Annotated in this window: 47 protein-coding genes (1 of these 47 running past the window's edge); 14 read left to right on the top strand and 33 right to left on the bottom strand. The window is 60.1% G+C overall.

The window, feature by feature from the left end; translation table 11 throughout:
* From D8U82_RS07770 to D8U82_RS07705, 14 genes are all read right to left on the bottom strand, one after another.
* On the bottom strand, nucleotides 1–25 hold the 5' end (the start) of the coding sequence (locus D8U82_RS07770) for an SAM-dependent methyltransferase (protein ID WP_122746330.1). The gene continues 575 nt to the left of window position 1, outside the view; only the first 25 of its 600 coding nucleotides appear in the window; it begins with the start codon at nucleotides 23–25; its stop codon lies off the left edge, out of view.
* Complete coding sequence (locus tag D8U82_RS07765; RefSeq protein WP_073474580.1) at nucleotides 22–780, bottom strand: PIG-L family deacetylase; 759 nt, start codon at nucleotides 778–780, stop codon at nucleotides 22–24. The genes D8U82_RS07770 and D8U82_RS07765 overlap by 4 nt, the downstream gene beginning before the upstream one ends.
* On the bottom strand, nucleotides 777–1775 hold the full coding sequence (locus D8U82_RS07760; protein ID WP_125926883.1) for an acyl-CoA dehydrogenase: 999 nt from the start codon (nucleotides 1773–1775) through the stop codon (nucleotides 777–779). The genes D8U82_RS07765 and D8U82_RS07760 overlap by 4 nt, the downstream gene beginning before the upstream one ends.
* Nucleotide 1776: 1 nt before the next feature.
* Complete coding sequence (gene glgX / locus D8U82_RS07755; protein ID WP_041480983.1) at nucleotides 1777–3936, bottom strand: glycogen debranching protein GlgX; 2160 nt, start codon at nucleotides 3934–3936, stop codon at nucleotides 1777–1779.
* 239 nt (nucleotides 3937–4175) lie between these two features.
* Nucleotides 4176–4514 carry a DUF2934 domain-containing protein gene (locus D8U82_RS07750; protein WP_056785823.1) on the bottom strand — a complete coding sequence of 113 codons (339 nt, stop codon included), beginning with the start codon at nucleotides 4512–4514 and terminating at the stop codon, nucleotides 4176–4178.
* A 21-nt stretch (nucleotides 4515–4535) separates the two neighbouring features.
* Nucleotides 4536–7310, bottom strand: a complete 2775-nt coding sequence (locus D8U82_RS07745; protein ID WP_125926882.1) for a malto-oligosyltrehalose synthase — start codon at nucleotides 7308–7310, stop codon at nucleotides 4536–4538.
* Nucleotides 7307–9385, bottom strand: coding sequence for a 4-alpha-glucanotransferase (malQ, locus tag D8U82_RS07740; RefSeq protein WP_122698339.1), 2079 nt, complete (start codon nucleotides 9383–9385; stop codon nucleotides 7307–7309). Before malQ ends, D8U82_RS07745 begins: the two co-directional genes overlap by 4 nt.
* Nucleotides 9382–11184 (bottom strand): malto-oligosyltrehalose trehalohydrolase, encoded by a 1803-nt coding sequence (gene treZ / locus D8U82_RS07735; RefSeq protein ID WP_130901982.1) that lies wholly within the window; start codon nucleotides 11182–11184, stop codon nucleotides 9382–9384. Before treZ ends, malQ begins: the two co-directional genes overlap by 4 nt.
* A gap of 17 nt (nucleotides 11185–11201) precedes the next feature.
* The gene (gene glgA, locus D8U82_RS07730; RefSeq protein ID WP_130901981.1) at nucleotides 11202–12788 is read right to left on the bottom strand and encodes a glycogen synthase GlgA; all 1587 of its coding nucleotides are present in this window, start codon (nucleotides 12786–12788) and stop codon (nucleotides 11202–11204) included.
* Between the two features lie 590 nt (nucleotides 12789–13378).
* Entirely contained in the window at nucleotides 13379–14332 is a 954-nt protein-coding gene (locus tag D8U82_RS07725; protein ID WP_130901980.1) for a D-2-hydroxyacid dehydrogenase family protein, read from the bottom strand.
* A 12-nt stretch (nucleotides 14333–14344) separates the two neighbouring features.
* Entirely contained in the window at nucleotides 14345–15391 is a 1047-nt protein-coding gene (locus tag D8U82_RS07720) for an alpha/beta hydrolase (RefSeq protein WP_125916206.1), read from the bottom strand.
* Between the two features lie 86 nt (nucleotides 15392–15477).
* The gene (locus D8U82_RS07715; protein ID WP_041480976.1) at nucleotides 15478–15912 is read right to left on the bottom strand and encodes a YqaA family protein; all 435 of its coding nucleotides are present in this window, start codon (nucleotides 15910–15912) and stop codon (nucleotides 15478–15480) included.
* Entirely contained in the window at nucleotides 15912–16358 is a 447-nt protein-coding gene (locus D8U82_RS07710) for a DUF411 domain-containing protein (RefSeq protein WP_125926877.1), read from the bottom strand. Before D8U82_RS07710 ends, D8U82_RS07715 begins: the two co-directional genes overlap by 1 nt.
* Before the next feature lie 241 nt (nucleotides 16359–16599).
* Nucleotides 16600–18591 (bottom strand): methyl-accepting chemotaxis protein, encoded by a 1992-nt coding sequence (locus D8U82_RS07705; protein WP_125926876.1) that lies wholly within the window; start codon nucleotides 18589–18591, stop codon nucleotides 16600–16602.
* Nucleotides 18592–18945: 354 nt separating this feature from the next.
* Between D8U82_RS07705 and D8U82_RS07700 the strand changes: the two genes are divergently transcribed.
* Nucleotides 18946–19473, top strand: a complete 528-nt coding sequence (locus tag D8U82_RS07700; RefSeq protein ID WP_016774651.1) for a hypothetical protein — start codon at nucleotides 18946–18948, stop codon at nucleotides 19471–19473.
* 45 nt (nucleotides 19474–19518) lie between these two features.
* Here the strand turns inward: D8U82_RS07700 and D8U82_RS07695 are convergent, their stop codons facing one another.
* From D8U82_RS07695 to D8U82_RS07675, 5 genes are read right to left on the bottom strand one after another with little or no spacing between them, the layout of a single operon-like run.
* Nucleotides 19519–20454: a GNAT family N-acetyltransferase gene (locus D8U82_RS07695; protein WP_125926875.1), complete on the bottom strand. Its 936-nt coding sequence runs from the start codon at nucleotides 20452–20454 to the stop codon at nucleotides 19519–19521.
* The gene (locus D8U82_RS07690; protein ID WP_125926874.1) at nucleotides 20423–21733 is read right to left on the bottom strand and encodes a phenylacetate--CoA ligase family protein; all 1311 of its coding nucleotides are present in this window, start codon (nucleotides 21731–21733) and stop codon (nucleotides 20423–20425) included. The genes D8U82_RS07695 and D8U82_RS07690 overlap by 32 nt, the downstream gene beginning before the upstream one ends.
* Before the next feature lie 43 nt (nucleotides 21734–21776).
* Complete coding sequence (locus tag D8U82_RS07685) at nucleotides 21777–24179, bottom strand: acyl-CoA reductase (RefSeq protein WP_130901979.1); 2403 nt, start codon at nucleotides 24177–24179, stop codon at nucleotides 21777–21779.
* A gap of 1 nt (nucleotide 24180) precedes the next feature.
* Nucleotides 24181–25311 carry an acyl-protein synthase gene (locus D8U82_RS07680; protein ID WP_130901978.1) on the bottom strand — a complete coding sequence of 377 codons (1131 nt, stop codon included), beginning with the start codon at nucleotides 25309–25311 and terminating at the stop codon, nucleotides 24181–24183.
* Nucleotides 25312–25320: 9 nt separating this feature from the next.
* Nucleotides 25321–26568 carry an MFS transporter gene (locus tag D8U82_RS07675; RefSeq protein WP_125926871.1) on the bottom strand — a complete coding sequence of 416 codons (1248 nt, stop codon included), beginning with the start codon at nucleotides 26566–26568 and terminating at the stop codon, nucleotides 25321–25323.
* A gap of 310 nt (nucleotides 26569–26878) precedes the next feature.
* Between D8U82_RS07675 and D8U82_RS07670 the strand changes: the two genes are divergently transcribed.
* Nucleotides 26879–27067: a hypothetical protein gene (locus tag D8U82_RS07670; RefSeq protein WP_041480969.1), complete on the top strand. Its 189-nt coding sequence runs from the start codon at nucleotides 26879–26881 to the stop codon at nucleotides 27065–27067.
* 9 nt (nucleotides 27068–27076) lie between these two features.
* Here the strand turns inward: D8U82_RS07670 and D8U82_RS07665 are convergent, their stop codons facing one another.
* Nucleotides 27077–27454, bottom strand: a complete 378-nt coding sequence (locus D8U82_RS07665; RefSeq protein WP_024012892.1) for a fe2+ zn2+ uptake regulation protein — start codon at nucleotides 27452–27454, stop codon at nucleotides 27077–27079.
* Between the two features lie 243 nt (nucleotides 27455–27697).
* On the opposite strand from D8U82_RS07665, the gene D8U82_RS07660 reads away from it, so the two are divergent.
* A complete protein-coding gene (locus D8U82_RS07660) occupies nucleotides 27698–30037 on the top strand; it encodes an acylase (RefSeq protein WP_130901977.1) in 2340 nt (779 codons plus the stop codon).
* A gap of 52 nt (nucleotides 30038–30089) precedes the next feature.
* On the opposite strand, the gene D8U82_RS07655 is transcribed toward D8U82_RS07660, so the two are convergent.
* Nucleotides 30090–31091 (bottom strand): FecR family protein, encoded by a 1002-nt coding sequence (locus D8U82_RS07655; RefSeq protein WP_130901976.1) that lies wholly within the window; start codon nucleotides 31089–31091, stop codon nucleotides 30090–30092.
* Nucleotides 31092–31244: 153 nt separating this feature from the next.
* On the opposite strand from D8U82_RS07655, the gene D8U82_RS07650 reads away from it, so the two are divergent.
* The gene (locus tag D8U82_RS07650; protein WP_123442531.1) at nucleotides 31245–31514 is read left to right on the top strand and encodes a PepSY domain-containing protein; all 270 of its coding nucleotides are present in this window, start codon (nucleotides 31245–31247) and stop codon (nucleotides 31512–31514) included.
* Between the two features lie 69 nt (nucleotides 31515–31583).
* Here D8U82_RS07650 and D8U82_RS07645 read toward each other — a convergent pair whose 3' ends face one another.
* Entirely contained in the window at nucleotides 31584–36425 is a 4842-nt protein-coding gene (locus D8U82_RS07645) for a DUF6543 domain-containing protein (RefSeq protein WP_130901975.1), read from the bottom strand.
* A gap of 233 nt (nucleotides 36426–36658) precedes the next feature.
* Between D8U82_RS07645 and D8U82_RS07640 the strand changes: the two genes are divergently transcribed.
* A complete protein-coding gene (locus D8U82_RS07640) occupies nucleotides 36659–37687 on the top strand; it encodes an Ldh family oxidoreductase (RefSeq protein WP_024012896.1) in 1029 nt (342 codons plus the stop codon).
* Between the two features lie 201 nt (nucleotides 37688–37888).
* On the opposite strand, the gene D8U82_RS07635 is transcribed toward D8U82_RS07640, so the two are convergent.
* Nucleotides 37889–38206, bottom strand: coding sequence for a DUF883 family protein (locus tag D8U82_RS07635; RefSeq protein ID WP_024012897.1), 318 nt, complete (start codon nucleotides 38204–38206; stop codon nucleotides 37889–37891).
* A 154-nt stretch (nucleotides 38207–38360) separates the two neighbouring features.
* On the opposite strand from D8U82_RS07635, the gene D8U82_RS07630 reads away from it, so the two are divergent.
* Nucleotides 38361–38615 carry a hypothetical protein gene (locus D8U82_RS07630; RefSeq protein ID WP_003224595.1) on the top strand — a complete coding sequence of 85 codons (255 nt, stop codon included), beginning with the start codon at nucleotides 38361–38363 and terminating at the stop codon, nucleotides 38613–38615.
* A gap of 6 nt (nucleotides 38616–38621) precedes the next feature.
* Here the strand turns inward: D8U82_RS07630 and D8U82_RS07625 are convergent, their stop codons facing one another.
* Entirely contained in the window at nucleotides 38622–39536 is a 915-nt protein-coding gene (locus D8U82_RS07625; RefSeq protein WP_130901974.1) for a LysR substrate-binding domain-containing protein, read from the bottom strand.
* 84 nt (nucleotides 39537–39620) lie between these two features.
* Here D8U82_RS07625 and D8U82_RS07620 point away from each other — a divergent pair, with 84 nt between their 5' ends.
* Entirely contained in the window at nucleotides 39621–40544 is a 924-nt protein-coding gene (locus D8U82_RS07620; RefSeq protein ID WP_130901973.1) for a carbon-nitrogen hydrolase family protein, read from the top strand.
* 137 nt (nucleotides 40545–40681) lie between these two features.
* Here D8U82_RS07620 and D8U82_RS07615 read toward each other — a convergent pair whose 3' ends face one another.
* Together D8U82_RS07615 and D8U82_RS07610 are read right to left on the bottom strand one after the other, a co-directional pair.
* Nucleotides 40682–41155, bottom strand: coding sequence for an LEA type 2 family protein (locus D8U82_RS07615; protein ID WP_073474543.1), 474 nt, complete (start codon nucleotides 41153–41155; stop codon nucleotides 40682–40684).
* Nucleotides 41156–41221: 66 nt separating this feature from the next.
* Nucleotides 41222–42688 (bottom strand): nucleobase:cation symporter-2 family protein, encoded by a 1467-nt coding sequence (locus tag D8U82_RS07610; protein ID WP_110603344.1) that lies wholly within the window; start codon nucleotides 42686–42688, stop codon nucleotides 41222–41224.
* 289 nt (nucleotides 42689–42977) lie between these two features.
* On the opposite strand from D8U82_RS07610, the gene zapE reads away from it, so the two are divergent.
* The 3 genes from zapE (at nucleotide 42978) to D8U82_RS07595 (ending at nucleotide 45393) form a co-directional block, all read left to right on the top strand.
* On the top strand, nucleotides 42978–44096 hold the full coding sequence (zapE, locus tag D8U82_RS07605; protein ID WP_130901972.1) for a cell division protein ZapE: 1119 nt from the start codon (nucleotides 42978–42980) through the stop codon (nucleotides 44094–44096).
* Nucleotides 44097–44113: 17 nt separating this feature from the next.
* The gene (locus D8U82_RS07600; RefSeq protein WP_130887306.1) at nucleotides 44114–44695 is read left to right on the top strand and encodes a DinB family protein; all 582 of its coding nucleotides are present in this window, start codon (nucleotides 44114–44116) and stop codon (nucleotides 44693–44695) included.
* Nucleotides 44696–44895: 200 nt separating this feature from the next.
* Nucleotides 44896–45393 (top strand): GNAT family N-acetyltransferase, encoded by a 498-nt coding sequence (locus D8U82_RS07595; RefSeq protein ID WP_122704363.1) that lies wholly within the window; start codon nucleotides 44896–44898, stop codon nucleotides 45391–45393.
* 115 nt (nucleotides 45394–45508) lie between these two features.
* Here D8U82_RS07595 and D8U82_RS07590 read toward each other — a convergent pair whose 3' ends face one another.
* The 3 genes from D8U82_RS07590 to D8U82_RS07580 all read right to left on the bottom strand — a co-directional run bounded on the left by D8U82_RS07590 (nucleotide 45509) and on the right by D8U82_RS07580 (nucleotide 48031).
* Entirely contained in the window at nucleotides 45509–45718 is a 210-nt protein-coding gene (locus D8U82_RS07590; RefSeq protein WP_041479703.1) for a hypothetical protein, read from the bottom strand.
* 176 nt (nucleotides 45719–45894) lie between these two features.
* A complete protein-coding gene (locus tag D8U82_RS07585) occupies nucleotides 45895–47637 on the bottom strand; it encodes a phosphoethanolamine transferase CptA (protein WP_130901971.1) in 1743 nt (580 codons plus the stop codon).
* Between the two features lie 211 nt (nucleotides 47638–47848).
* Nucleotides 47849–48031, bottom strand: a complete 183-nt coding sequence (locus D8U82_RS07580) for a DUF6026 family protein (protein WP_016774671.1) — start codon at nucleotides 48029–48031, stop codon at nucleotides 47849–47851.
* A gap of 275 nt (nucleotides 48032–48306) precedes the next feature.
* Here D8U82_RS07580 and gnd point away from each other — a divergent pair, with 275 nt between their 5' ends.
* The 3 genes from gnd to D8U82_RS07565 are packed head-to-tail and all read left to right on the top strand — an operon-like array spanning nucleotide 48307 to nucleotide 51625.
* Nucleotides 48307–49287 carry a phosphogluconate dehydrogenase (NAD(+)-dependent, decarboxylating) gene (gene gnd / locus D8U82_RS07575; protein WP_130901970.1) on the top strand — a complete coding sequence of 327 codons (981 nt, stop codon included), beginning with the start codon at nucleotides 48307–48309 and terminating at the stop codon, nucleotides 49285–49287.
* Nucleotides 49284–50807: a glucose-6-phosphate dehydrogenase gene (gene zwf, locus D8U82_RS07570; protein ID WP_130901969.1), complete on the top strand. Its 1524-nt coding sequence runs from the start codon at nucleotides 49284–49286 to the stop codon at nucleotides 50805–50807. The genes gnd and zwf overlap by 4 nt, the downstream gene beginning before the upstream one ends.
* Entirely contained in the window at nucleotides 50804–51625 is an 822-nt protein-coding gene (locus D8U82_RS07565) for an HAD family hydrolase (protein WP_130901968.1), read from the top strand. Before zwf ends, D8U82_RS07565 begins: the two co-directional genes overlap by 4 nt.
* Before the next feature lie 124 nt (nucleotides 51626–51749).
* Here the strand turns inward: D8U82_RS07565 and nhaB are convergent, their stop codons facing one another.
* The 3 genes from nhaB to D8U82_RS07545 all read right to left on the bottom strand — a co-directional run bounded on the left by nhaB (nucleotide 51750) and on the right by D8U82_RS07545 (nucleotide 55161).
* Nucleotides 51750–53252, bottom strand: coding sequence for a sodium/proton antiporter NhaB (gene nhaB, locus D8U82_RS07555; protein ID WP_071172393.1), 1503 nt, complete (start codon nucleotides 53250–53252; stop codon nucleotides 51750–51752).
* 88 nt (nucleotides 53253–53340) lie between these two features.
* Nucleotides 53341–54630, bottom strand: a complete 1290-nt coding sequence (locus tag D8U82_RS07550) for a hypothetical protein (protein ID WP_130901967.1) — start codon at nucleotides 54628–54630, stop codon at nucleotides 53341–53343.
* Between the two features lie 264 nt (nucleotides 54631–54894).
* Nucleotides 54895–55161: a hypothetical protein gene (locus tag D8U82_RS07545; RefSeq protein ID WP_016774677.1), complete on the bottom strand. Its 267-nt coding sequence runs from the start codon at nucleotides 55159–55161 to the stop codon at nucleotides 54895–54897.
* A 523-nt stretch (nucleotides 55162–55684) separates the two neighbouring features.
* On the opposite strand from D8U82_RS07545, the gene D8U82_RS07540 reads away from it, so the two are divergent.
* The gene (locus tag D8U82_RS07540) at nucleotides 55685–57010 is read left to right on the top strand and encodes a sigma-54 dependent transcriptional regulator (protein WP_016774678.1); all 1326 of its coding nucleotides are present in this window, start codon (nucleotides 55685–55687) and stop codon (nucleotides 57008–57010) included.
* Nucleotides 57011–57046: 36 nt separating this feature from the next.
* On the opposite strand, the gene D8U82_RS28070 is transcribed toward D8U82_RS07540, so the two are convergent.
* On the bottom strand, nucleotides 57047–57671 hold a 625-nt coding region (locus D8U82_RS28070), incomplete at its 5' end, for a hypothetical protein (RefSeq protein WP_206663327.1).

The raw sequence follows: 57671 nt of genomic DNA, 5'->3' as shown, positions 1-57671 counted from the left end.
CGAAATAGCGATCATCGACGCTCACAGGAACACCACTTCAAAAGGTTGCAACAAACGATCGAGCACATAGGGCGCAAGTACTGGCCCGAGGCCGACGTCGCGGTCGCCTTCCAACTGGCTGGCGAACGCGTGCGCTGCGTGGCGTTTTCGTGCGATGTGCGTCGGTGAAAGGAGAATCTTGCGCGCACGCTCCCATGGCACCGAAGCGTCTTCCGGGGTGGCCCAGTGCCAGGTCCAGACCGGAAGTTCATGGCAGGTCGCACCAACGCGTCGCGCCGCTTCGACACTGGCGCGGCCGACGGCCTCGTGATCGCTGTGACCGTCCTGGCGCCAGGTCGTGAAAACCACGTCACTGGCATGCAGATAACCGGCGATGAATTCGCTCAACTCGGTTTCCTGCGCCGCCACTTGGGTGTCGGTAAAACCGCCGCGCAGCCATTTCAGGCTATGCATCGGCAGACCGAGGCGCCGCAACGCTTCGGCAGACTCCTGCGGGCGCACCACACTCAAACGCTCGACTGTCCAGCGCTGCGAGCCGGGGTGACTGGCGCTGCCATCGGTGACCGAAATCAACTGCAACGGCCGTCCGGCTGCCGCCAGCAACTGCATGATGCCGCCGCAACCGAGCACTTCGTCATCCGGGTGCGGCGCGATGATCACCGCTCGCGAGCCCAGCGGTACCAAGTCAAGAATGTCGATGGCCGGCAGCTCGGCCAGACGCCGCGAAGCCTGCCATTGCTGCAATGAAGTGCCCTGGCCGACGATCGGGTTGTCCTTCATAACGCCCAGACCTCGCAGGACTGACCAGCAATCTGCTGGCCCAATGCAGCAAGGTCGCGTTCGGCATGACTCTGGCGCAGAAATACCGGCAGGTCGGCACTCAACCGGGCGAAATGCCGATCCTGACAAAACGGCCCGGCACCCAACGCACGACCGACTTCACGCATCACCTGTTCAGCAGACTGTTCAACCACGGCGCGGGCGCGGCGGGCGAGCAATTCAGCGTCGGCCTCGGGTTGCGCATCGATTTGCAGCGCGCTGAAGCGCAACACATCGGCTGCCGCTTGCAGTGCTGTGTCAGTCGCACCGAGATGGGCGAGGGCGTGCGGTTCATCGCGTTGCGCGCAATGCTGACGCAGCCCTTCGGCAATCCGCCGTGAAGCGCCGTACCAGCAAGCCGCGATACCGATCCCGCCCTGCCAGAACCCCGGCCGTTGCAGGTAATCACCGGGGTTGCCGATGGCCTGCGCTTCGGCGTTGTCGAACAGCACTTCGACGCTGCCGGTCGCCGCCATGCCCACCGCTTGCCAGCCTTGATCGGTGACGGTCACGCCAGGTTGATCGAGTGCGACTGCAACCAATTGCTGCTGACCGTCCGCGTCCCATGCGGTAAGCAAGGCGTGGCTGAGCACCGCAGCGCCAGAGCACCAGGCCTTGCGCCCGTTCAGCGTCACCATATGCCCGGCCGGCGTGACTTTCACCCGTGCCTGCGGCGGTTCGGCGGCCCACATGCCCCACGTGCTGCCCGGGGTTGGCGTACCGCCCAATTGCTCGATGATTGCCAGCGCGTCGGTGTGGCCTTCATAGAGTTTGCACAGGCCTAAATCGTGTCCACCGACTTCCGAGAGACGCTGAAAGCGCTCCAGCGTGTGACCGCTGCCGGGCAACGGCAAGCGGTCGAGGCCGGCCTCGACCATTGCCCGCAGGCAACGGCCGAGGGCGTTGGTGTCGGCGTAATCTGGCGGACGGCGGGCCAGATAATGTTGAAAGTCCATATCAATCTTCTTCGTCACGTTGCAGTTCGAACAACAGCAACGAACGCCCGGTCACCGAATATTCATGGCCGAATTCAAAGCGTTCCTGGCCGCGAATAGACGGCTGATTGGTGTCGATCATGCAGGTCCAGAAGCCACCATCCGGTACCTCCGGCAGGGTGAAGTTGACGATGTCGTGGTGTGCGTTGACCACCAGCAACAGGGTCGCGTCGGCACCTTTGCGGCGGATGCCGGTTTCCTGCGCGCGTCCGTCGAGCAGCATGCCGAGGCAGCGGTTGTGCGCATCGTGCCAGTGCTCGGTGGTCATCTCGGTGGCGTCCGGTGCCAGCCAGGTCACGTCCTTGACGCCGATGTCTTCGTTGTACTCGCCGACCAGGAAGCGTCCGCGACGCAGGATCGGATAAGTCAGGCGCAGCTTGATCAGGCGTTTGACGAACTTGAGCAGGGCCTTGCCGTCCTCGCTCAGATCCCAATTGACCCAGCCGATCTCGCTGTCCTGGCAATAGGCGTTGTTGTTGCCGTCCTGGGTGCGGGCGAACTCGTCACCGGCAACGATCATCGGTGTGCCTTGGGCCAGCAGCAGGGTGGCGAAGAAGTTGCGCATCTGCCGATGGCGCAAAGCGTTGATTTCCGGATCGTCGGTCGGACCTTCGACGCCGTGGTTCCACGACAGGTTGTTGTTACTGCCGTCCTGGTTGTTCTCGTCGTTGGCTTCGTTGTGCTTGTCGTTGTACGACACCAGATCGTTGAGGGTGAAACCGTCGTGGGCGGTGATGAAGTTCACCGACGAATACGGCCGGCGCCCGCGCTGGTTGAACATCTCACCGGAAGCAGTCATGCGGCTGGCGAAATCGGCAAGCTGAGCGTCGTCACCTTTCCAGAACGCACGCACGGTGTCGCGGAACTTGTCGTTCCACTCAACCCAGCCCGGCGGAAAGTTGCCGACCTGATAACCGCCGGGGCCGCAGTCCCAAGGTTCGGCGATCATTTTCACCTGACGCAGCACCGGGTCCTGACGGCAGGCGACGAGGAAGCTGTGGCGCTCGTCGAAACCATCGTGGTAACGGCCAAGAATGGTTGCCAGGTCGAAACGGAAACCGTCGACGTGCATCTCACTGGCCCAGTAGCGCAGGGAGTCAGTGACCATTTGCAGCACGCACGGGTGGCTCAGGTCCAGCGTGTTACCGGTGCCGGAATCGTTGATGTAGTAGCGCTTGTCGTCGGGCATCAAGCGGTAGTAGGAGGCGTTGTCGATACCGCGCATCGACAGGGTCGGGCCTTGCTCGTTGCCTTCGGCGGTGTGGTTGTAGACCACGTCGAGAATGACCTCGAGATTGGCATCGTGCAGGTGCGCGACCATCTCCTTGAATTCGGCAATCTTGCCACTGGCCAGGTAACGCGGGTCCGGGGCGAAGAACGCGATGCTGTTATATCCCCAATAGTTGGTCATGCCCTTTTGCAGCAGATGCTGATCGTTGACGAAAGCATGGATCGGCAGCAGTTCGACAGACGAAACACCAAGTTTGCGAATGTGCTCGAGCACGTCGTCGACCATCAGGCCGCCAAAGGTGCCGCGCAGGTTTTCCGGCACCGACGGGTGACGCATGCTGATGCCGCGCACGTGGGTTTCATAAATGATGGTCTTGTCCCACGGCACGCTGACGCGATGGTCGTTGCCCCAGGTGTGCGCTGGGTCAATAACCTTGCACTTGGGCACGAACGGCGCGCTGTCGCGCTCGTCGAAACTCAGGTCGGCGTCGGGGTGGCCGATGGTGTAGCCGAACAGCGCCTCCGACCATTTCAGCTCGCCGACCAATTGCTTGGCGTACGGGTCGATCAGCAGTTTGTTGTGGTTGAAGCGGTGACCATTGGCCGGGTCATAAGGACCATATACGCGGTAGCCGTAGATCAAGCCAGGATGCGCATCCGGCAGGTAGCCGTGGTAGATCTCATCGGTGTATTCCGGCAGCTCGATGCGTTCGAGTTCGACCTCGCCGGCATCGTCGAAAATGCACAGCTCGACCTTGGTGGCGTTGGCGGAAAACAGAGCAAAGTTCACCCCCAGACCATCCCAGGTCGCACCGAGCGGGAAGGGCAGGCCTTCACGGATTCTCGACGGCTCGGCGTGCGCAGCGGGTTCGGCTTTCTTTGGACGGGTCATGATTGCTCCTGCAAAAAAACGGGACAGTTCAGGCAATGAGATTTCCTTGTGGGAGCGAGCCTGCTCGCGAAAGCGTCGGTACATTCGACATTTTCACCAACTGACCTAGCGCTTTCGCGAGCAGGCTCGCTCCCACAGGGTTGTGTGTTTTTCCCAATAAGGGACTTTCTTCGGGGCGCAAGAACCCCTTGTGGCGAGCACGCTCGCCACACAGTCATTCAGTTCAAAAATGGATCGGGTCAGTTCGCCGGAGGCTTCTTCGCTGCTCGCGGCTTTTTCTCGGCAGCCTTTTCGCCCGGCGGGACTACTTTGGCCGTGGCCGCAGGCTTGGCTTTCGCCGCTGGTTTGGCTTTGGCGGCTGCCGGTGTTTTGCCGTCGGTGCTTTTCGCTGCCGCGCCTGTAGTCTTGCCAGCCACTTTGCTGCCAGCCGCCTTGGGTGGCTTCTTCGGTGCCAGCGCTTCGGCCTCCGCCAGTTTGCGCGCCATTTCCCAATGACGTTCTTCGTGGCCTTCAGGTTTCCCTTCCGACTCCCAGATCTGATAGGCGAATTCGCGAATGCGTTTATCGTCGGTGCTCATCGCAATGCTCCTGAACTGAACTCATGCTTGTGTTAAGTGTTGGATAAAGAGATTGACCGGGACATCCCCCAGCGCTTCGCTGACATTCAGCTTCCTGTTTTGTGTGACTACGCTGCTGGCAAAAAGTCCCTTCAGGTTTGCATCCGAAGCGGCAGACGGTAAAACCACCCGCGTATCGCCCCAGCGCAGCGCATCGACCTGCGGGATGGCACTGTTTTCCAGCAACGTCGCGCAACGCACCGGCACTACCACGATGGCTCGCACGCCCTCGTGTTCACGCGCGAATGCCAAGACGTTGTGCGCCTGACTGCCCAGCACCTCCAATGGCTGGTAATCGCCTCGACGGAACAGCTCGCTGTGTTCCTTGCGCAGGTTCAACACCTCACTGATCAGCGCCTGTTTGATGCGCCCGTCACGCCATTCCTTAAGCAGTTCGGTACCCGGCACGGATGCCTGCAACGCTTGCTCGCGGGCGGCGTAATCCACCGGCCGGCGGTTGTCCGGGTCGACCAGACTGAAGTCCCAGTACTCGTTGCCCTGGTACAGATCCGGCACACCCGGCACGGTCATGCGCAGCAAGGTTTGCGCCAGCCCGTTGAGCGCGCCGGCAGCGGCGATGCTGTTGACGGTCTTGCTCAGCGCCGCACGCAGCAACTCGCCTTCTTCACCGGTCAGCAGCTTCTCCGTGAAAGCCTGGGCCGCGTTTTCATACGCTTCGTTCGGCGCGCTCCAGCTGCTTTGCAGCTTGGCTTCGCGCAGGGCTTTCTGTTGCCACTGCCAGATGCGCTTGGCGTAATCGGCGAAACCGGCCTGGTCATCGTCCTGCAGGTCCAGCGGCCAACTGCCGAGCAATGCCTGATAGAGGATCAGTTCGTCGCCAGCGGAAGGCGCGTCATCTTCGATGCGCACCGGGCGGGCGAGGGCGCGCCACAGTTCGACCTGATCGGCGTACCAATGGCTGCGTTCGCTGAGCACGGCCAGCCGGGCACGGGTGTCTTCGCCGCGCTTGTGGTCATGGGTGGCAGTCGCGAGCAGGTTGTCAGGAAACTCGGCCATGCGCTGTTGATTGACTTCATGGAACTCGCTGACCGGCGCGCTGAATTGCTCGGTGTTGTAACCGACATCATTGCGCGACAGCAGCACCGCCGAGCGATACAGCGCGGTATCTTCCACGGCTTTGGCCGCCGCCGGCGAAGTCAGTTGCTGGAAACGCACGCAGGCATGCTTGAGGATCTTGCGCGAGCGCCCCCGTGGCTTGCGGCGCCAAGGCGTGCCGCCGAGCCAGCTGGCGACCGAGTCGAGCACTGGCCAGTCGGCTTCGCTGAGGGTTTGCCGCGCACCGTCCATGGCGTGCTGGAAAATCGCTTCGTCCTGCTCGGACCGGCCCATGGCGCTGATGTAAGTGCGATAAACCGGGAAGTGCACGATCAGCGCATGCAGCACGCGGCGAATCGCGCCCAAGGTCAGGTCGCGGGTCATCAGGTCATCCCGCGCGACTTGATGCAGGGCCTGCGCGACACTTTCAAAGTCGCTGGCCAGCGAGCCGTTGAGGATCTGCTGACGGGCCAGTTGCGCTTCTTCCATGAACGCAGCCGGGCGCTCAGTGCGGCGCTGCCAGAGTTCGCCGAGCACGTGTTCGCCGTCCGGGTCGTGTTGCAGCAGCGACAGCTGATTCATGAACTCGTAGCCGGTGGTGCCGTCGACGCTCCAGTCGCGGCGCAGGGTTTCGCCCTCGCCGAGGATCTTCTCGACATAGATCGGCAGATGACGTCCCGGCGCCAAGTGATCAAGGCGACGGCGCAATTTGCGGCAGTAGCCACGCGGGTCGGCGAGGCCGTCGATGTGGTCGATGCGCAAGCCGTCGACCAGACCTTCTTCGACCAATTGGAAAATTTTGCCGTGGGTCGCTTCGAACACCGCCGGACGCTCGACGCGCAGGCCGCCAAGCTCGTTGATGTCGAAGAAGCGCCGCCAGTTGATGTCGTCCGCCGCCGTGCGCCAACTGGCCAGGCGATAACTCTGCCGTTCCAGTAACTCGTGGAGCTTGTGGAAGCCTTCCTCGGTGGTGGAATCGTACTGTGCGAGGTTGCCTTCGATAGTCGCCAGAACACGCGGATCGCTCGCCAGCTCGCGCAACTCCTGCTTGAGCGGCATCGCCAGCGAATGTGCGTCGGTCTGGTAGCTGAGTGTGCTGAAGCGATCTGCCAGAGACTTCAGCGTGTCGTCGGACTTGAGCAGCTCGCCATAGTTGTTCGGGCAGATCGGGAAGTGGTGATCGTAGTGCTCAACGTAAAAAGTACCGGTCTGCGCGTTGAATTTCAGCTTCAGCGTGCCTTCCTGCAACGCCACGCCGTAATCACTGCCAAGGAACGGCAGCAGCAACTGGCCTTCCATCAACGGGTCCGGCGAGTGCCACTGAATGTCGAAGAATTCGCCGTACGGGCTCAGGCGTCCCCATTCCAGCAAGTCGAGCCACCAAGGGTTGTCATTGCCGCCCACGGCCATGTGGTTGGAAACGATGTCGAGGATCAGGCCCATGTTGTGTTCACGCAGGGTGCTGACCAGTTGGCGCAACGCCGGCTCGCCGCCCAGTTCCGGATTGACCTGGGTCGGGTCGACCACGTCGTAGCCATGCATGGAACCGGCGCGCGCCGCCAGCAATGGCGAGGCATAGATATGGCTGATGCCGAGGCGGGCAAAGTACGGCACCAATGGCACCGCTTGTTCGAGGGTAAAACCTTTATGAAATTGCAGGCGCAAGGTGGCGCGCAGTGGCTGGATTTGCTGTTGATTCATTGGTCACGCTCAGAGGCTTGAAGGCGCGCGCAGGCCAGCAGTTCCAGGCGGCGGGCGGCATCGGGGCCGTCCAGCAACGCTTCGCTGGGACCGGGCAAACGTCGCGACCAGTTCGGATGTGAATCGGTGGTGCCAGGCAGATTCGGCTGTTCATCGATACCCAAGGCATCTTCCAGCGGCAGCAGCACCAGCGGCGCGCGGGTGTGGCCGAGGAAACGCACACTGGCATCGACCACTTGATCGGCTTCGTGGGACTCTTCGCGGAAATTCTGCGGATCCTGGCGCAGTGCATCGCGCAGGCCTTCGCGTTCACGCTCGCGATGCCGACGCCAGTCGATTTCGCCATTGGCATCGACCAGCCCAAGTCGTGCGTTCCAGTCGATATCGCGGCCATGCCACCAACCGTTGAGCGTCGGCAGGTCATGGGTGCTGGTGGTCGCCAGGGCATCATCCGGCCAGTCGAGAATCGGTTTGAAGCGGGTGTTATCCTGTTCGAACAACAGCACGCGCATGCCCAGGATTGACCGCGCGGCAAGTTTTTCCCGCAGGCCTTCCGGCACGGTGCCGAGGTCTTCGCCGAGCACGATGGCCTGATGCCGATGGGATTCCAGGGTCAGCAGGCGCAACATGTCGTCGAACGGGTAATACAGATAGGCGCCATCCGCCGGAGCGGCGCCGTTGGGAATCACCCACAGGCGTTGCAGGCCCATGACATGGTCGATACGCAAGCCACCGGCGTGGGCGAAGTTGGCGCGCAGCATGTCGATGAAGGCACGGAAACCGTTACGGATCAGCCCTTCAGGCGAGAACGCGGAAATGCCCCAGCCCTGGCCGCTGCGATTGAGGATGTCCGGCGGCGCGCCGACGGTCAGCGAGGCGAGCAATTCGTCCTGAAAACTCCAGGCCTGGCTGCCAGCGCCATCAGCACCGACCGCGAGGTCGGCGATCAGACCGATGCCCATGCCGGCACTGCGCGCAGCAGTTTGCGCACGCTCGAGGCAGCGATGGATCAGCCATTGGCAGAACGCGAAATAACCGATGCGCTCGGCATACTCCTCGGCAAACGCGCCGAGCGCCGCGCCGCGTGGGTCGTGCCAGTGCTCTGGCCATTGGCGCCAGTCGAGGCTTTCGCCACGGGCGGCGCGCATTTCCTGAATCGCTTCGAAGCGGCAATGGTTTTCCAGCGCTTCGCCACCGGCATGGCGGAAACTGGCGAAGTCGGCGTGCAGCGGATGCTCACCAGCGACGAAACCGTCATACAAGGCTTGCAGCAGCTTCTGCTTTGCTTCGGCAGCGGTCGGCCAGTCGATCAGCTTGAGATTTTCCAGCTGCTCGAACTGCGCGGCCAGGCCACTGGCATCAATTGCATCACGCAACGCGCGTTCCCCGAGAATGCTCCCCGGCGCGGCATACAGTGAATTGAGAAACAAGCGGCTGGACGGCGAATAAGGGCTATAGCGGCCATTGTCGGCGCTGAACATCGCGTGCATCGGACTGATCGCCAGCGCGTCGGCGCCACGTTCGCCCGCTACACGAACCAGTTCCTCCAGCGCCTGGGTGTCGCCAAAACCACCGTCACCCGGACGGCGCAGCGAATACAACTGGGCGCTCAGACCCCAGGCCCGCGGGATCGGGCTATCGACCGCATCGGCGACGCTGAAGCAGCGTTCAGGCGCCACGGCGAGCGTGAAATACTGATCGGCGATATGCACTTGCTGGTAACCGACCGGAATCAAGCCGGGCAACATGGCTTCGTTGTCCAGCTTCAGGTTCATCTGCGAGCCGTCTTCAAGATGGATTTCGCAGGGGGTTTCCGGTGAGAAATAGCGACTCAGGTCGAGGGCAACGCCCACGTCGCAGGTCAGCAGGGGCGGCAAATGGCGGTCTTGCTGGACTTCTTGCAATTCCAGCAGGCTGGCATCGATTTCTTGCGCGGTGCTGGCGGGGTGGCCGAGTCCGATCAGGACATTGCGCAACACAGCAGGAGCGACTTTTTGCTGACGCCCGTTGGCGTCGATCCAGTCGACGGCAAGGCCGGCTCGACTGGCGAGTATTTCCAGTTGCGCATCGCTCATAGGCGCTCTCCATCCAGGGGGTGCATAACGGGTGCGGCCGTGAGGCTGACGAGCGCGGTGTACGCCGGCAGTTGGTTCGGGTCCGACAGTTCGATCGCGGCTGGCTGTTGAAACAGCCACTCGGTATCGGTCTGTGCAGGGTTGACCACTGGCGTGTCACTGAGGTTCAGGTCAATTCGCAGCTCACTGCCGTTGCCCAGTCGCCAGCGTGCGCTGACCGCGCCATAGCCGAGCATCTGCGCGCCCAGAGCCTGGGTCCCGGAGAGGTTGGGAATGATGTACTGGTGACGCAATTTCAACAGTTGCCGATAGAGCTCTTGGGTCTGCTGTTGCAATGGCGTGCCGCTGCCGGACAATCGCGGCTGCGAAGCGTGGAAAGTGCTTACGGCATTCGGATCGGGGATCTGTTCGCGCTTGTGCGGATCGGTAAAGGCACTGAATGCGGCGAACTCGTTGCGTCGACCTTCCCGCACCAGTTCCGCCAGTTCACCGTGGTGACTGGTGAAAAACAGGAACGGTTGCTCGGCGGCAAACTCGTCGCCCATGAACATCAGCGGAATCATCGGCGACAGCAGCAACAACACCGTCGCCGCTTGTACCGCACGCGGGTCGGCGAGCTGATGCAGGCGTTCGCCAAAGGCACGGTTGCCGATCTGGTCATGGTTCTGCAGGAACAGCACGAAAGCAGTGGAGGGCAGATGTTCGCTCGGCTCGCCGCGAGGTTCGCCATGGCGAGTGATGTGGCCCTGGAACACGAAGCCCTGACTCAGGCAGCGCACCAGTTGCTCGGTGGGCTGCGCAGCATAGTCAGCGTAATAGGCGTCGGTTTCGCCGGTCAGCAGCACGTGCAACGCGTTATGACCGTCGTCGTTCCACTGCGCGTCGTAATCGTTTTCCAGCAGACTCGACTGGTTCAGCTCGTTCTCGACGGTCAGCCAGACGTGCCGGGTCGGGTCGATCTGCTGGCGAATGCGTCGGGCCAGATCGCTGAGGAAGTCGGGATCTTCAATCGCGTGCACCGCATCCAGACGCAGGCCGTCGAAACGGTATTCGAGCAGCCACATCAGCGCGTTTTCAATGAAGAACTCGCGCACTTCCGGACGACGGAAGTCGATCGCCGCGCCCCAGGGCGTGTGTTTGTCCTCGCGGAAAAAGCCTTTGGCGTAACGATGCAGATAGTTGCCGTCGGGACCGAAGTGGTTGTAGACGACGTCGAGAATCACCGCCAGGCCATGGCCGTGGGCGGTGTCGATCAGGTGTTTGAGTTGTTCCGGTGTGCCGTAGGAGGCTTGCGGTGCATAGGGCAGCACTCCGTCGTAGCCCCAGTTGCGATCACCGGGGAATTGCGCCAGCGGCATCAGTTCGATGGCGGTAATGCCCAGCGCCACCAAGCGCGCCAGATGCTGTTCAACTTCGGCAAATCCACCGAGCGCACCGACGTGCAGCTCGTAAATCACCGCTTCGCTCCACGGCCGACCATTCCAGGTCGTGTGCCGCCATTGATAGGCATGGGGGTCGACCACCACGCTGTGGCGGTCGAGGTCACCATCCTGCGCCCTGGAGGCCGGGTCCGGCACCTCCAGTTCGCCATCGATGCAGTAACGGTAGCGACTGCCCGCCGGGCAATTGGCCTTGATTACAAACCAACCGTCGCCCTGAGGCAGCATGGGCAACGATTTTCCATCTTCCAGTTCCACACTGACGTAGAACGCGTCAGGCGCCCACAACGCAAATTGCGTGTGCTCGGCATCCAGCATGATCGCGCCGTGGGGCCAGGTTTCTTGGGTCCTTGACGGCATTTTCTGCAACTCCCTGGTTATTTGTGGCTGGCTTTACCCAACGCCTTGGCGACCAGTTGTTCGTAAAGTTCGGCGTACGGTTCAACCGCTTTGCTCCAGTTGAACGGTGCAGCCATGGCGCGGCAGCGCATGGCATTGAGCAGTTCCGGGAAGGCGAAGACCTTGAACGCGCGGCTCAGGGCTTCCTTGTAGCTATCAACGGTGGACTCATCGAAGAGGAAACCGGTGACGCCGTTTTCAATGGTGTCGGCCAGACCACCGGTGTTGCGCGCGACCGGCAGCGAGCCGAAACGCTGGGCGTACATTTGGCTCAAGCCGCAAGGTTCGTAACGCGAAGGCATCAGGAGGAAATCGCTGCCGGCGAACATGCGTCGGGCATCGGTCTCGTTGAAGCCGATGCGCACGCCGATCTGGCCAGGAAAGCGCAGGGCCAGTTCACGCATGGCTTGCTCTTCTTCCGGCTCGCCGCGACCAATGATCGCGATCTGACCACCGTTCTGCACGATGAACTCGGACACCGCTTCGGTGAGGTCAAGACCTTTCTGATAGACCAGGCGCGAAACCACGGCGAACAGTGGGCCGGCAGAGTCATTCAGGCCGAACAGCTCACGGACGTGGGCGGCGTTGACCGCTTTGCCTTCCCAGTCGCCGATGGCGAACGGGGCAAACAGGTGCGGGTCGGTCGCCGAATCCCAGCTCTCGTCGATGCCGTTCGGGATACCGCTGAGCAGGCCTTGCTGGGTCTTGGCGGCAAGGAAACCGTCGAGGCCACAGCCGAAGTCCGGGGTGGTGATTTCCTGAGCATACGTCGCGCTGACGGTGGTGATGTGGCTCGAATAGGCCATGCCGGCCTTGAGGAACGACATCTTGCCGTAGAACTCCATGCCTTCCTGTTGCAGGGCATGGGTGGGAATCCCCAGCTCTGGGCAGGAACCGAGGCTCGTCACGCCCTGGTAGGCAAGGTTGTGAATGGTGAACAGGGTCGGCGTGCGCTGCCCGCGCCAGTGCATGTAAGCGGGCGCGAGGCCAGCCGGCCAGTCATGGGCGTGCACCAGATCCGGGCGCCAGTGAATTTGCGCAAGATTGGCGGCGATGTCGGCAGCGGCGAGGCCGAGACGGGCGAAGCGGATATGGTTGTCCGGCCAGTCGCGACCGTTGTTGGCGCCGTAAGGGCCACCTTCACGCTCGTAGAGTTCAGGGCAGATCAACACGTAGATCACCAGGCCATCGGGCATGTCCATGCGTCCGATCTTGCAAGGTGGCAGCGCAGCGTGGCCACCCAGCTCGCCGATGATGTGAATCGGGTTTTCGCTGTGCACCACTTGCGGATAACCGGGAATCAGCACCCGCACATCATGCAGATGGGCCATGGCCCGGGGCAGGGCGGCGGAGACGTCACCGAGGCCGCCGGTCTTGACCAGATCGGCGATTTCCGAAGTCACGAACAACACTTTTTTCTTGTTGGGATTCTGGCTTGCTACCGGAGCAAGCGTCTTGGTGCCGGGTACGTTGATCTGTCGGCTGCCGGGAACACTGATGGTGCTCGATTCTCCAAGCGACTGGTGAGCACGCTCTCCCTGAATATCCAATGCCGCACTGATCATATGTATCTCCCGTGTGTGATCTGATTCTTGTCTCGAACAAGCTGTTTCGTGGCCAAGTCCTGTGGCCGGGCGCAAAGGCGCCACGCATCGGTGAGCAAATGCTGACCCAACACGCGCAAGCAGAATGGGTGGTGAGGCCGTTGCAAGGATTACACCAGTCGCTTTCGCCCAGTTGTTCTGATGACCTGTGGCGTGAAGCAAAAGTTTCGACTTTTTTTCGTCGGTATGACCGAGTGGTTTGGCCACTGAAAAATCAGTCTAGGCCAGATCCTAGAGCGGGTTAGGGCAAATGGGTAAATTGTTCGACAATCGGTTGTGTCGGGATGTAAGCGAGGGTTCAGGAGCGGAAACGCTCCGACGAAGGGCATGTTTTTCGGTCGGAGTGGGCCAAAACGGTGACTGGGTAGTCACGGTTTTGTGCTAGGGGATGGGCCGGTTGCACCGTTGTGGTGCGAGGGTATTTCAGAGCGGTATCTGAGATGAGACCTTCGCGAGCAGGCTCGCTCCCACATTGGAACGCGTACAACCTGTGGGAGCGAGCCTGCTCGCGAAGAGGCCTGTTGCAGCAACTGAACTTTAAAGTGATGGAATCAATTCAACAGACGCACCGGCTCCCCAGTTGCCCAACCCTGAATATCCTCGATCATCTGCCGGAAGAACTGCTCGTAATTCTGCCGACTGACATAGCCCACATGCGGCGTGGCGAGGACATTGTCCAGCGTGCGAAACGGGTGCAGGGCCGGCAAAGGCTCTTGCTCGAACACGTCCAGCGCTGCCCCGGCAATGCGCCGTTTCTGTAGCGCCTTGATCAACGCCGCTTCATCGACGATCGGCCCGCGAGCAGTGTTGACCAAAAGCGCGCTCGGTTTCATCCACTCCAGCGCTTGGGCATCAACCAGACCGCGACTGCGTTCACTGAGCACCAGATGCACCGACAGCACGTCGGCCTGCTCGAACAGTTGCTGCTTGCTGACGTACGTCACGCCGACCTGTTCCGCGCGTTCGGCGGTGAGGTTCTCGCTCCAGGCGATCACCCGCATGCCGAACACCTGGCCGAACTGCGCGACCCGCTGGCCGATGCTGCCCAAACCCAGGATTCCCAGGGTCTTGCCATGCAGATCGCCGCCGAGGCCCTGTTGCCACTGGCCGGCGCGCAAGGCATTGGCTTCCTTCACCAGATCACGGGTGGCCGCCATGATCAGCGCCCAGGTCAGTTCCGGTGCGGCATGTTTGTAACTGTCGGTGCCGCAGACCTTGATGCCCAGCGCTGCAGCGGCCGGCATGTCCAGCGCCGCATTGCGCATGCCGCCGGTGACCAGCAACTTCAGATTGGGCAAGCGTCCGAGCAAGTCGGCGTCGAAGCGCGTGCGTTCGCGCATCACGCAGATCACCTCGTACTGGCCGAGGCGCTCGGCCAGTGTCGCGTTGTCGGCCGGGTAATCATGCACAAAGGTCACTTCACCGATGCTCTCCAGCACGGACCAGTCGACCACGTCGCGTGCCACGTCCTGCCAGTCATCGATCACTGCAATCTGCACCGTCATCGGCTTACCTCATCATGGAGCGGAAGGAGTCTTGCCCAGCCAGCCGAGCAACGCCTGATGGAATTTCTCCGGTTCTTCCATTTGTGGCGCGTGGCCCATGCCCGGGAATTCAATCAGCGTCGACTGCGGAATCAACTTGGCGACCTGTTTGCCGAGCACCTCGTAGTGGCCGATTTTCGCTTTGACTTCCGGCGGTGCGAGGTCCTTGCCGATGGCGGTGGTGTCGGAGGTGCCGATCAGCAACAGGGTCGGCATCTTCAGGTCCTTGAACTCGTAGTAGACCGGCTGGGTGAAGATCATGTCGTAGATCAGCGCCGAGTTCCACGCGACCTGGGTCTTGCCCGGACCTTTGCTCAGACCGGCGAGCATGTCGACCCAGCGATCGAATTCCGGCTTCCAGCGGCCATCGTAATAGGTGGTGCGCTCATAGTCGCGAATGCCCTTGGCCGTGACCTTCAACTCACGCTGATACCACTGATCGACGGTGCGATACGGAACGCCGAGGGCTTTCCAGTCTTCCAGACCGATCGGGTTGACCATCGCCAATTGATCGACCTGCTCCGGGAACAGCAGCGCATAACGGGTGGCGAGCATGCCGCCGGTGGAGTGGCCGAGCACAGTGGCTTTCTGAATGCCCAACGCCTTGAGCAATTGCTGGGTGTTGGTCGCCAGTTGCTGGAAGCTGTATTGATAGTGCTCGGGTTTGCTGGAGGTGCAGAAGCCGATCTGGTCCGGCGCAATCACGCGGTAGCCGGCGTCGCTCAAGGCCTTGATCGAACTGTCCCAGGTCGCCGCGCAGAAATTCTTGCCGTGCATCAGCACCACGGTGCGGCCGTTGGCCTTGCCATTGGCGGCGACGTCCATGTAACCCATTTGCAGTTTCTGACCCTGGGATTCGAAGGCGAAGTGTTTAAGCGTGTAGGGATATTGAAAACCCTGCAGCTCCGGGCCGTAGGCAGGCCCTTCGGCGGGGGCGGTTTCAGTGGCCGCTTGCGCCATTAATGGCAGGGCAGCGCTGAGGACGAGGCCGGGCAGCCAGCGGGAAAGCGTGACGGACATAAGCACTAACTCCTTGAAAATTGGCCGACTCTGGAAGGTCGGGATTACGCCGACGTTAAACAAAGGCAATCACAGGAAGGGTTGGTTCAACCGAGCCAGCCCAGTGTCAGCAAGGCCAGCACGCCATAGCGCGCGCCTTTGGCCAGGGTGACGATCAACAGAAAGCGCCCGAGTGGTTCGCGCATGACGCCGGCAATCAAGGTCAGCGGATCGCCAATCACCGGCAGCCAACTGAGCAGCAGTGACCAATGCCCATAGCGCTCGTAGTGCTTGCGCGCCTTGGCCATATGCCGCGGACTGACCGGGAACCAGCGTCGATCCTGAAACCGCTCGATGCCACGGCCCAGCCACCAGTTGACCAGTGAACCGAGCACGTTGCCCAGCGTCGCTACCGCGAGCAAACCCCACAGCCAGTAACGCTCGCTGACGATCAGGCCGACCAGCAGCGCCTCGGACTGCAACGGCAACAATGTCGCCGCGCCAAACGCAGCAAAGAACAGGCCGAAGTAGGCTGCCCCCATCAACGGGCCGGGTAGCCCGCCACTACCACATCAGCGCCGTCCTTCTTCAGGCCGATGACCTGATACGCGTCGCTCATGCCGTCCATTTCCATGCCCGGTGAGCCCATTGGCATGCCCGGCGCAGCCACACCCAGCAGATCGTCGCGCTTGCTCAACGCAAGCACCTGATCGGCCGGCACATGGCCTTCAACGAATTTACCATTGATGATCGCCGTGTGGCAGGACGCCAGACGCGGTGGTACGCCGTGCTGCTGTTTAAAGCTGCTCATGTCGCTTTCGACGTGATCTTCGACTTTGAAGCCATTGGCTTCGAGATGGCTGATCCATTTTTTGCAGCAGCCGCAATTGGCATCGCGGTGCACTTCGATCGGGATCAGTTCGGCGGCTTGCGCCAGGGAGGAGATGAACAGGGCGCTCAGGGTGAGCAGACGCAGTTGGCTTCGCATGGGAATGGGCTCTCGACTCGGTGAAGGTCAGCAAGAACGCATTTTGACCGGTTTTTCCATCCCGGCATCAACTGAGTGTTTCCAGTTGCTACAAGATAGCCGAACCAATGTGGGAGCGAGCCTGCTCGCGAATGCGGTTGACCAGCCGCAGCTCCAGTGACTGAAAAATCGCTTTCGCGAGCAGGCTCCGCTCCCACAGGGGATTGGCGTAAAGGCCAACATCCCCGTGGTCGCGGTTGGCTTAACTGACCTTGAACCGCCCCATGATCGCGCTCACGCGGCTATTGGCTTCGAGCAGCTGGCGGGTATTCAGCTCGCTGGCCTGGCCGCTCTGCACCAGTTCATCGACCATGTGGCGGATCTGCACCATGCTGCGGTTGATCTCTTCGGTCACTGCGCTTTGCTGTTCGGCGGCGGTGGCGATCTGCGTGCTGAGGCTGTTGATGTGGCTGACCGAACCGGCCATTTCGTCCAGCCCCGAGTTGACTCGGGCGGTGGCGTCAGCGGCGGACTGGCAACTGGCCTGGGTGTTTTCCATGGCACTGACCGAGGAACTCACGCCTTGGGTCAGACGGGTCAACATCTCGTTGATTTCCGAGGTGCTGGCCTGAGTGCGGGCGGCGAGGGCGCGGACTTCATCCGCCACCACCGCAAAGCCACGACCCTGTTCACCGGCACGCGCCGCCTCGATCGCCGCGTTGAGGGCGAGCAGGTTGGTTTGCCCGGCAATCGCACCGATCACGCCGAGGATTTCGGTAATGCGCTGGGCGTCCTGCTGCATGTTTTCAACTTTGTGTGTAGCGCTGGCCACTTCGTCGATCAGCGCGACCACGCTGTTGGTCGCTTCACCCACCACGACGCGCGAGCGATCGGCGTTTTCATTGGCGCGCTGGGTGAACGCAGCGGTTTCAGCGGCATTCTGCGCCACGCTTTCAGCGGTGGAGCTCATCTCGGTAATGGCGGTGACAGTCTGGTCGGTTTCCGAAGCGTGACGCAGCAGAATCTGGCTGGTGTGCGCCGAAGTGCGCTGCAGATTATCGAGGCTGGAGGCCATGGCACCGGTGGCCTGGGTGACTTCGCCGATCATGTTCTGCAAATAGACGATGAAGGTGTTGACCGAATGGCCGATGGCACCCAGTTCGTCTTCGGCGCGAATGGTGATGCGGCGGGTCAGGTCGGCGTCACCGCTGGACAGTGAATCGATGTTGGCTTTCAGAGCCTTCATGCGTTGTACCAGTTTGCGAATCGCGTAAACCTGCAACAGCACCAGCAGGATCACCAGCGGAATCTGGATCAGGCTGAGACTGTTGAGCACATCGTCACGCTGGGCGGTGAGCATCTTGGTCGGCAGGGCGGTGGCGAGGAACCACGGTGTGCCCTCGATAGGGCGCATGAAGAAGGTGGCGTCTTCACCGTTGTTGTCGAACTCGACGCGTTGCGCTTTATCGCGGTTCTGCAGGCCGGTCTTGATCTGATTGATGAAGGTGGAGCTGGCCGCCAGTTCGCTGATGTTCTTCAGTACGATCGGACCGCTGATGCGCGAGCTGTTACTGATGATCTTGCCGTCAGCCTCGACGATGAGCATTTCGGCGTTGAGGTCTTTTTCCTTGCGCGCCACCAGGTCGTTGAAGAAGCCCAGGGTCACGTCGATGGTCGAAACGCCCCAGGCACTGCCGTTCTTGTAGATCGCCATGGCGCAGTTGGTGCGCGGCTCGGCACTCGCGTCGTCCTTATAGGCAGCGGCCCACGCGCACTGACCGCGCGGGGTGGCCATGCCGCCCTTGTGCCAGCTCTGGTCGTAGTAGTTCGGTGCGGCGTCGCTGTTCCAGAACGTATTGACCTTGAGCTGACCCGAGGCATCGCGATGCCAGAAGGTGCTGAACTTGTTGCGCCCGGCTTCGCGCTGGCCGGGCAACGGCCAGATACCGCCGCCAAAGACTTTCAGTTCGCCGTACTGATCCACCAGCCCTGGCAGCACCACGTCGATGGCGGCGCTGTCGAGCAGGGGGATGGTCTGGGTGATGCTGCGTTGCTGCGCCTGCACCTTGTTCAGTTCGCCCTGAATCTGCACGGCGACTTCGGCGATGCGGTTGAGCACGACCTTCTCTTCGGTATCGCGCAGAGTCGGTGCGACCAGTTGGCTGATGCCGACCACGGTGAGCACGGACAACGACAGGATGAACAGAATCAGAAACAGCGTGTAGCGAGCCTGAATAGTGCGCAGTGCGGGCATGGAACTGATCCTTGAGCGGCTTTTTTGTCGGAGGGCAGGAATAAAACAGGGCGGGTATCACAGCGTATCGTCGTTACGGGCGGAAGCTTTAGGTACTTGCGTGCCGAAAGAACTCAGGGCGATGACCGGTTGGTATCGGGATTGGTACATCCCCAGCAATCGCCTCAGTTGTTACATCTGGATGACGGCGCTGAAGCAATGTTTGCGGGCCTTAAGCTCGGTGTCATGAATGTACGAGATTTGTAAAAAAGCGCACAAAAGACTTGGTTTGATCAGGCGCGTCGGCCGATACTCGCGCCCATTCAATTGGTTGGAACAAGGACATTTCATGCTCATTGCACAAGGAATCCTCGCATGACGATCGGCTATACCGGCGCCTGGGAAAGCAAGGCGGGCGTAATGGTCCGTGATACCGGCGCGAAAAAGCAGGTTTCGCAGAGCGTCAAGGTGCAGCAGATGCTGACCCTGGTCGGCAACGATCCGAATGCGCTTAACGTCGCGGAGATGGACAAACAGGGTTTGCGCAAGCAGATCAAGGGCTTTGATCCAGCCAACGTCTCCGTCAAGCAGTTGGGCAACCTCAGCGAATTCCTGCGCGGGCGCGGCCTGATTTCCGAGATCACCTCGATCACCTTGCTCAATGCCGGCGACAAATTCGACCGCTTCGGCGTGCAGAAAGACCCGGAGGCGAAGTTCAACGCGCTGGAATATTTCGCCACGCAGCTCGATGCCATCCAGACCAACAGTCTCAATGGCAATTACTACGGCAAGAGCCTGATTCCCGAATTCAAGAAAGCCATTTACGTCCTGCAGAATCTCAAGACCTATGGCGAAGGCAATGCGGCAGTTCCGTCCGACAAAGGCCTGACGGCAAAGGCGTGACATCTGCCGATGAAGCCCGCTCATCCGTGTGCGGGCTCCGGCTGATTACACCGCAGCCATGGCTCGCCCAGTGAGTTGACGTTGTGCCTGGTCGTGTAACTGCTGCATGTGCGGGCAATGCAATGTCAGCTTGCGCGTGCGGTAGCCGCGATGAAACAACGTCAGCCAGCCTCCTCGATTGTCTTGCGCAGGCGCCAGACCGGTGAAAGCAAAACCGATGGCGTTAAGACTGTGCAGATCCACGGCAAACTGTCGGGACAGCTGCAAACGAATCGAAACCAGCCAGTGCCCGGGCAGCGTTCTCAGCTGATTGAGCAGTTCCGGTTCGAGTTTTTCCACGAGCATTTCATGGCGATTGCCGTGTTGTTCAACCTGAACCGAGGGCCCGCGCCAGGATGCTGCACTGGGAGAACAGCCAAACGCCGCCGTCATACGCTCCATGAACGCACGGTAGCGGGTTGGCCACGGCTGCTCCGGCAGCGGGCGCTGATAGCCGTCTATGGCGCGGACACCCAAGACGATCGACTCCGGTGTTTTGCCGCCAAAGGGTGAGCGGACATAGTCCGGCAACAGTCCGGTGTTATGAAAACCGAGACCGATAGCCATGCGTTGGGTATAGGGGTGGTGGGTGACCTGTTTGATCGAAACGCTGCGACAACCCAACGCTTGTGCATGAGTCAGCAGTTGCGCGCCCAGGCGCGTGGCAATGTTCTTGCCGCGGGTATCGGGATGTACGACGCTCAAGGCCAGTTCGGCATCGTGCGAGCTTTCGCTCTGCCGATACAAAGTGGCATGGCCAAGAATCCGCTCTCCCTCCACTGCAACCAGTGAGTGCCAGCGTTTGTCGGCGTGGTTCTGGTTGATCAGGCAGGGCAGGTAGACGTCGCTTTGCACGTAATGATCGCCATAGACCTCGCGAAACAGCTGGCTGACTGCCGTGGCGTCGGTGTCACGGTAATTGCGCAGGATCAACGCTTCCATCACGCACCTCCCTGTCATGTCGGTCGTAGCAGCGTAGATCGACGATCCGCAGGCTTTTCCCTGCGCGAGGATGGCGCGCAAGGTCCTCGAAGCGGCAGCTCTGTATACGCAGCTGCAATAACCCGGCGCCTCGCAGTTGTGGTATCTGCGGATACAGTTCGATCAAGCGGGCCTCGAGTCTGTCCTCGATGCGGGTCGATCTTTCGTTGACTACGTATTTCACCGTCAATAGATCCCTGCCGTCGTCGTGTTCGATCAATAACTGCCAATCGTTGCTGCCAGTGCTGCTCCGTACGCTTTCGCTGATTTCATCGGTCATCAGCGACAGAATGCCGACCCGCACGCGCTGACTGTTGCCGCTGCGACCCCGCAGGGCGAATTTGCGTTGTGCAGTGCCCGGCGGTTCGCGCCAGCACGCGAGATCTCCGACGGGATAGCGGATCAGCGGCATCAAACGGCGATGCAGATTGGTCAGCACCAGCAGACCGGTTTGATCGCAGGCCTCGATCGTTGCGCCGCTGTGCTGATCGATAATCTCCAGCAGTGCGTGACCGTCAGGTGTGCGATGTTCTCCTTCGATGCAGTCACGATGACTTGCACCGATGAATCCGCCATCGACGCTGGCGTAGCCGATCGAGGCAATGCGCGCGTTGGGCAGCACTTGCTCGAGAAGCTGGCGTTGCGAGGCAAACAGACTCTCCCCGCCATAAAGCACGCTATCAACCAAGGGCAGCGCAAGGCCGCGTTGGTCGAGCCAACTGGCGAAGGTCAAAAGTTGCGCAGGCAAGCCAGCCAACACGTTGATCCGGTGTTGCACGATGGCATCGGCCAGCATTGGCAGGTCGACTTCGCCGGTAAACGGAAACTCGGTGATAGGCGTTTCCACATGGGCCAGTGAATCGTGGATAAACAGGAAACTGGCGTAGAGGTCGCCAGCGAAGAACAGATTGGCGACACGGTCGCCGGAGCTGAATTGCTCGCTCAGACTGCGGCCGAAAGCTTCCACTGTGCGTTGCCATTCCGTGCGGGCATATACGGAGAGCCTGCCGCCGCCGGTTGAGCCACCGGTCTTGAAGACCAGGGCGTGGGCAATCGGTGCTGTCAGAACTGGCCATTGCGCCAGATCCGCGCTGTCTTTCCAGAAGTCTGCCGGATCAAGTAGTGGCAGTTCGCGCAGCGAGCTTATTGCCTCGGGAATATCGGCGAGGCTGTTCCTGTAGTAGGGCGAATGCTTGCGGGCAAAACCCGTCAATTCGCTAATCGGGTCGGTTGTTTTCACGGTGTATTCTTCTTGATTCGAATGAGCCAGCTCACGGCAAGCGTCAGCGGCGGGAGTCAATGACCAGCGGCGTCTTGCCGCTGTGTTTGTTTTGAACGAAGTGCTCGGGCGGGCATTGTTCGATCTGCAGCACCAGCAATCCGCTGTCGACCACGGTCATCAGGGTCAGGTAATCGGCGAGACGGTGTTTAGCGATGTCGGCTGCAAGTTCGCAGTGCAGTTGCATGCGCTCGACGCCGTCAGCGCTGTGGTCCAGCTGCAACTGAAACGGCACTTGCAGCCGCGACGCCAATTCGCTCAGGGAGATGAAGTCAGTGCCGATGCGCAACAGCTTGCCGTGGCGTTGCAACAGCTCGAAGCGTGGCGACGTCAGCCCGCAGGCGCAGACGCCCGGCAGCCAGCGCCCGGTGTCGCCAATCTCATAACGCTGCACGCGCTGGCCCCCTTCACGGGCGAGCGAGGTCACCAGCAGCCGACCGACTTGATCCTCGACCACCGGCACATCCTCATCGAACGCGACGATTTCCAAGTGCTGGATCGCGTTCATCAGATGGAAAACGCCATCCGCCGAAGCCTTGCAGGCATGGCCTAGCGGGCCGGCATCGACGCTGCCGTAGATCGCCGAGCGAATGCTCGAGACGCCACAACTGCGCAGCAATGCACGGTTCTGCTCGCTCAGGTGCTCGCCACCGAGAAAGACTTTTTCAACCCCGCCATAAGCGCGCAGCCGCTGCTGCTCATTCAAAAACAGGCGATGCAGTGTGGCGGGCATTCCCACCAGGACGTTGACCCGTTGGTCGATGATCAATTGAGCAATCTCCCGATAATCGTCATCAGCGGGGGCGGCCATGGGCAGGTGCGTCACCTCAAGCAATTCCAGCGCTTTGCTGAAGCTGAGAAAACCGCCGTACAGCCCGCCACAGAAGAACAGGTTCATGACCCGATCCCGCGCCGGATCAAGACCAGCGGCGAACAGACCGTCAGCGGTTGCGCGCATCTGTCGATCAAAATCGCGATAGCTGTAGCCGGCCAGAGCAGGGGTGCCGCTGCTGCCTCCGGAGCGGAAATACAACTGCGCCTGATCGTTGATGGGCTGGGCGACGAAGGCCTCTTTGTTCATGATCGCAGCGCACGACTTCGCCGCGAGTAGCGGTAAATCGAGACTGGCCTGATTCGGCAGTTGCGTGGCCGCCAGACTCACCGATACCCGCCGACTCAAGCGTTGCAGCGCATAGACGCCGTCATGGGGTTCGCCTGCGTAACCGTCGTGAATGCTGCCGATCGGTGCGATACGCGTGACCCCGGCGGCGATCAACGCATGGGTAAGCTCGGCAATGCGCGGTTGCGCACACATCAGCGCGCAGCTTTGCAGGACGTTGCGCCACGGCAACAGGGCGGCAGTGAGCAGTGCCTGCGGCAGCGGGTGCAGCAGTACGCTGCGAAACAGCGGTGAAGGCGCGAGTTGCCGCTCATGGCTCCAGATCACCCGCCAGCCCGGGCCGCTCCACACTTGCCCGGTGTGTCCGGCGAAACTCTGGCCGAGGCGGGCCATCTGCGTGTGCGTGGTAATTTGCGAGGCTTCCTGGATTGTCGGCACCAGTGCCGGCCATTGCGTGGCGCGTCGTTGCAGGGCCTGCGCCAGGCGTTCACCGATATCGCGCAAAACCTGCGGATCGTTGCTGTCCACCAGCAGCCATTGCGGGCTGGAGCAGGCCTGCTGATCCAGTCGGCAGACTTCATCGGCGACGGCATCAAGCGCCTCTGGCGTAGCCGATTCCGGGGTGAGATACACGAAGCTGATGCGGTGCCCCCAGTCGATCCAGCGACAACCCGGCACCAACTGTTGCCGAATCGCTTGCAAGGCCGCTTCGCCACCCCACGCTGCAACGCCGTTGGCGGGTTTGCACAGCTTGCCGATCTGCTCGGTGCTCGCTGGAATCACCGCCACATGTCCGGCCAGTTGTCCGCTGGCATCGCAGTCGACCAACGCGCGCAACAGTTGCGCCGTCAGGCCTTGATCGCTGCGGCTGGGGCGTAACCAGTTGACGTTGCCGGCGAGCAGACTTTCCACCACCGCGCAGAACGCGAGCAACGGCGCGTTGGCCGGAGTGATGTGCACCACCAGCCCGAGCGGACGCCAGGCTTCGAAGCGTGGCTGGCGATAATCGAAACGACGCAGGCAATCGGCTTCGGCGCCCAATTCCCGCTCGCGTTTGTAGGCTAGCGCTTCGGGCTGGCAGAAATCGATCAGGGCCTGCCGCTGCTCGTTATCGAGGGGCAGATCCGAGTGCGCGTCATGCAGTTGCCGGGCAAATCCCGCGACTGCATTGATGACTGTGCGGCTGTCGAGGGCCCTCGCCAAGTGTTGCGGCAACGCCTGTTGCAGGTCTTGCAGCGCTTGGTCGAGGCTATAAGCGTGGTGCAGTTGTCCATTGATCAAATACATATCAGTGACTCCCCATTAATTCGGCGGCGGCCATTGCGCAGCTTCTGCCCGCCGTGGTCCCGGCGCGGCCGTGCAGTTCGAACCAGTCGCTGGTCAATCCACAGCCGCAACTTGCGCCCGGGTGCAGCGTGGCAAGGTCGCTCATGACCACGGCGTGGGCCGGGCTCGATGAGATGTAAGGCGAGACGAAGCCGAGCAGGCCTTGTTGGCCATAGGGCAGCAGGGAAAAATCCGCCGGATCGCGAATCAGCACTCGCGAATACACCGGCACATGAAAGCGGTGACGGGCGCATTCGATGTAAGGCACGGCGTGCTCGACAGCACCGTAACCATCGCGGCAGCGGGCCGGTTCGATGCCCAGTTGCCGATGGATATGGGCGTAAAACTGTTGTTTGGGAATTTCCTGCGCAGCCTGGGTTTTCCAGCCACCGCCAAAAAAGGCCAGCGAACCGGCGGGCAATTGCACATCTTGCACAGCGGTAGCCTGCATGCGTTGCAGGGTCTGCCAGAGAAACGCCGGGAAGCCGAAAATCCGTACCGGCAAGCCTTCTTCAGCGAATGACTGCAAGGCGGAGATCACGCCGAATACATCGAACTGATGGCCGCGACCAGTGTTACGCAAGGCGTAGACCACGCGATTGACCGGGGCAAACCGACAGAGAAACTGGTCGGTAAACGAGGTGCCCAAGGTGATGCGTCCTTCGGGTTCGTAGCTCAACAGCAGGTAGTTGCACGGACTATCGGGAGTGTCCCAGGCGTAATGGCGGAAGATCTGCGCAACCATGAACTGCGCGCGAGCCAGGCTGCGTTCGTCGTAACGCATCCGGCTTTTCTGCCCGCTGGTGCCCGACGAAGTCAGTTCAAGGGCGTCTGCGCCGGTGCTGCTCAGCAGCAGGTGTTGCTTGAAGAAACTGGCAAAGATCGGCGGCAGACGCGACCAGTCATTGAGATTGTCTAGGTCCTGCGGCGTCAGTCCATGGGCGTTGAGCCAATGGGCGTAACCCGGGGTGTGATCGCAGTGAAAGCGGCTGATTTCAGTCATCGCCCGATCAAACAGACCGGGCGCGGCTGAATCCGCGCAATAGGGTTGCTTCAACGCGCACAGCGCGTCGGCATAGGGTAGGTGAGTCATCAGTGTTCCTTACTGAGGCGAGGCCACATCAGATGTGGTGGTTTGCAGGAGCCGGTAAACCATGGGCAGGCACATCAGCCCGCCGAATGCGGCCCAGATAGCGAAGTATTCAAGACGGCTGCCGCCACCGATGGCCGCAATCAGCGAACCGCCAAAGCCCATGACGGCGATCGAGATCATGCCGGTCAGCGCCGACACCAGGCCTTTGCTGTCGTCGCTGGAAAACAGCGCCAGGCGATACACCGCCGCGTTGCTCATGCCCAGCCCGACGGCGTACAGCGACAGACTCGCCACCACCGGTCCAAGCCCCGCGCCGAGCAATGCGCACGCGGCCAGAAACAGAAGGCCCAGACAGAACGGCCAGAGCGCCAGTTGAATCAATTGCGTCAGCGAATGAGTCTGCAGCAAGCGGTCGAGAATCAGATTGCCGGCGATGACTGCCGAGAACACCGGTATCTGCCACAGGCCATATTCCAGCGGCGGCATTTCCAGTACCCGCACCAGCAGCAATGGCGCCAGGCCTATCCAGGCGATCAGCGGCAGACTCATCAGGCCGAGCGCCAGGCTTGCGCAGAGGAAACGCGGATTGCCCAACAGCGCACCGTAGCGCCGACAAGTGAGGCGCCAGGAGAAGGGTACTGGGCGAGTTTGATGACCGTCGCGGCGCTCGACGCCCACGGTTTCCGGCATCCACAGCAACAGGCCGAGCCAGACCAGCGCTGCTGTGCATCCCAGCAGCAGAAAAATTTCCCGCCAGCTCAGCCATTCCAGCAGCAGGATGCCAAGCAGCGGCCCGAGCAACGGCGATAACAACGCAACATTGCCGAGCAACGCCATCAGCCTGACGGCGTCGGCTTCGCAAAAAACCTCCTGCAATGCCGGGTAGCTCACGGCGACGACGAATCCCAGCCCCATGCCCTGCAACAGACGCAACAGGTTGAACGCTTCAATGCTGTCGGTGCTGAAAGCTGCCGCGCACGACACACCGAACAGCGCGCAGCCTGTCAACAGCAGTGGCCTGCGTCCGAATTGGTCGGACAAGGGGCCAAGCAACCATTGCAGGCAGACGCCACCCAACAGATAAAGATTGAATGCATGGGGAACATGCCGCGCGTCCGCTTCGAGGTCGGTAGTGACGTCCAGCATCGCTGGCATGATCACGTCGCTGGCCATGTAAGTGAGCAGTTCGAAAGCGGTCAGCGCCAGACAGAAACCGGCAACCTGTCTGGGGCCGATATTGATAAGTGTTCTCTGCATGAACATCCCTGTTTTATGAGTGGTAGGAAGTTCGCAGAGCCTAGGTGCAGACGCACAGCCGACCTAGCCGTTTGCTGCGTCAGCAGATTTCAAAAACTTACGGCATGTTTAAAGGATTGGCGCGGCGCGGAAGCTGTTTACTTGTTTGCGCCAGAGCAGGGAGGGCGGGCCATGCTTCAAGGTCGGCTGACCTTGCAGCCAAAAGTCTTCAGGGGCGGTAACATGAGCGCCCGTTTGCCCCGGCACGTCCCCTAATTCGGCAAGCGTATGGCTTGCAAACGCATACATTCCAACGTTTCAGGAAACCGCAATGACCCAGAAGCAACGCTTGATTTATTCGATTCTGATCGCTCTGTCGGTACTGGCGATCATGCTGGGCCTGTCCTGGCTGCAGAATGCCGGCATGATCACCGAGAAGACTTTCCAGTACGTCGCGATCGGCGTGGCGGTCGTGGTGGTTATCATCAACGGCGTGATGCGCCGCAAGGTCAAGCCCTGAAGGCGAGCCTCATTCGTGGTTGAGGACCGCTGCAGCCTGTGGATGCAGGCTGTAACTCTTGTCGGCGTTGAAGGTGATCACGCCTTCGGCGCACAAGCGTTTCAGCACTTCGCGCACGCTGAGAAAGGACAACGGCACGTCCAGATCGAGCAACTGGCTGTGCACGCCACGTACGCCCAGGCGACGATTGCTTTGTGCCGCCACCAGCAGGGCGTCGATGACTTTCAGGCGAATCAGGCTGGTGCGCAGGCCGAAACTCTTCAGTAGCACGCGGATGCGCTCATTGCCCGGACGCTCGCCGCGCTGGGTGAAATTACCGGTGTGCGAACCCATGGAAACGCCCTGTGGCGTCTGGCTACCGTCCGTTGGTAGTTGCGAGTTGTACATGCGATTACTCCTTTTCAGAGCCAGATCGGGAAAGGTTTTGTTGCGCTCTCTAAACAAGACGTTTCAGCACGACAAATCATGAAAGAAAAGATGTAGAAATTTCGTCGCAAATTCGTGTCGGCCTTGTGATGCCGGCCTCGTCCCGAAGGATTGCCCGCTAAATTTTTTTCCTCAGCTTCGTTTCTTCGTCAGGCTCATTGCGCGTGGACGCAGGGGCAATCGACCTTTCGATCAGGAGCAAGCGTGATTATTTCCAGGCAACTCACCGGGCTGGCCCTCGCCAGCACCTTGTTCGGACTGAGCCTGTCGGCCCATGCACTGAGCCCGGCTGCACAAACCAGCGCCGATATTCGCCGCACCAGTTTCGGCGTGCCGCACATTCGTGCCGAGAACGAACGCGGGCTGGGCTTCGGCATCGGTTACGCCTATGCCCAGGACAACCTGTGTTTGCTGGCCAACGAGATTGTGACAGTTAACGGCGAGCGCTCACGCTACTTCGGCCCGGAGCAGTTCACTGTCGAACAACGGGAAAACCGCGTCAGTGATGTGTTCTTCACCTGGCTCAATACTCCAGAAGCGGTCGAAACCTTCTGGCAGGCGCAACCGACGCAGGTCCGCGACCTGGTCGAGGGTTATGCCGCCGGTTACAACCGCTATCTGGCCGAACGGCGCCAGCAGGGATTGCCGCAGCAATGCCAGGGCGAGTGGGTACGCGATATCAGTGCCGAGGATCTGGTCAAACTGACGCGGCGCCTGTTGGTGGAAGGCGGGGTCGGGCAGTTCGCCGAGGCTCTGGCCGGCGCCACGCCGCCGCAAGCGACCGCACAGGTCAAGCACGACGCCGAGGCGTTCCAGTTGGCCGACGCCCGTCAGCAACGTTTCGCCCTGGATCGCGGCAGCAACGCCGTGGCAGTCGGCAGCGAGCGTTCGTTCAACGGCCGTGGCATGTTGCTGGCCAACCCGCATTTCCCATGGGTCGGCGGCATGCGTTTCTATCAGATGCACCTGACCATCCCCGGCAAGCTTGATGTGATGGGAGCGGCTTTGCCGGGTCTGCCGATGATCAACATCGGTTTCAACCAGCATCTGGCCTGGACCCACACTGTCGACTCATCGAAACACTTCACCTTGTATCGCCTGCAACTCGATCCCGAGGATCCGACCCGCTACGTGCTCGACGGCAAGTCGCTGCCGCTGAACAAACAGACGGTTACCGTGCAGGTCAAGCAGGCTGACGGGCAGGTCTTGCCGGTGAAACGCGATATCTACAGTTCGCAGTTCGGTCCGATCGTGCAATGGCCGGGCAAGCTCGACTGGGATAAGCAATATGCCTATAGCTTGCGCGATGCCAACCTCGACAACGATCGCGTGCTCAAGCAGTGGTATGCGATGAACCAGGCCAGCAATCTCAAGAATCTGCAAGACGCCGTGCACACGATTCAGGGCATCCCGTGGGTCAACACTCTGGCGGTGGATGACAAGGGTCAGACGCTGTACATGAACCTGTCGGTGGTGCCGAATGTCAGCGCGGAAAAACTGGCCAAGTGCAGCGATCCACGCCTCGGTCTGCGCATGATTGTCCTGGACGGTGCCAACAGCGGCTGTGCCTGGGATGTCGATCCGCAAGCGGCGCAGCAGGGCATCTTCGCCTCCAGCAAGTTACCGCAATTGCTGCGCAAGGATTTCGTTCAGCACTCCAACGATTCAGCGTGGCTGGCCAACCCGGCGCAACCGCTCACTGGCTATTCACCGCTGATCAGTCAGGACGGACAACCGCTGGGCCTGCGCTCGCGATTTGCGCTTGATCGTTTGGCTGAGCTGAGCAAAAAAGGCCCGTTGGCGGTCAAGGATCTGCAGCATATGGTCATGGACGATCAGGTCTATCTGGCCGCGCAGGTCATGCCCGATCTGCTGAAGTTCTGCGGCGCCGATCTGGGCAGCGATGCGGCCACGCTGAAGCCGGTCTGCGCCAGCCTCAAAGCCTGGGATGGTCGTGCCGGTCTGGATTCCGGGATCGGTCTGGTGCACTTCCAGAACATCATGCAGGCGCTGCTTGAATCACCGGATATCTGGCGTGTTGCATTCAATCCGGCCGATGCGCAACACACTCCGCACGGCCTGGCGCTCGAACAACCGGCCGTGGCCAAGGCGCTGCGTGAAGCGATGCTGGCGTCGGTCGAACTGGCCGGCAAAATGGGCCTGAAGCCGGACATGCGCTGGGGTGACATCCAGGTGGTCAGCAGTGGAGGGCGGCAAACGCCGATTCATGGCGGGCCGGGTACGTTGGGCATCTACAACGCGATGCAAAGCGTGCCCCGTGATGACGGCAAACTTGAGGTGGTCAGCGGCACCAGCTATCTGCAAGTGGTGAGCTTCGACGAAAAAGGCCCGCACGCCCAAGGGCTGCTGGCGTTCTCGTTATCCAGTGATCCGGCGTCGAAATATTCACGCGATCAGACCGAGGCGTTTTCGAAGAAACAGTGGAGTGTCCTGCCATTCACTGAGCAGCAGATCCAGGCGGATCCGCAATATCAGGTGCAGACGATCAAGCAGGATCAGGCAGGGAAGGTGGCAGCGCAGTAAACAGTCGTCGCCTGAAACAAACGAAGGCCGCCTCCCGCAAGGGACGCGGCCTTCAGCTTTTCGGCGGGCGTTGCGGCATCGAATTGATTACCGGGTTGCCTTCCTTGTTGCGGGTCAGGTAGACCGGCAGCACTTTCGGCAGGCTGTTGGCGAGGTTGTTCATCTCTTTGATGTTGTAGACACCGCCCACGCGGATCGCGCCGGTACTGGTGTCGGCCAGCATCAATGGCTTGTTCAGGTAACGATTGATCAGCGGCAGGGCGTCGTGCAGCGCAAGGTTGTCCAGTATCAGTCGGCCGCTGCGCCACGCCAGCGAGGTATCGCCGGGGTAGGTCTGACTGATTTGCGGGGTGTAATCGCCATGTCGGTAGCGTGCCTGCATCGATGGACTCAGACGCAGGCCGTCGCCCGGCAGATCGCGATTGCTGCTCACCAACACCGAACCTTCGATCAGATTGACCCGAACCTGATCTTCATACATCCACACGTTGAATCGGGTACCGGTCACGCGGATCTTGCCGTCGCCGGCGCGCACCACAAACGGATGAGACGCGTCATGGCTGACATTGAAAAACGCCTCGCCCTTGTTCAGAGTGGCGCGACGTTCATTCTTGTAATTGCTGAAAGTCAGGTCGGTGTTCAGGTTGAGTTCCAGCTGGCTGCCGTCACTCAGAGTGATCTGACGCACACTGTCGGTCGCGGCGTAATGCTGATAACTGTTGGGCACCCAGCCCAGACTCCAGCCGCTGTAGGCCGCGAGCGGCAAGCCGACAGCGCAGGCGCCGGCGATGACCGCGAACTTGCGCCACGAACGCAAGGGTTTGCGCTGCGCCGCGAGCGCCTCGGGTTCGGTTCGAGGCAGATCTCCGGCGACTTCCCAGATTTCCTGCATGGCTTCGTATTCAAAGGCATGCAGCGGATGGGCTTCGTGCCAGGCTTCAAATGCGCGACGCTCTTCGTCCGTGCAGTCAGCGGCGTGCAGACGCATGCACCAGTGCGCGGCGGCATCGGTGATCGCATCGTATTCGGCTTCCGAGAGAGTGTCTTGGGTCATTGACTCGTCCTGATTTCGCTCATTCTAACCTCGCCGGCAGGCTGCCGAGAACATCCGTCATGGCATTTACCCATCAACGTGGAACTTATTTTTCCCTGTGGCGCCCAAAAAAACAGGAAGCAACTGCCTACTATCCATAAATGGAGTGAAAAAATGATCAAAAAGACATTCGCAGCCCTGATTGCCACTGCCGGTTTGTTCAGCGCCGGTGCCGCCCTGGCGGACAAGCCAGGCGCAGGCTGGATCACCATCGAAAAGGCCATCGAGGTCGCCAAGACCAAGGCCGGTTATGTCGAGGTCTATGAGATCGGCGCCGACAATGACGGCTACTGGGAAGGCGAAGGGCGCAAGGCCGACGGCACTGTTTACGAATTTCGCATTGATGGCGCTTCCGGCAATGTACTGCGGGACCAGAAGGATTAACCCAGCATAAACACCACTGATTCTTGTGTTGAGCAATGCGCTGGCGCGACGTCAGCGCATTTTTTGTCTTCACGGCAGCGCTTGCGAGGATCCTGCCTGATCCGACCCCGGCGCCGCTGACGATAGAGGGGCGGGAAGCGGGTCGAGCTGGCGGCCCAGTTCACTGATGAGCAACGCGATCGAATCAGCGTTGGCGAGCATGACGTCAATCCTTGCATCTGCAGAATCAGGGCGGCAAAACGCCAGGCGTGCATCTGCAAGGTTTGTGGTGTTGGTAAGGCTGAGGATTTTTTGGTAATTGCCGGCATGCGCGGGTACTTTGTCCAGGTCGGTCCAGACCTGTTTGCCGGTCTTTACCGCAAACAAATGCTTGCCGTAGCGCGACAATAAGCTGCGATGACGTTCAATAGATTCCTTGGCATGTTTGCCCGAGGGCGTCCTCGTATCGATGAGGTCCAGATAAGGCGCCATGGCCTGCACGGCGACAAGATCGTCGCTGTCGCAAACCAGATGCGAGAGCTCATGGATCAGCGTTACAGCGCGGGCATGTGAATCAACATTGAACCGAGGGGGCAAATGCGCAGTGTATTTATCCAGTCCCGGGTTGAAAAACAGCTCAGTGAGATGAATGATTTTTCGTTTGTCCTGTTTGAAAACGAATGCCACGGTATTGCCGCTGCCAGGTCCGTTCAGACCAGTAAAAAAGCGTTCGGTGTAGAGCAGATCGTCTTTCGGGTTCGTCAGTTCTCGGCAAACAGGAATAATCACCTTCTCGAATTTCCTGAGCAGCGTGGGCGTTATCACCGACACCTCGAAGAACTTCTTCAAAACCGTCTCTAACCGCGTGCCGGTAAGGTTGTCGCGCTGTGTAACGTAGTTATGCAGACAATTGACTGCGTATTCTCTTGCACGATTTACCGCTTGTTGTATCACGAACGCCCTGGCCGGATAGCGACGGTTGATCTGGGCCATGCCTCTGGCCTGGATATACATTTCTATGGAACGGTTTTCCTCGACTTCGTGTTGCACAGGGTCACGTTTTTTTGACCGGCAGCGATACACCTGCTGGCAGGTGCTTGCGACGACCAGACGGGAATTTTTCTCCTCGAGTGCCGGCCCCTGGCTGCCGTTTTTTTTGCGCAAATACCAGGTCTTTTCGACCTGGACCGTCGGATACACCTTGCCGGCAATGGCGGCGTATTTCTGCGTCGTCGACGAATCGCCATAGACCAGCTTATTGGCATCGAGCTTGAGGCTTTCCAGTGCCGTGCTGCTTTCGAAGGGCTGCAGATCCACGCGGGCGGGCGTTACCGGTGACACTTTTGCCCAGCGAGAGGCTGCTTGCACCGTCGTGGCTGTACCCTCAGGTGCGTGCGCCTCTGCGGCGAATTCGGTACTGACCGTTTCTGCCTCGCTTTCCCAGGACAGACGTCCCAGGCTGAAGAGGGTAATCGCCCCTGCAATGAAGCTTTTCAGGGCGTTCGCCCAGTGGTGATCCTGCAGGCCTTCAGCGGAAGCCTTGAAATCCTGATAGCTGCGCCAAAGGAAAAATCCGCAGGCGAGTTTGCCCGGCAACACGTGCGGCACCAGGCGGACGCCGTGGCTGAACAGAAACTTCACTGCTTCCCAATCTGCCTGGGCGTTGATCTGTGGTTGGCTGCGCAGCATTTGTGGCAGAAGACTCAGGGTGTCTTTGTGCAACCGCTCGAGCACGTTGCCCTTTATGGGGGAGTCATGAAGGGTGATTTCACTGTTTTTGCCGATCGTTGTTTTCAACAGGCTCTTGAATACGGCCTGCTGCGCGTCAGGCAGACGCCGGATGAGCAAGTCCTGAAAGTGGCCGGGGGTATTGAGTGCTTCGATCAACTGCGCTTCGTTCTCGAACTCGCGAAATATCCATCTTGAGTAAGGCGCATAAAGGACCCGGGGACCTGTTTGCCCTGCGCCCGGACCGAAGACATACAGTCCGAGCGCGTCTACGCAATCAGCGCCTGAAGTCTTGATCAACGATAGTGGACAAGCGATGGCGTGAGCACCGTCGACCATCGCCCGCGCTATCCCGTCCGGCATATCGAGGACCTGGCAGATATAGTCGTAGCCGGTATCGGAGAGTTGCTGTTGCAACTTCATCGAATGGGCGTGCTGCATCAATTGCCAGGGCAGCTGGCGCAAGAACCGTTCTTTGCTGAGGCGTGCTGACGCGCTATCAGCTGTCAGCGCTTCCGTCACTTTCGCGGTGTAGGTCGTGGCAACGTCGAGAGATTGCAGCAGTTGCCGTACGGCGGACTGGCCAAAATCCTTCGGTAGTGCCGTCGCGGTTGTCGATGCCACTTTGAAACCGCTGTCCTGCACGACGTTGTAGTGATGCAAGGCAAACTCCAGCAAGTCACAGGCCGGGCCGGCCAGTGTCAGGTTGGGGGTAATCCGGATGTCCTGTGGCTTGAGGCCGTTGCCTGGAAATCGCGCGTCGAGCAGTGTCTTGAGGGTCTGCTCGATATGAGTGGCCAGCGCCGGGGCCTCATCGAGGAAATCCTTGCCGTCGATGAACGCTTGCCGCAGTTCATCCAGCAGCGCGAGCTGCGTGCGTTGTTCGGTCGCCGAGGCCATGCGCAACCAGTCGGGATAATCCAGATGACTGGCAAGGGTTCGTGCAAGATCAACGGCGCGGCGCAGATTGGTATCGATCACCGCGCTTTTCATTTGCTCAAGGTAAGTCTGCAACCTGTCCTGGTCCTTGATACACACGCGCAGCTCTTCTGAATCGGCCAGAAAGTGTTCAATGCCCGATTGCATGCGATTACTGGAAGCCCGGTCTTCAATCAGTTGAAAACTGCCCAGGGTGTATTGCTGGTCCAGTCGACGTTGAGCCCTTGGCAGATTTTCCAGCAGCGTGTGACTCTGGTTGTTGTCATCCAGGCGTTGTTGCAATTGCTTCTGCGCGACGGCGATATTCTCGAACTGTTCCAGCCCAGTGGCCGGTGTCCACAGGATGGCGCGTCCGGAATGCTGGTCATCCATGCCGCCGCGCTCGGTCAGAAGCACGCAGTGAGCGAGCGGCAGCGCACCTTTGAACTTGGCACAGGTGAGGGTGAGCGACCAGGCATCGGGGCGAAAACCATTGAGTGACTGGCGGTCCCTGCGGGTCGGATGCGTGGCATCGAACACGGTGTCGACGATCTTTCGCTCCGCCTCCAGCCATGACCCGCTGAGACTGCGCAGGTAGGCTTCACCGCGCAGGCCATCTTCGAACGCCTGGGCCAGTTTCCACAGAATGCCTTCCAAAAAGACGCGCTGTTCGGCGCTGTGCGCGGTCGGCTGGTCTTTGAAGTGGCTGGTCAGATTATCCAGCGTCCGCCCCAGACTCGTCGCCTGCTGCGCAGCCTTGTCCGCTTGCACGAGTGACGATAGCGGAGTGCTGGTGAATAACGGACGGGTACTCCAGCGCTGATTGAGATCGAGCTTGAGCAATCGTTCATGAATCATCGAGCGGATATCCAATGCCTTATCAAAGAGTGCATGGATATCGGTGGTGCGTTTGCTCTGACGAAAGCGCTGCAACACGAATTCAATGTTCTGGCGTTGTTTGGTGATGATGGTCTCGAACAGCGTCGTCATGATCTCACCGCCAATGTTTTCCCCGGATACCTGCGCGTTAGTGAAGCCAAGGTAGCGATTGCGCTCTTGCAGGTTCATCAGCCCGTACAGCTCATCTTCGTGCCCCGCTGCCCGCAGTTTGGCGGTCAGTGTCTGTTTGAGGTCGGCGTAGTCGGTGAGTACCTGCAGGCCCTGGCTGGGCGTATAGAGATAAGCCTTGTCATGATTGATCATCAGCGAACCGGCCAGCTCGACACAGGCTGTCTCTTCGCTCAGGCACACGGTTTCGAACGTTGGCCGCCGCACTGCAACGCTTGGCTCACGGACCAGACAGTGCAGGGCGTCGAATTCGCTGGCAGTGAGGATCTGCGTTTCGCGCTTGATCATCAGATCCGCTCGGGCTTGATCCTGTAGCGTCTGGCTGAAGAGGGTACGTCTGGGCGAGCCCTCGAACGAGGCTCCATTCCAGTAGATCTCAAGCTGCCGAAACAACAGCATGGTCAATTTTCCCGATGCGCACTCGATCGCATGGGTCCAGGCAGACTGATCGTCTTCGCTTACCGAACGAGCGGGATGGGTAAATTCCACGGTCTGACCGTGCGGCCAGCCCTGGCGATGAAAGTGCAGCAGCAGCGCCTCACTGAGCGACAGCGAGTCGACCCACTGTTTGTCCGCAGAGGAGGACGTCGAATAAAAACCGACCCGGGTTAGCGACTGTTGCAACGCGGCAAAATGCGCTTCGAGCAGCTCTTCGAGAATCTTTTCCAGCAACGTTGCAAGGGATGGCAGCCGTTTGAGCTCGTCCAGCAGGTCACGGGCGCACCTCTCCAGGGATTCGCCGATAGCCGCTTGTTGGTCCTCGAACACATCACCTTCGATGGTTTCGCAGGTCAGGGTAATCCCGCGTTTTTCCACCAGTTCCTTGCGCAGCGAAACCGGGAGGAAAGCCAGCAGATCATCAGCTTCCCCGGCATTGTCGAGGCGTGTCTGCAGGGCGTCCGTCAGTGCTTGGCGGTCAGCGAATTTTTTCAGGCCATCGTAGGGCGTATAGAGAAACACGCCGTTGTCATCCGGCCCTGCGCTGAGCATGAAGCTGCCCGCCAGCGGCACGGCCTGTTGCTTGTCGGCGTTGAGCAGGATGCGTTCGGCCAGCATCGGCGGGGTCTGCTTGTTGCGCAGCGATTGCGTCGCCAGTTGCGCATGGGCAAGCCAGTCGAAGTCTTTGCTGTTGAGACCGTGTGCCGGACCCAAGGCAGCATGCAGGCCGGGTGAATCGAATATCACTGGAAACAACAGCGGGGCAGTCGGGGTGGACATCATTGCAACTCTGAACAGGGCGCCATCGGGCTGGAACTCAACAGTAGATGCGCAGACTGGAGCACTTGCGGTAGATAGTTACCGCACACGCTGACCGTGAAATGTGCATCTGGGCGCGCCAGCGGATGCCGATCAATCGAAGGGTTGACAGCTGGCAGCTCGGGCGCGGTTAATCGGTGGGCAAATTCGACCGTACGCTGTTGTTCCCTCCAATAATCATTCTGGAGCTTCAGATGTCTGCGCTACACGATCCTGGCTCGTCCACAGTGTCCCTCGAGGCACTGACGCAACTGCTTGAAACGATTTTTCTGCGCCACGGCACTTCCAGCGACGTCGCCCGGGTGCTGGCCGCCAACTGCGCCAACGCCGAACGCGACGGCGCCCACAGTCATGGCGTGTTTCGCATCCCCGGTTATGTCTCGACGCTGAAAAGTGGTTGGGTCAATGGCCATGCGGTGCCCCAGGTTGAAGACGTCGCGCCGGGGTTTGTCCGGGTTGACGCCGGCAACGGTTTTGCCCAGCCGGCGTTGGCAGCGGCCCGACCACTGCTGATCGAGAAGGCGCGTCATGCCGGGATCGCGGTGCTGGCGATTCGCAACTCGCATCATTTCGCTGCTTTGTGGCCGGATGTCGAGCCCTTCGCCGACGAAGGTCTGGTCGCGCTGAGCGTGGTCAACAGCATGACTTGCGTGGTGCCCCATGGCGCTGATCGGCCATTGTTCGGCACCAATCCGATTGCCTTCGCCGCGCCAAGGGCCAACGCCGCGCCGATTGTTTTTGACCTGGCCACCAGCGCCATTGCCCATGGCGATGTGCAGATCGCCGCGCGCAAAGGTGAAAAACTCCCGGTCGGCATGGGGGTCGACAGCCTCGGCCAACCGACCCAGGACCCCAAGGCGATTCTCGAAGGCGGCGCATTGTTGCCGTTCGGTGGGCACAAAGGCTCGGCGCTGTCGATGATGGTCGAGTTGCTGGCGGCGGCATTGACCGGCGGCAATTTCTCATTCGAGTTTGACTGGTCCAACCATCCCGGCGCGAAAACGCCGTGGACCGGCCAGTTGTTGATCGTCATCGATCCGAGCAAAGCGGCGGGGCAGAACTTCGCCCAGCGCAGCGAGGAACTGGTGCGGCAGATGCACGGGGTCGGGCTCAAGCGTTTGCCGGGGGATCGGCGGCATTTGCAGCGTGCCCGCTCATTAGCGCAGGGCATCACGCTTGATGAACAGACGCTGGGGCAGTTGCGGGAGTTGGCGGGGGAGTGAGTCTTTTGTTGTTCTGACATTGCAGTGACAAGGTCAAAAGCCCCTCACCCTAGCCCTCTCCCGGGGGGAGAGGGGACTGACCGCGTGGTTTGGGCGAGGTACGCCGACTTGGGATACCCAGGTGAATTCAGTAATGGAAAAGCAAAGCGGTGGGCATAAAAAAAGCGAACCCTGAGGTTCGCCTTTTTCTGTGCGCCTGACTCAGCGACGGCCGAGCAGCAGGCCCACCACCAGGCCGAAACCGGCGGAGACCGCCACGGTTTGCCAAGGGTGGCCACCGATGTAGTTCTCGGTGGCTTCAACAGCGGGTTTGGTGCGGTCGCGCACGCTGGACACCGAATCCAGTGCCAGCTGCAGCTTCTGGGCGATTTGTGCGCGCAGGGTTTCTGCTTCTTCGCCTACCAGTGAAGCGCTGCTCTTGAGCAGTTTGTCCGATTCTTCGATCAGAGCCTGAAGCTCGCTGAAAGCTTGATCCTTGATTTGCTCTTCGGCAGCTTGCGAGGCGGTTTTACGGGCCATTGGGTGACTCCTTGCAGGTGAATGGACAGTGACCAATGGAGTGTAGCGGCAGGCGAAAAGTTGCATGTCATTCGCGGACAAGGGAAAAACCTGCACCGGAGATTTGTGTCGAGCGTGTAAGATGTCGCCATTTTACGCAGCAGGATAAATCCCCATGAGTTTCAATCTGGCCGACAAATCCCTCGCAGAGCGCGCAGCGCTGGAAGACGAGAAATCCCGTCTGTTCGAACTCTGGCAGAACAATCTGGGCAAAGCCAAAGGCGAAGCCGCGCGCCTGTTTGGGGAGCGCTCCAAGCGCAAGGGCAAATGGGCCGAGTGGGTCCGCGCCGAGCTGGACGGCATGTCGCCGCCGGAGTTCGCCAACATGGTGCGCAGTGAAGTCAATCGCCTGATGGCGGCGAACAAATAATCCGTTTCACCCCTGGCTGAACGTGGCGGCAATCGCCTCGCGAACCTTGACCAGCACCGGATCGATCTGTGTGCTGGTGCGCCAGCCCAGTTCCACCGGATAGCGCGGTAAAGCCAGAGGGCAGGGCAGCAGCGCCAGTCCGCTCAGCGCCGCGATATTTGCGGCGGCGTGGGCCGGGATCGTCGCCACTGCCTGACTGCCCTTGAGCAGAAAGGGCAGCGCGGCGAAATGCGTGGTCGACGCGCAGACTCGCCGGCTCAAACCCACTGCCGCCAATCCCTCATCGGTGATACCGATAAAGCCGCCCGACGACACCAGAATGTGCTCGCGTTCAACGAACTCCTGCAACGCGATCTGCTGTTGGCCTGGCGCGAGACTGGCCGGGTCGACCAGACACGCATATCCGCCTTCCCCCAACACTTGACGACTGAGCAGGCGCTCGGAAAAACCGCCGGCAGTGATCGCCAGGTCGATGCTGCGCTCCATCAGCGCGCGGGCAACGATCTGGCTGTGGGTCTGGCGAAAGATCAGCCGCAGTTTCGGCGCGCGCCGGGCGAGTTCCTCGATCAAGCGGCGCCCGTAGGCAATTTCAAAATCATCTGACAGACCGATCGCCACCGAGCGCCCCTCGTACTGATTGGTCGCTGGATCAAGCATGGCCAGACTTTGCCGGCATTTGTTCAGGGCATCGCTGATCACCGGTTTCAACTGATTGGCTTGCAGCGTCGGCGCCAGACCGCGCCCGGTGCGCACGAACAACTGATCGCCATACACCTCACGCAAACGACGCAACGCCGCGCTGACCGCCGACTGCGTTACGCCAAGACGCAGGGCGGCGCGGCTGGCGCTGGATTCCTCGTGCAGCGCTTCGAAGACTTTCAGCAGATTGAGGTCGATGTCGGCGATATTCATTTGACTCATATCATTCAGCAGTGGGTAGGGCTTTATTCATGATCGCGTGACGCTGGAGAATCAGCAACACCTGAACCTGATGGAGTAAACACGATGGCCAAATCCATAGTCGCGGCGTTGCAGATCGGTGCCTTGCCCGGCGGCAAAGGCGAAACCCTTGAGCAGATCCTTGCTTGGGAAGACGCAATCCGCGAATCCGGCGCGGCGCTGGTGGTGATGCCGGAAGCCCTGCTCGGTGGCTATCCGAAGGGCGAGGGCTTCGGCACCCAGTTGGGCTATCGTCTGCCCGAGGGGCGTGAGGCGTTCGCGCGGTACTTTGCCAACGCCATTGATGTGCCCGGCGCCGAAACTGAGGCGCTGGCCGGATTGTCAGCGCGTACCGGGGCCAATCTGGTGATCGGCGTGATCGAGCGCGCTGGCAGCACGTTGTATTGCACGGTGCTGTATTTCGATCCGCAGGCCGGGCTGCTCGGCAAACACCGCAAGCTCATGCCCACCGGCACCGAGCGACTGATCTGGGGCAAGGGTGACGGCTCGACTTTGCCGGTGTTTGACACCCAAGTCGGCAAGCTTGGCGCGGTGGTCTGCTGGGAAAACATGATGCCACTGTTGCGCACGGCGATGTATGCCAAAGGCGTTGAGGTCTGGTGCGCGCCGACCGTGGACGAGCGCGAGATGTGGCAGGTCAGCATGCGCCACATCGCCCACGAAGGCCGCTGTTTCGTGGTCAGCGCCTGTCAGGTGCAGGCCTCGCCGAATGCGTTGGGGGTGGAGATTGCCAATTGGCCCGGGGATCGACCGTTGATTGCCGGCGGCAGCGTGATCGTCGGGCCGATGGGCGATGTGCTGGCTGGACCTTTGCGTGGCGAGGCGGGGTTGCTGACGGCGCAGATCGACACCGATGAACTGATCCGCGCGCGGTATGACTACGATGTGGTCGGCCACTATGCGCGGCCGGATGTGTTCGAGTTGACCGTTGATGAGCGCGCGAAGCCGGGGGTGCGGTTCAACTCCTGACCTTGAAACTTGTTTTGAACCTGTGGGAGCTGGCTTGCCAGCGATGGGGCCATGTCAGTCGACATCTTTTTGGCAGATGCACCGCTATCGCTGGCAAGCCAGCTCCCACAGGGATCGGTGTCCGATCAGAAAATTTTTTACCACGTCGCCGCACTCGCTTTAGGCAGGCTCAACTTGCCGCTGTCGGTAAAGCGCATCGTGCCGAACAATCCGCCCGCCAGTTTGCCGCGCAGCACGTAGGGCAGGTTATCGAGGCTTTGCGTCTGGCTCAGGCCCAAGGTCTGGCGCAGGAACGAGAACGCCGAGACGCTGACCGGTACCGTGACAATGGCTTCAGAGAAACGCGGGATCGAGCCGCTCTGATCGCTCACACCGGACGCCAGCGAATGGCCATTGACCTCCAGATCCAGGGCGATGCCGTTGTAATCGATCGCCGTTTCATTGGGGTTCTGCACGCGCAGCTTGATCGCGAAGCGCACTTCCAGTTCCTGGCTGGGCAACGGTTCGAGGCCGACCACGTTGATGTTCACCGGGTCGCGGTTGGGAAAGAGTGCGCAGGCGCTGAGCGACAACAGCAGAAGCGACAGGATGACGGCGTGGACGCGGCGCATAAAAATCTCTCGACAAAAAAGGGCTGAACCGTCGCCGGTGCAGCCCTTTTTTTTCGAGGCGCGACGTCAGCGGTTCAACTGTGCGACAGCCGCCGCTTGGCCGGGTTCACCTTTGCCGGTGACGTCGGGGTTTTCCATGACCTGCAGGATCGAAGCTTCCGGGTCGAAATCGTCTTCTTCCAGCTCGATGAATTCTTCCGGCAGGAAGATGTTCAGCACGATAGCGCACAACGCGCCAACGGTGATCGGCGATTCGAAGATATTGCGCAGCGCTTGCGGCAGTTCGCGCAGGACTTCCGGCACCGCCGCGATGCCCAGGCCCATGCCGAGGGAAATCGCCACGATCAACATGTTGCGGCGATGCAGACCGGCCTCCGCGAGGATCTTGATTCCGGCCACGGCGACGGTGCCGAACATCACCAGTTCGGCGCCGCCCAGCACCGGTTTCGGCATCAATTGCAGCACCGCGCCGATCATCGGGAACAAACCGAGCAACACCAGCAGCCCGGCGATGAAAAACGCCACGTAGCGGCTGGCCACGCCGGTCAACTGGATCACACCGTTGTTCTGCGCGAAGGTCACCATCGGCATGCTGTTGAACACCGCCGCCATGGCCGAGTTGAGGCCGTCGGCGAGCAGGCCGGATTTGATTCGGCGGATGTACAGCGGGCCTTTGACCGGTTGCCGCGAGATCATCGAGTTGGCGGTCAGATCACCGGCAGCTTCCAGCGGCGACACGAGGAAAATCACCGCCACGGGCACGAACGCCACCCAATCGAAGTTGAAACCGTACTTGAACGGCACCGGCACGCTGACCAGCGGCACCTCGGGCATCGAAGCGAAATCCACCGTGCCCATCAGCCAGGCCACCACGTAGCCAAGGGTCAGGCCGATGACGATCGCGCCCAGGCGCAGAAACGGCACGTCGACACGGTTCAACACAACGATGGTACCGATCACCAGCGCCGCCAGAAATACGTGACTGGCCGCGCCCAAGTCAGGCGCGCCGAAGCCGCCGGCGATGTCGGTCATCGCCACTTTGATCAGCGACAGGCCCATCAGCGTGATGATCGTGCCGGTCACCACCGGCGTGATCAGCATGCGCAGTTTGCCGATGAACTGGCTGAGCACCACTTCGATGAACGCGGCGAAGAAGCACACGCCGAAGATCGTCGAGAGGATTTCGTCAGTGCCACCGCCACGCGCCTTGACCATGAACCCGGCGCTGAGAATCACGCTGATAAAGGAAAAACTGGTGCCTTGCAGACACAGCAGACCGGAACCCACCGGACCGAAGCGCTTGGCCTGGACAAAGGTGCCGAGGCCGGAGACGAACAGCGCCATGCTGATCAGGTAGGGGATTTCACTGTGCAGACCGAGGGCGCCGCCCATGATCAGGGTCGGGGTGATGATGCCGACGAAACTCGCCAGCACGTGTTGCAGCGCGGCGAACACCGTGGCGGTCAGGTGCGGACGGTCGTTGAGGCCGTAGATCAGGTCGTTGTTGCGCGGGGTTTTGTCAGAGGCGGTCATGGTGATGTGCGCGCCGCAAGGCGGGGCCGGGTCAGAAAATGGGTGCGCAGAATGCCGGAAGAGGGCGGCGAGGGCAACGAGCAATAACTGCCTGAAAGGTCAGGTTTTACTGCCTCTCCCTTGTTCTGATCGTTCCCATGCTCCGCGTGGGAATGCAGCCCGGGACGCTCCGTGTCCCTTCCAGAGCTGGAACGCGGAGCGTCCCTTGAGGCATTCCCACGCGGAGCGCGGGAACGATCAAACGTGCCTCGACCGGCAATGAAAAAGCGCCCGTGGCATACTCCCGCGCATGACTTTCGACTCCCCCCTCAGTGCCTGGCAATACGCAGTCGATCACAAGGGTTTCATCCAGGATGAAGCCCAGGAACACGCGGTCTGGGCCTTGCAAAAATGCCATGAAGCCTTGCACGCCGGTGCCCGTTCGGTCAGCGGCGTGTACCTGTGGGGGCCAGTCGGTCGTGGCAAGACCTGGCTGATGGATCAGTTCTACCAGAGCCTGCGCGTGCCGGCGCGGCGTCAGCACTTTCATCACTTCATGGGCTGGGTTCATCAGCGTTCGTTTCAACTCAGTGGCATCGCCGATCCGTTGCGCGCTTTGGCCAAAGAGCTGGCCGGTGAAGTGCGCGTGCTCTGCTTCGATGAACTGTTCGTCAATGACATCGGCGACGCGATCATTCTCGGCCGGCTGTTTCAGGTGATGTTCGATGAAGGTGTGGTGATCGTCTGCACCTCCAATCTGCCGCCCGATGATCTATACGCCGACGGCTTCAACCGCGACCGTTTCACGCCGGCGATTGCGGCGATCAAGGCGCACATGACCGTGGTCGCGGTGAATGGCGCCGAGGATCATCGCTTGCATCCGGGGACGATCGAGCAGCGTTATTTTGTTCGCGCGGATGATTTACCGAGCGCACTGGAGGCCGTGTTCAAATCGCTGGCTGCAGATGAGACTGTCAGCGAGGAGCCAGTGGCCGTGGGCCACCGCACACTCAACGTGGTGCAAGCCAGCGAATCCGTGCTGTGGTGTCGCTACAGCGATTTGTGCGAACAACCTTTCGCCGCCATGGACTTCATCGCCCTGTGTGATCGCTACCGGGCTATTCTGTTGAGCGAAGTGCCGAACCTCAGCGCACAAAAACGCGAAGGACGTATCGCACGCGGTACCGAAGACGGCGCTGCGCGCGTGGTCGCCGGCGACCGGGAATTGCCGCAATTGTCGGTACATGACGACGGCATTCGCCGCTTTATCGCGCTGGTCGACGAATGCTACGACCGCAAGGTGCCGCTGTACGTCGAGGCAAGCGTACCGATGGATGCGCTGTACACCGAGGGCTATCTGGAATTCCCGTTCCGCCGCACCCTCAGCCGTTTGCAGGAGATGCAATTGCAGCGCTTCGCTGAAGCCTGAAAGAAGAGGGCGCCGACATGAGTCAACCGCTGTCCCATCATTTGCTGACCATGGCCTACCAGAATGCCTGGGCCAACCATCGCCTGGCCAAGGCCTGGACCCAGCTCGATGCCACTGAACTGGCGGCGCCCCGGGTGAGCTTCTTCCCCAGCATCCGCCTCACGCTTAATCACATCCTCACCTGCGACTGGTTCTACGTCGACGCGCTGGAACGCGAATTGCGCGGGGACGAGCCGCACCCGGATTGCTACGTATTCTTCAATGCAGACGAGCCGTTTACCGATGCCGCAACGCTGCGTGCCGAACAGGCCCGCGTTGATCGCCGGCTGATCGCCTATTGCGAGCAACTGCGCGATGCCGATCTGCCAAGAATCGTCACTATCGCTCGCGACGAACCGCAACATGACAGCCGCCTGCGCATGCTTTCGCACCTGTTCGAACACCAGATCCATCATCGCGGCCAAGTCCACGCCATGCTCAGCGGCACGACGGTCAAGCCACCGCAACTGGATGAGTTTTTCTGTGTTGGCGAAAGCGCATTGCGCGCCGAAGACTTCGCCGAACTGGGCTGGACTGAAGAGCTTATCTGGGGCCACTGACCGCGAAAGATCGCAGCCTCGTTGCACTCGTCAACTCCTACACATATCGGACCGTAGGAGCTGACGAGTGCAACGAGGCTGCGATCTTTTGATCTTCAGCTTTTCAAGTTGCCCTCTCCGGCGCACCCAAGCTAAGGTCCCCCCCAGGCCTTTCAGCTAGCACCTTGCGCGCCGGGGCTTTTTGCTTATCGGGGATGGAAATGGATTCCGCAGAAATACTCGTACTTCAGGCCAGCTACAGCAACCCGGTGCACGCCGAAGCCATCGGCATCGTGCTCAACCACTACGCCGAAGATCCCATGGGCGGCGGTCATCCGATCGCGCCCGAACTGCTGCAACGCCTGCCCGAAGAACTCGCCCGCCGCCCGCATGCCTTCAGCGTGCTGGCCTTCGTCGGCGGCGAACCGGCCGGGCTGGTTAACTGTTTCGAAGGCTTCTCGACCTTCGCTTGCAAACCGCTGGTCAACGTTCACGACGTCGCCGTGGTCGGCAAATTTCGCGGCATGGGGCTCAGTCAGAAAATGCTGCAGAAGGTAGAAGAAATCGCCCGTCAGCGCGGTTGCTGCAAGATCACCCTGGAAGTGCTGGAAGGCAATGCGGTGGCGCAGGGTTCGTATCGCAAATTCGGCTTTGCACCGGGGATGTTCAATCCAGATCACGGGCGGATGCTGTTCTGGATAAAGGACTTGCAGGCCTGAAGGCTCCTCACCGCAAATCACCAACATAAAAAAAGGCGCCCCAATGAGGGCGCCTAACTGTCATCTCCCGGGCCAGAGCGGAGCCACGGAAGGTTCATCGGTTGCTCGGTAAAATTCAGTCGCGATAAGACTCGGTCACCTGCGCCGTCTGGTCAGCAGGGACGCGAATTTCTTTCGCGCTGGCATCGGCCTTTTGCTCGCTTTGCGCGTGCTGGACCGGGAAATTGTCGTAGTAATAACGCATGCGTTCGGCACCGCCTTCAGCGAAGGCGCTGGTGGAACCGAGGGCGAGCAGGGTGGTGAGAATGAAGGTAGTGGTTTTCATGGTGCCTCCTACTGAACAAGTGGGAGTCGGTTCGTCCGTGAAGCAGACCGCGAAAGAAGTCTGCGTCGCGGCCATTAACAATGGGTTAACGCTGGTTCTGCGCAAATATTGCGGCGTATTACAGAAACAACGCGGTCGATAGGCACAAAAAAGGGCCTTCTCGGCCCTTTGTCGTTTTACTTCTGCGCTACTTCCGCCGGATCCGGGTGCTTTGGCTTCATCAAACTGAAGTCAATCAACGCCCGCCGCGGTGCCTGGTACGGGTCGCCAATCAGCAGCTTGCGCGGTACGAAGCTGTCGCTGACCAGGCTTTTGCTGCGATCCAGTTCATCGGAGCTCAACCCGGCCAAGTCCGCCCAGGTATGAATGAGCTGCGAGCTGCTGTACGGGCGACTGAGGTCGCCGGCGAAGTTCCAGTCATGGTTTTCCTTCCACTTCGGCGAGGCCCAGGCCATGAACGGGATGGTGTACATCGGCGCGGTCGGTTTGTTTTCGTTGCGGCCCAGCGTGCCGTGGCCGGCGGAGTCGAAGACATCCTCACCGTGGTCGGAAAGGTACAGCAGGAAGCCATTCGGGTCGGTTTTGGCGTAGTCCTTGATCAGGCTCGAGACCACGAAGTCGTTGTACAGCACGGCATTGTCATAGCTGTTGTAAGTCGGTACCTGATCGTCACGCACGCCAGCCGGAACGCCCTGGCGATCCTTGAACTTGTCGAACGTCGGCGGATAACGGTACTGATAGCTCATGTGCGTGCCGAGCAGATGCACGACGATCAGCTTGCGCGGCGCCGCATCGGCCAGCGCCTTGTTGAACGGCTCGATGACGTCGCCATCGTATTGCGCCGAGTTCTGGTTGCGGTTGTTGTTCAGGTACACCTGCTCGTCAGCCTGTTCGGAGAAGGTCGTGAGCATGGTGTTGCGCTTGGTCATGGTCTGCTGGTTGGTGATCCAGAAGGTCTTGTAACCGGCCTGTTTCATCACGCTGACCAGCGATGGCGTCGACAGGTACAGATCCGGGTTCTGCTCATCGGCGAAGGTCAGCACTTGCTGCAGCGCTTCGATGGTGTAAGGGCGCGGGGTGATGACGTTGTCGAAAACCGCCAGTTGATCCTTGAGCTTGTCCAGTTCCGGCGTGGTGTTGCGCGGATATCCGTAAAGACTCATGCGCTGACGGTTGGTCGATTCGCCGATCACCAGCACCAAAGTCGCCGGTTGCCCGGCCGAGGCGTCCTTGAGGTTTTTCAGCGGCGCGATCTTGCTGGCACTGTCGAGCATGCCTTGCATATCCCCCAGCGTTTCCAGATAGCGGTGATACGCCACGGCCATCTGCCACGGCACGGCAGGCTCGATGCGGGTTTCGAATTTCTCGAAGCCTTCAGCGAAATTGCCCATGCGCATGGTTTGCTTGACCAGCGGATAACCGGCCACGGCGATCACGATCGCGGTCGCGGCAACCATTGCGCGTCCACGCGGCATGTACACCGGACGCAGGCGCGTCCACAGAAAGTAGGCAAACGCGGTATGGGCGAGGAACGCCGGGATCATCCACCAGGCGAAATACTGGGTCATGTACTCGCCGGCTTCCGACACGTTCGACTCGAACATGATGAAGATGACGCTCTGCGAGAATTCCTGCTGATAAATGAAGAAGTAGCCGAGGCTGGCCATCGAGCAGGCCCACAGCACCACACCGATGATCGCCGCGAGCAGGCGAGTCTGTTTGGGGAACAGCAGCATCGGCGCCAGCCACAGCGCGCTCATCACGAATGCCTGACGAAATCCGGTGAAGCCGGACGTGCCGGTCAGCTGGATCAGCAGTTGGGTAATACCCGAGAAATACCAGAAGAAGACGAACAGCCAGATGAATCCGGCCCAGTCGAAACCGGCCGCAGTCGTTTTGCTGCGTTTGAACAATGCCATTCAGCGCTCCAGCTCAATCATCAGACCCACGCCGGAAACGCTTCCATGACACCGACGAACAGAGGCCGTGCGCGCAGGCACGGCCAGAATGGGGCGGAGTATCCCCAAGGGCTTGTGAAAGATTTGTTAAGCGCCGCTGTTGGTGTGTATCAAGCGGTCAGAGGTGCAACGTGTCGGGAACGACGGGGGCCGTTCCCGAAGCAGGCGGGGATCAGGCGTGGGGTGCGCGCTGCACAACCGGACGCGGTTGCGGCTGCGAGCCCTGGGTCAATGCGCGCAATTGCGCCAATTCGTGCTTCAACTGGTCGCGCTCGTCTTTCAACTGGCGCAATTCATCGCGACGGATCGTAACGTAGAGGGTTTGTGGCGGCATTGCTGTGTGTACTGTGCCCATTGCTCACCTCGCAAATGGCGTGCATCAACTGTAAGTCACTCCTCGTTTTGAGGCGCTTGACTTACTATCGGCGCCAATTTTGATTTCTTTTGCCCTGGAAGGGAACTTTTTTATTTTTCATGGTCGGTGTGTCTTCGGCAGGATTCGGGGCGTTATCGCTCTGGATCGGGCACAATGCCCGGAAACTTCATCGCAACGCTCTGGACTAACCTCCATCAGTCGCGTTGGGCTATAACCAATGACACACATTTATTTGTAGTAAGGAGCATCAGCACATGCAACTCGGGATTATTGGACTGGGCCGCATGGGCGGCAATATTGCGCGACGTCTGATGCTCAACGGGCACACCACCGTTGTTTACGACCGCAATACCGCTTTCATCGATAACCTGGTCGCCGAGGGCTCTACTGGCGTCGCCGACTTGCCAGCACTGGTTGCCGGCCTCGACAAGCCGCGCGCGGTCTGGGTCATGCTGCCGGCGGGCGCACCGACCGAAGACACCATCAACACCCTGAGCGAACTGCTTGAGCCCGGCGATACGATCATCGACGGCGGCAACACCAACTACAAGGACGACATTCGTCGCGCCAAGACGCTGAACGAGAAGGGCCTGCACTACATCGACGTCGGCACCTCCGGCGGCGTCTGGGGCCTGGAACGCGGCTATTGCATGATGATTGGCGGCGACGGCGAGACGGTCAAACGTCTGGATCCGCTGTTCGCCGCACTGGCGCCGGGCATGGGCGACATCCCGCGCACCAAGGATCGCAAGTCCGATGACCACCGTGCCGAACACGGTTACATCCACGCCGGTCCCGCCGGTGCCGGGCACTTCGTGAAGATGATCCACAACGGCATCGAGTACGGCATGATGGCCGCGTTCGCCGAGGGCTTCGACATTCTCAAGACCAAATCCAGCGAACGCCTGCCCGAAGATCAGCGATTTGATCTGAACGTGGCCGATATCGCTGAAGTCTGGCGTCGTGGCAGCGTGGTTTCGTCGTGGCTGCTGGACCTGACTGCCGATGCGCTGGCCAGCGATCCGAAGCTCGACGGCTTCTCCGGCTCGGTCGCCGACAGTGGCGAAGGCCAATGGACCATCGAAGCGGCCATGGAGCAAGCGGTGCCGGTACCGGTGCTGTCCAACTCGCTGTTCTCCCGTTACCGCTCGCGCGGGCAGGGCACCTTCGGTGACAAGATCCTGTCGGCACAACGCTTCGGCTTCGGCGGCCACGTGGAGATTGCCAAGAAATGACCCGTACGATCCGCAGAAAATCCAAGGCAGAACCCGCACCACCGACCACGCTGTTCCTGTTCGGTGCCCACGGCGACCTGGTCAAGCGCTTGCTCATGCCGGCGCTTTACAACCTCAGTCGCGACGGCCTGCTCGACGAGAATCTGCGGATCGTCGGCGTTGATCACAACGCCATTACCGATGAAGCCTTCGCGCAAAAGCTCGAAGACTTCATCCGTACCGAAGTGGCGGCGAAGGTCGGCAAGGGCGATCAGATGCTTGATCCGGCCTTGTGGGCCAAGCTCGCCAAGGGCATCAGCTACGTCCAGGGCGATTTCCTCGACGACAGCACTTATTCAGCCCTGGCGGCGAAAATCGCCGACAGCGGCACCGGCAATGCGGTGTTCTATCTGGCCACCGCGCCGCGTTTCTTCAGTGAAGTGGTGCGCCGTCTCGGCAGCGCCGGTTTGCTTGAAGAAGCCCCCGAAGCGTTCAGAAGGGTGGTGATCGAGAAGCCGTTCGGCTCCGATCTACACACTGCCGAAGCCTTGAACGCTTGCCTGCTCAAGGTCATGAGCGAAAAGCAGATCTACCGGATCGATCACTATCTGGGCAAGGAAACCGTGCAGAACATCCTGGTCAGCCGGTTCTCCAACAGCCTGTTCGAAGCGTTCTGGAACAACCATTACATCGACCACGTGCAGATCACCGCGGCGGAAACCGTCGGCGTGGAAACCCGTGGCAGTTTTTACGAACACACCGGCGCACTGCGCGACATGGTGCCCAATCACCTGTTCCAGTTGCTGGCCATGGTCGCCATGGAACCGCCGGCTGCTTTCGGCGCTGACGCGGTGCGCGGCGAGAAAGCCAAAGTGGTCGGGGCGATTCGTCCCTGGTCGACGGAAGAAGCCCGGGCCAACTCGGTGCGCGGCCAGTACAGCGCTGGCGAGCGCGATGGCCAGCCGTTGAAGGGTTATCGCGAAGAAGCCAACGTGTCGCCCGACAGCACCACGGAAACCTACGTGGCGCTGAAGGTGATGATCGATAACTGGCGCTGGGTCGGCGTGCCGTTCTATCTGCGCACCGGCAAGCGCATGAGCGTGCGCGACACCGAGATCGTCATCTGCTTCAAACCAGCGCCGTACGCACAGTTCCGCGACACCGAAGTCGACGAGTTGCAGCCGACTTATCTGCGCATCCAGATCCAGCCAAACGAAGGCATGTGGTTCGACCTGCTGGCCAAGCGCCCGGGGCCGGCGCTGAACATGGCCAATATCGAGCTGGGTTTTGCGTACAAGGACTTCTTCGAGATGCAGCCTTCCACCGGCTACGAAACCTTGATCTACGACTGCCTGACCGGCGACCAGACGCTGTTCCAGCGTGCCGACAACATCGAGAACGGCTGGCGAGCCGTGCAGCCTTTCCTTGATGCCTGGCAGCAGGATGCCAGCGTCGAGACGTATGCGGCCGGCGAAGATGGCCCGCAAGCAGCTGAAGATCTGCTGACTCGCGATGGTCGCGTCTGGCACAGCCTGGGATGAGTGATTTGTCGAAACAACCGATACGTTTTCTGCTCAGCGACATGGACGGCACGCTGTTGCTGCCGGATCACACACTGAATCAACGCACCATCGACGCCGTTCGCTCGTTGCGCGAGGCCGGCGTGCTGTTCAGCCTCGCCAGCGGCCGCCCGCCGAAAGCCATGTTGCAGCAGATCGAGGCGCTGGGCGTTGATCTGCCGACAGCGGCGTTCAATGGCGGCACCATCGTCAAACCGGACGGCACACTGTTGGCCGCGCATTATCTGCCGGCAACAACCGCGCTGATTGCTCTGGCGCAGTTTGCCGATCAACCGGAGGTGGAAATCTGGGTGTTCAGCGGCGGTGACTGGCTGCTCAAGGACCCGCACGGGCCGATGGTCCCACGTGAACAGAGCGGCCTCGGCTATCCGCCGGTGGTGGTCGAGAGTTTCGAACCGTATCTGGAGCGTATCGACAAGATCGTTGCCACCAGCAATAACACAGAGTTGCTGATTGAGCTGGAGGCGCAGCTGTTGCCCCAGGTCAACGGCATGGCGCAAGTGTCGCGCTCGCAGCCGGTGTATCTGGACGTCACTGCGCTTGAGGCCAACAAAGGCACCGCGCTGACAACGATTGCCGAATACCTCGGCGTGCCGCTGGAGCAAACCGCTGTCATCGGCGACGGCGGCAACGACCCGGCGATGTTCAAATGCGCCGGCTTGTCGATTGCCATGGGGCAGGCGGAAGAGGCGGTGAAGCGCCAGGCTGATGTCGTTACAGCGTCGAACACCGAAGACGGCGTGGCTTTGGCGATCGAGCAGTACATCCTCCCGCACTGATCCAACACCAAAACCAATGTGGGAGCGAGCCTGCTCGCGAAGGCGTCGGCACATTCAACACCTTCTTTGCCTGACCTAACGCATTCGCGAGCAGGCTCGCTCCCACAGGGTTATTCAGTGTGGCTTAGAGCCAATAGCTCACCGCATACCAGCCCAACAAGCCCATCACCACGGTATACGGCACCGCCATCCACACCATGCGCCCGTACGACAAACGTACCAGCGGCGCGATCGCTGAGGTCAGCAGGAACAGAAACGCTGCCTGACCATTCGGTGTCGCCACACTCGGCAGATTGGTGCCGGTGTTGATCGCAATCGCCAACGTTTCGAAGTGCTCACGAGTCATGTGCCCGGCAAGAAAAGCCTGTTTCACCTCAGTGATGTAAATGGTCGCGACAAACACGTTGTCGCTGATCGCCGAGAGCAGACCATTGGCGATGAACAACATCCCCGGCTGTTGATCCATCGGCAACGCCAAGACCCACTCGATCAGCGGGACGAACAGATGCTGATCGTGAATGACCGCCACCACGGCAAAAAACACCACCAGCAGCGCGGTAAACGGCATGGCGTCCTTGAACGCGCTGCCCAGGCGATGCTCGTCGGTGATGCCGGTAAACGCAGTGATCAACACAATCACCATCAAACCGATCAGGCCGACTTCAGCCAGGTGAAACGCCAGGCAACCAATCAGAATCAGCGCCGCCGCGCCTTGCACCAGCAGCGCCGCCGTCTGACGGGGCGTGCGTTTGGCGTTGTCCTCGGCAGCGTAGTCAGCCAACACAGCGCGGACGTTGTCCGGCAGCAGCGTGCCGTATCCGAACCAGCGCAGCTTCTCCAGCAGCACGCAAGTAACCAGACCCGCCACCAGTACCGGCAGCGACACCGGGGCAACTTTCTGGAAGAACTCGCCGAAATGCCAGCCCATCTCATGGCCAATCAACAGGTTCTGCGGCTCACCGACCAAAGTGCAGACGCCACCGAGCGCCGTGCCGACCGCGCCGTGCATCAACAGGCTGCGCAGGAAAGCGCGGAATTGATTCAAGTCCTCATGGTGTCGCGACGGTAAATGCTCATCGTCACCGAATTCGCTGTCCTTACGTGGATCGTTGCCCGACGCGACCCGGTGATACACCGAGTAGAAGCCGACAGCCGCACTGATGATCACCGCCGTGACGGTCAACGCATCAAGAAACGCCGAAAGAAATGCCGACAAGAAGCAGAACATCAGCGCCAGAATCGCTTTCGAGCGCACGCCCAACAGCAGCCGCGAAAACAGAAACAGCAGCAGATCTTTCATGAAGTAGATGCCGGCAACCATGAACATCAGCAGCAGGATCACCGGAAAGTTGTGCAGCAACTCATCGTAGAGCGCTTGCGGCGTGGTCATCTTCAACAGCAACGCTTCAATCAACAGCAGGCCGCCGGGCATCAACGGATAACACTTGAGCGCCATGGCCAGGGTGAAGATGAATTCGATCACCAGCAACCAGCCTGCGGCGACCGGGCCGATGGTGAACAGGACCACGGCATTGAGAATGAGAAAACCGACGATGGTCGCCTTGTACCAGCGTGGCGATTGCCCGAGGAAGTTGTGCGCGAACGCCTGGGCGATTGAACCGGACATCGGCTGCTCCTTTTATTTAGAAGCGCGAAAGTTGCCGGATGTTTCAAGGAAGATCAAGTCGCCGATAACCTCGATCCTGTTGAATGCTCTATGGATTCAGATAACGCGCAACCATTGCCCGGTAGTTGCCATCCAGTGAATAGCCCCCCACCACGATAGCCCCGTCAGTTTGTATGGCCAGAGAATTGGCTGTATCGAGACTTCGCCCCAGTCGCGTGCGCAACCAACCGTGGCCCTGGCCGAACGCGGGTTCGAGACTGCCGTCAGCTTGATAACGGGCGACCATGAAGTCGGCTTCAACCCCGCCGATGGTCGCGCCTACGGCAACGATGCGGCCGTCGCTCATCAACCGGGCGGCGTTCCATTGGCATCCGCTGGGACCGATGTCCACCACCTGTGGTTGGCCATGATGACAGTGCAGATCCGGTCGACCGTTGCCGTGCAGGACAAACGTCAGGCAGCGGATTGGATCGCGGCTGCTGCCGAAGCAGTAGAGCCTGTCGGCGGACTCGATGATCTGGCTGACCTGAGCGCTGTTGCCGTGGGCCCTGAACGCCATGAAACCGTCCACGGCAAAACGCTCGTCCAGACGCCCATCGGACTGGTAAACCGCCAGCAGCCCTTGCTGCGGAAAGTCGATGGAACCTGCGACGACAATTCGCCCATCCGCCTTCAGCAGCAGGGTGCTCAGCCAGGTGTTGAGCAGCAAGTGGCGAACCATGACAAATCCGCGCCCGTTGAACGATTCGTCGAGGCTTCCATCGGGGCAGAGGCGAATCAGCATCCCGGCGTGGTCGGCGAGGCTGAAATGATGGTTGGCGATCAGCAGAATGCGACCGTCTTCCTGCACCGCGAAGTCACAGGCTTCGACACCTGGCACACCCGGCGGCAACCAGTTGTCGCGGGTGCCCATGGACAGTTCGCCGGGCAGGCGCACGATCTGGAAGCCGTCATCACCGAAAGTTCGATCTGGCCGGCCGTCGGTATCGAACAGGGCGAAGGCGGGGAGGGTGCGATGGGTATCTTCATAATGCAGGCCGGCTAGTAGAATCTTGCCGTCGGCTAGCACCTGAACCTTGCCGGCCTTGGCTTCGAATCCTTCGACGAAACTGCCGATCACGCTGCCCTGAATACCGAACGACAAATCCGCCGAACCATCACCCAGCAGCCGCGCCAGGCCAAAACGACTTCCCTTCGGCGTACCGACCTTGGCGGCGACCAGAATCCGACCCTGCGCATCGAGCGCGACATGTTGCGTCTGGCTGGACAGGCTACCGGCAAAGTACACCTGCGCAACACCGCCGATGGCGAAGGTCGAGTCGAGCGAACCGGGGTTGTTCCATACCGTGGGCAGCGCATAAGTGTTCAGGGTCGACATGCACGCGTCTCCTTGCGAGTAGCCGATATCCCAGTGATTGGGAGGCTGACTGCACGAGCGAAACATTCAATCCCTGAACCGCGAGAAGTACAACTGGACGAATCAACAGAACGACGGTCGCACTGTGCCAGAACAGTGTCTTGTTGAACCAGTCGCAAGCGAGCCAAGTAATTTGGATGAAGCAGCGGGGTAAGTACCGTGCTTATTCGACTTCGCATACAACAACGGCGGATGACTTTAACGTCATCCGCCTTTGTTCGATTATCAGTGTGGCATCGACCACGATTGCAACTTGTGACCGTCTTCGCTCAGCTCGGCGCGGGCCTGTTGCAGCAGTTGTTCGAGTTGCGCCGGGTCAGAGTAGGCGCTGCTCGGGATCTGTTTGCGACCGATGTGTGAGTTGGTGCGGTCGACGACGGTCAGGCTCAGTTCGCCATTGCCGTCTTGTGGCGCCCAGGCCACGCACTGGAAAGGCTTGAACGCGTGGTTGGCAATCAGAAGAGCTTCGTTGATACGCAGCGGGGCAGTCATGGGGTCTTCTCTCTATTGGCGCCCAATCAAGTGATGTGCCGTCGGTTGGGCTTACCGTGCGGCGGGTTACTTGTACTGATGCACGCAACAGGGGGGTGGGTCACACTTGAAACAAAGAAATTTCAGGTTCTTTACATAACGTAAGTTCGTTTCGTTAATCCTGCACCTGTCCGAACACCGCGCTGAATTCACCCCTCACCCCAGCCCTCTCCCCGAGGAGAGGGAGCCGATTTGTGGGCTTTTCAAACTCGAGTTCGGCTCGGTCTTTCAGATCGGCGTACCTCGCGCAAACACCTCGGTCAGTTCCCTCTCCCTCGGGAGAGGGCTAGGGTGAGGGGCGGCTCTTTGACTCAGCGCAAATAGTCGATAGCTAACTAACAACCAACTTTCTTATAACTCTTTTAATACCCGCCCTATAAGCAATCGGTACAAGCCGCCGTCAAAATCTTGCTAGTGTTACAACCGGGTCTGCCAAATGACTGTTTTTACGATCATTTATCAAATTTGGCGCCAAGGAACAGTCATGAGCGAAGCGCCTGCGTCGAGACGTTTACTGGTGGTCGATCCCTGCGACGACTGCCATCGCCTGTTGCCGGGATTGCGCGCCGTCGGTTGGGATGTAGACAGCTGTAATCTGGAGAACGCCGCATCCCGCGCCTGTGACGTCGGCCTGCTGCGCTTGCAGCCTTACCACCTGGAACGTCCAGAAGCGGTCAAAGAACTGATCAGCCGCAGCGGCACCGAATGGATTGCCGTGCTCAATCAGGAAGTCCTGCGTTTACAGAACGTCGGTGACTTCGTTTGTGAATGGTTCTTCGACTTCCACACCTTGCCCTTCGACGTCTCCCGCGTACAGGTCACCCTCGGCCGCGCCTTCGGCATGGCGCGCCTGCGCGGGCAGGGCACCATTCATGTCGATCAGCCAGAGCACGAACTGCTCGGCGACAGCAAACCGATCCGCGAACTGCGCAAACTGCTGAGCAAACTGGCCCCGACCGAATCGCCCGTGCTGATTCGCGGTGAAAGCGGCACCGGCAAAGAGCTGGTCGCGCGCACCCTGCATCGACAATCCCAGCGTCACAACAAACCGTTTGTAGCGATCAACTGCGGGGCGATTCCAGAGCATTTGATTCAGTCAGAATTGTTCGGCCACGAGAAAGGCGCGTTCACCGGCGCACACCAGCGCAAGGTCGGACGCATCGAAGCGGCCAATGGCGGTACGTTGTTTCTCGACGAAATCGGCGACTTGCCGCTGGAACTGCAGGCTAATCTCCTGCGGTTTCTGCAGGAAAAGCACATCGAGCGGGTTGGCGGCAGTCAGCCGATTCCGGTGGACGTTCGCGTTCTGGCCGCAACCCACGTCGACCTGGAAGCGGCAATCGAGAAGAAGCGCTTTCGCGAAGACCTGTATTACCGGCTCAATGTCCTGCAAGTGGTCACCGCACCGCTACGCGAGCGCCATGGCGATCTGTCGATGCTGGCCAACCACTTTTCGCACTTCTACAGCCACGAAACCGGGCGCCGGCCACGCAGCTTCAGCGAAGATGCTTTGATTGCCATGGGCAAGCATGACTGGCCGGGGAATGTGCGCGAGCTGGCGAACCGGGTCAGGCGTGGGTTGGTATTAGCGGAGGGGCGGCAGATCGAGGCGCGGGATTTGGGGTTGATCAGTCAGCACTCGATCGCCACGCCGATGGGCACGCTGGAGGATTACAAGACCCGAGCGGAACGGCAGGCTTTGTGTGATGTGTTGAATCGGCATAGTGATAATTTGAGTGTGGCCGCGAAAGTATTAGGGGTTTCGCGGCCTACTTTTTATCGGTTGTTGCATAAGCATCAGATTAGGTGAGTGCCGCAATTATCCTTGCCAGTTTCAAGTTGAAAATCATATTGCTCTCAATCTTAGATTTTTTAAGTGAGCAAGCTTTCCATACCCGGCTAGAGTAAAAGACAGATGCAGGCTGCCCATTGTTAAAGACTTTGCCACATTAAATCTCACCGTTCTTGACTGCCACAACTCCGATGCAGCCAATTCTTCCCCGAGCATCTGCTGACCATTTTGGAGGAAGGTTACAACTTTGGTATCCCACGCACGGTAATCAAAACTGAATTCTAGAGCAGCGCCAGTATCGATCTTTTGATAGCTCTTATCAATTGCTATTCCGTGATTCGCCGGACTTCCACGTGGTATGGTCTCAACAAAATATTCACCGACAAGCACTATCTTCGACCATGCGCTAACTTTTGACGCCCAATGATTCCAATCATAATAATCAAACGTAGTCAAATCATCCAACCCAGCCCTGACCCCATAATTTCTCACCCGACACGCAACGGCCTCACCCTCAACCGCCCCCAAATAAAACCCAACCTTCAAAACAACAGCCAACCTCGAATCCGCCTTACACCCCCGTAACCACTCCACCTCAGCCACATAACTTAACCCCACTTCCTGATCATGCGCCGCCCCCACACACTGCTTCTTGACCCGCTCCCCACCCCCCGCAAAC

The sequence above is a fragment of the Pseudomonas sp. Sample_23 genome, assembly GCF_004307595.1.
Classification (GTDB): domain Bacteria; phylum Pseudomonadota; class Gammaproteobacteria; order Pseudomonadales; family Pseudomonadaceae; genus Aquipseudomonas; species Aquipseudomonas atacamensis.
Note: the sequence above shows the minus strand (reverse complement) of the source record. Positions and strands in the feature narration are given on the sequence as shown.

Excerpts from the sequence above, each read along its gene's own strand:
- D8U82_RS07590 (WP_041479703.1), bottom strand. The coding sequence starts at position 45,718 with ATGAAAACCACTACCTTCATTCTCACCACCCTGCTCGCCCTCGGTTCC.
- zapE (WP_130901972.1), top strand. The coding sequence starts at position 42,978 with ATGACTTTCGACTCCCCCCTCAGTGCCTGGCAATACGCAGTCGATCAC.
- D8U82_RS07760 (WP_125926883.1), bottom strand. The coding sequence starts at position 1,775 with ATGGACTTTCAACATTATCTGGCCCGCCGTCCGCCAGATTACGCCGAC.
- D8U82_RS07615 (WP_073474543.1), bottom strand. The coding sequence starts at position 41,155 with ATGCGCCGCGTCCACGCCGTCATCCTGTCGCTTCTGCTGTTGTCGCTC.
- D8U82_RS07565 (WP_130901968.1), top strand. The coding sequence starts at position 50,804 with ATGAGTGATTTGTCGAAACAACCGATACGTTTTCTGCTCAGCGACATG.
- glgX (WP_041480983.1), bottom strand. The coding sequence starts at position 3,936 with ATGACCCGTCCAAAGAAAGCCGAACCCGCTGCGCACGCCGAGCCGTCG.
- D8U82_RS07725 (WP_130901980.1), bottom strand. The coding sequence starts at position 14,332 with ATGACGGTGCAGATTGCAGTGATCGATGACTGGCAGGACGTGGCACGC.
- D8U82_RS07705 (WP_125926876.1), bottom strand. The coding sequence starts at position 18,591 with ATGCCCGCACTGCGCACTATTCAGGCTCGCTACACGCTGTTTCTGATT.
- D8U82_RS07620 (WP_130901973.1), top strand. The coding sequence starts at position 39,621 with ATGGCCAAATCCATAGTCGCGGCGTTGCAGATCGGTGCCTTGCCCGGC.
- D8U82_RS07600 (WP_130887306.1), top strand. The coding sequence starts at position 44,114 with ATGAGTCAACCGCTGTCCCATCATTTGCTGACCATGGCCTACCAGAAT.
- D8U82_RS07685 (WP_130901979.1), bottom strand. The coding sequence starts at position 24,179 with ATGTATTTGATCAATGGACAACTGCACCACGCTTATAGCCTCGACCAA.
- D8U82_RS07695 (WP_125926875.1), bottom strand. The coding sequence starts at position 20,454 with ATGGAAGCGTTGATCCTGCGCAATTACCGTGACACCGACGCCACGGCA.
- D8U82_RS07585 (WP_130901971.1), bottom strand. The coding sequence starts at position 47,637 with ATGGCATTGTTCAAACGCAGCAAAACGACTGCGGCCGGTTTCGACTGG.
- D8U82_RS07580 (WP_016774671.1), bottom strand. The coding sequence starts at position 48,031 with ATGGGCACAGTACACACAGCAATGCCGCCACAAACCCTCTACGTTACG.
- D8U82_RS07640 (WP_024012896.1), top strand. The coding sequence starts at position 36,659 with ATGTCTGCGCTACACGATCCTGGCTCGTCCACAGTGTCCCTCGAGGCA.
- D8U82_RS07625 (WP_130901974.1), bottom strand. The coding sequence starts at position 39,536 with ATGAGTCAAATGAATATCGCCGACATCGACCTCAATCTGCTGAAAGTC.
- D8U82_RS07635 (WP_024012897.1), bottom strand. The coding sequence starts at position 38,206 with ATGGCCCGTAAAACCGCCTCGCAAGCTGCCGAAGAGCAAATCAAGGAT.
- D8U82_RS07765 (WP_073474580.1), bottom strand. The coding sequence starts at position 780 with ATGAAGGACAACCCGATCGTCGGCCAGGGCACTTCATTGCAGCAATGG.
- D8U82_RS07750 (WP_056785823.1), bottom strand. The coding sequence starts at position 4,514 with ATGAGCACCGACGATAAACGCATTCGCGAATTCGCCTATCAGATCTGG.
- D8U82_RS07655 (WP_130901976.1), bottom strand. The coding sequence starts at position 31,091 with ATGACCCAAGACACTCTCTCGGAAGCCGAATACGATGCGATCACCGAT.
- D8U82_RS07630 (WP_003224595.1), top strand. The coding sequence starts at position 38,361 with ATGAGTTTCAATCTGGCCGACAAATCCCTCGCAGAGCGCGCAGCGCTG.
- gnd (WP_130901970.1), top strand. The coding sequence starts at position 48,307 with ATGCAACTCGGGATTATTGGACTGGGCCGCATGGGCGGCAATATTGCG.
- nhaB (WP_071172393.1), bottom strand. The coding sequence starts at position 53,252 with ATGTCCGGTTCAATCGCCCAGGCGTTCGCGCACAACTTCCTCGGGCAA.
- D8U82_RS07680 (WP_130901978.1), bottom strand. The coding sequence starts at position 25,311 with ATGACTCACCTACCCTATGCCGACGCGCTGTGCGCGTTGAAGCAACCC.
- D8U82_RS07670 (WP_041480969.1), top strand. The coding sequence starts at position 26,879 with ATGACCCAGAAGCAACGCTTGATTTATTCGATTCTGATCGCTCTGTCG.
- D8U82_RS07700 (WP_016774651.1), top strand. The coding sequence starts at position 18,946 with ATGACGATCGGCTATACCGGCGCCTGGGAAAGCAAGGCGGGCGTAATG.
- glgA (WP_130901981.1), bottom strand. The coding sequence starts at position 12,788 with ATGATCAGTGCGGCATTGGATATTCAGGGAGAGCGTGCTCACCAGTCG.
- treZ (WP_130901982.1), bottom strand. The coding sequence starts at position 11,184 with ATGCCGTCAAGGACCCAAGAAACCTGGCCCCACGGCGCGATCATGCTG.
- D8U82_RS07675 (WP_125926871.1), bottom strand. The coding sequence starts at position 26,568 with ATGCAGAGAACACTTATCAATATCGGCCCCAGACAGGTTGCCGGTTTC.
- zwf (WP_130901969.1), top strand. The coding sequence starts at position 49,284 with ATGACCCGTACGATCCGCAGAAAATCCAAGGCAGAACCCGCACCACCG.
- D8U82_RS07550 (WP_130901967.1), bottom strand. The coding sequence starts at position 54,630 with ATGTCGACCCTGAACACTTATGCGCTGCCCACGGTATGGAACAACCCC.
- D8U82_RS07645 (WP_130901975.1), bottom strand. The coding sequence starts at position 36,425 with ATGTCCACCCCGACTGCCCCGCTGTTGTTTCCAGTGATATTCGATTCA.
- D8U82_RS07665 (WP_024012892.1), bottom strand. The coding sequence starts at position 27,454 with ATGTACAACTCGCAACTACCAACGGACGGTAGCCAGACGCCACAGGGC.
- D8U82_RS07715 (WP_041480976.1), bottom strand. The coding sequence starts at position 15,912 with ATGGGGGCAGCCTACTTCGGCCTGTTCTTTGCTGCGTTTGGCGCGGCG.
- malQ (WP_122698339.1), bottom strand. The coding sequence starts at position 9,385 with ATGAGCGATGCGCAACTGGAAATACTCGCCAGTCGAGCCGGCCTTGCC.
- D8U82_RS07545 (WP_016774677.1), bottom strand. The coding sequence starts at position 55,161 with ATGACTGCCCCGCTGCGTATCAACGAAGCTCTTCTGATTGCCAACCAC.
- D8U82_RS07650 (WP_123442531.1), top strand. The coding sequence starts at position 31,245 with ATGATCAAAAAGACATTCGCAGCCCTGATTGCCACTGCCGGTTTGTTC.
- D8U82_RS07540 (WP_016774678.1), top strand. The coding sequence starts at position 55,685 with ATGAGCGAAGCGCCTGCGTCGAGACGTTTACTGGTGGTCGATCCCTGC.
- D8U82_RS07610 (WP_110603344.1), bottom strand. The coding sequence starts at position 42,688 with ATGACCGCCTCTGACAAAACCCCGCGCAACAACGACCTGATCTACGGC.
- D8U82_RS07745 (WP_125926882.1), bottom strand. The coding sequence starts at position 7,310 with ATGAATCAACAGCAAATCCAGCCACTGCGCGCCACCTTGCGCCTGCAA.
- D8U82_RS07595 (WP_122704363.1), top strand. The coding sequence starts at position 44,896 with ATGGATTCCGCAGAAATACTCGTACTTCAGGCCAGCTACAGCAACCCG.
- D8U82_RS07720 (WP_125916206.1), bottom strand. The coding sequence starts at position 15,391 with ATGTCCGTCACGCTTTCCCGCTGGCTGCCCGGCCTCGTCCTCAGCGCT.
- D8U82_RS07710 (WP_125926877.1), bottom strand. The coding sequence starts at position 16,358 with ATGCGAAGCCAACTGCGTCTGCTCACCCTGAGCGCCCTGTTCATCTCC.